The sequence below is a fragment of the Ralstonia sp. RRA genome (genome assembly GCF_037023145.1).
Classification (GTDB): Bacteria; Pseudomonadota; Gammaproteobacteria; order Burkholderiales; family Burkholderiaceae; genus Ralstonia.
Genome location: NZ_CP146092.1, coordinates 1,665,619 through 1,723,043 on the forward strand (window position 1 = coordinate 1,665,619; position 57,425 = coordinate 1,723,043).

Genomic DNA, 57,425 nt, shown 5'->3' on the forward strand with positions numbered 1-57,425 from the left:
TTCCCGTGGATGCGGCGTTGGCGAAGGGCAGCCCACCACGCGGGTAGCAGGCCGAAGAGACGCTCAGGCGAAGGCGATCACAAGCGGACCCAGCAGGGTCAGCAGCACGTTCGCCAGCGCGTAGGTAATGGCAAAGGGGATGGTCGGCACACTGCTCTCGGCTTTCTCCAGCACACCGCCAAATGCAGGGTTGGCCGAACGCGCGCCTGACAGTGCACCCGCCAGCACGGCAACGTTGTCGTAGCGGAGCACATAGCGGCCGAACAGGTAGGTCAAGATCAACGGCACCATCGTGACGATCACGCCGGCAATGAAGATCGACACGCCGCTCTTCTGCAGCGTCGCCCACGCTTGCGCGCCGGAGCCCAGCCCCACGCATGCGACGAATGCGGCTAAGCCCATGTCCTTGAGGATTTGCGATGCCGCGTTCGGCAACTGGCCAAAGGTCGGGTGCTTGCCGCGCAGCCAGCCAAACACCAGCCCCGAGAGCAGCGCTCCGCCGCCACTGCCCAGCGTGAGGGGAATACCGCCCACCTTTGCCACCAGCGTGCCGATCAGCAAACCGACCAGCACGCCCAGACCGAGATAAACGAAGTCCGTCTTGTCGCCAGGCGGCACGGGATAGCCGACTTCGGCGGAGGCGCGCTTGATGTCGGACGGTGCGCCGTGCAGCGTGACGACATCACCGTGCAGCATGATGGTGCCGTCCAGCAGCGGCACGGCCTTGCCCATGCGCGTGATGCGCGCGATGTACACGCCGTGCTTCATGTCGCGCGTGGCCTGTGCCTTCAACTCGCCCAGCGTCTTGTGGCTTGCGCCCTTGCGCGTGAACACGACGTCGCGCACCTGCAGCGGCTGGTCCATGTCGGAAGACATGGCAGATTCATCGCCCAGCAGCGTCCAGGCCTTGGCGGCGGCTTCGCGACGGCCGATCAGCAGAACGCGGTCGGCGCGCTGCAACTTCAACGTCGGCTCGATGGCGATTTCCTCGCCGTTGCGCAGGACGCGTTCGATGGTGATGCCATCGTCCAGCGTGGTTTCGACTTCCTCCACGGTCTTGCCCGCACCCGTGGTCACGTCGTACACGCGCCCCACCAGCGCCGGCAGCGACGCCACCTCGCCCTGCTCCAGCGGACGCTTGCCGCCGGCCATTTCAAGCTCGGCTTTCTTGGCATCGTCGCGCAGCTCACGCCCCATCAGGCGCGGCAGAATATTCACGCACATGATGATGGCGCCCAGGCTGCCGAACACGTAAGTCACCGCGTAGCCGATGGCCACGTTCGACTGCAGGCGTGCCACCTCATCGGCGGGCAGGCCCATGCGTGACAGGGCATCGCCCGCCGTGCCGATGACAGCCGACTGTGTCATGCCACCCGCCGCAATGCCTGCAGTCAGCCCCTTGTCGAAGCCGAACAGCTTGCCGCAGACAAGAATGGTGACCAGGCCGCTCACCGCAAGAAACACCGCCATGGCGATCTCGCGCAGCGTGCTGCGATTGAGGGAGCTGAAGAACTGCGGCCCACTTTCGTAGCCAACCGCATAGATGAAGAGCGCGAACATGATGCTTTTCACGCCAGAATCGATCGTCACGCCAAACTGGCTGATCAGCACCGCGGCAATCAGCGAGCCGCCCACACCACCGATCTGAAACTTGCCGAAGTTGATCTTGCCGACCGCGTAGCCAATGGCAAGCGACAGAAAGAGCGCCGTCTCCGGCACGCTTTTGAACACGGTGTGAATCCAATCCATGGGCAGCGACTCTCCGGAAGGTCTTACGGGCTTGTCTGGTTGGCCAAACAAACAGACATCAATCAGGCGCCACGCCATGTGGCGCGCAACACGCCCGTGGACCTTAGAAGCTACGCATCGGCGATGTCAATTTCACAAAATTTAACTGCCACGGCACATATTTAATGTTTTGCATTAGAAGATTGCGCCCAACGCAAACGTTGACGTGCCTGCATCTCGCTGCAATCATCGACCGCCAATAACACCGCTGACGGCCTGCCACGACCTGGCGCCCGGACAGCCCGAGCCGCCGGCTTCGCGCAAACCGCGACGCCCGGTCATCGATACAAAGACAGGGACAAGACGATGAAAAGCAAAGTGGTGGTCTACGGACCGCTCTACGGGAAGTGGTACGCGATTCTGGTCAACGACGGCGTGGCCGAAGAATCGAGTCAGTTCGGATCGTACGAAGCCGCCATGGGCTTCGCTTCAAACCGATATCCGGAGCTTGAGCAGGAGCGACAGCCCTACGCGCGGGGCCGGGAGGAAGAAGCGCAGGTCTGAGGCAGCGCATCAACGCTGCCTCTGTGCTTTCGCGTATCAGTGCGGGTGCACTGAACAGAAACGCCCCGCAATCCAGTCGAACACGCTGCCCTCGCGAAGTGAGCGGCTTTGCGCGTCTTCGCCATAGCGGATCTGGTACAGCGGTTTGCCACTGGCGTTACGCGTGCGGTAGAGCGTCTGCGCAATCACCGTGTAAGTGCGCTGCGCGCAGTCGAGCACCACCTGCTTGACCGACGAGCGGATCGGTTGGCCGTCAGATGTCTTGATCGTGAAATCGGGCAGGACGTTGCGCAACAGCTTGAAGTGCACGGTGGGTGTGCCGGCTTGCGCCTCCACCTGCGGCTGGACAGATTGCTTGTCGACGTACGACACCACGCCGGTGGCGCCGACGAAGCGACGCCAGCGATCATCGTCGCTGGCACGCTCGGGCGCTGCGGATGCGGCGGGGGTTGCGGACATGGCCGGCGCAGCCGCCGACGTGGATACGGTTTGAGCGAACGCGGGCATTGCTGCCCACTGCGCAACAACCAATAAGGTTGCTGCGATGGCACCTTGCGGGCGCCAGCCTCCTGTCTTCATGGGTGGTCTCGCCTTGCTGCAAAAACTGAGCGGGCGATTTTACCGCGTCGGCTCAACCGTTCTCGTCACACCTGGTCGACCGGTTCCGCAGCGTCAATACCGGCAAAGCGCAGATACAGCGCGCGCAATGCCTGCGTCAGCGGGCCCGGCTGTCCGCTGCCGATCTTCACGCCATCAATGGACGCCACCGGCATCACGAACGTCGATGCGCTGGTGTAGAACGCCTCGGCAGCTTGCTGGGCTTCCTGCACGGTGAAAGTCCGTTCTTCCAACGTCAGGCCGTGCTCGCGCGCCAGCGCCATGATCGACACGCGCGTGATGCCCGGCAGCACGGCGTTCGACAGCGGGCGCGTGATCAGGCGCTTGTCTGCGGTGATGATGAAGGCGGTGGACGACGCGCCTTCGGTCACGCGGTCGCCATCGGTCATCCAGGCTTCATGCGCGCCAGCTGCGGCGGCCATCTGCTTGGCCATCACCTGCGGCAGCAGGCCGACGCTCTTGATATCACAGCGTTTCCAGCGCAGGTCGGGCACCGTCACCACGGTCGCGCCCTTGCGTGCGAGCGGGCTGTCGACGATGGTTTTGACCTGCGTGAAGGCCACCGCGGTGGGCGTGATGCTGGCGGGAATGCCGAAGTCGCGCTCGGCCACGCCACGCGTGACCTGCATATAGACGACACCCTCTTCCAGGCCGTTGCGCGCGACCAGTTCTTCGCACACGCGCGTCCATTCGGCTTCGCTGTGCGGGTTCTCGATGTCGATGGCAGACAACGAGCGCGTCAGGCGCGCGAGATGCGCATCGCTGTCGACGAGCTTGCCGCGCGCGACAGCGGTCACTTCGTAAATGCCATCGGCAAAGGTGAAGCCGCGATCCATGATGGAGACGGTGGCGTCGGCGGCGGGCACATATTGGCCGTTCAGGAAGACGATTCGGGACATGCTGGGCGGGAAAAGATTCGTGGCGGGCGGGACTGCCCTGCCATGGAATCTAAAGGATACGTGGGCCGCACCGCGAATAGCATTGTGCGCCCGGGTTATGCGCAAACGGCATGACGCGCCAGAAGCGTCCGGTAGACTTGCAGGTTTTCCGGAGGCTTCCGGCTACCCTTGCCTGCCATGTCCGACCTCATCATCCGACCTGTTGCCGATACCGATCTGCCGGGCATTCTGGCCGTGCAGCGAGCGTGTTACGGCGATGGGTTCCTGGAACCCGGTGATGCGCTCGCCAGCCGCTGGGCGCGCAGCCCGACCATGTGCCTGGTCGCGTTGCATGGTGCAGCGGTGGTCGGCTACCTGCTCTCGCATGCATGGCATGCATGGACACCGCCCAAACTGCACGTACCACTGCTGGCGGCGGATGCAGCGGACGTACTCTGGTTCGTGCATGACATGGCGATTGCACCGGCAGGCCGCGGCCAGCGCCTGGGCGAGCGACTATACGCAACCGCGTGCACCAGCGCCCAGGCACAGGGCCTGCGTCAATCACGCCTGGTGGCGGTGCAAGGCGCCGATGCCTTCTGGCGCCGCCTCGGTTATCAGTCCACCCACATGGGAAGCACGCAGTTGACGGCGCTGCGCAGCGTCTACGGCGACGACGCTGAGCTGATGGAACGCTCATTGCGCTGAGCGCCCACCGCATCACTCCATTACAATTCGTAACACCCGTATATCTTCTGTAAGACTGCGCGCGCCCCGTTCCACTACAGTGCGGCCGTAGCGAGGATTTCCATCATGCAAAAGAACCTAGCGCTGTGCGCGCTGGCCGCCATTGCGGCGCTGTCGTCCCAGGCTGCCCTGGCCCGAGTGAATGTTGATATCGGCATTGGTGTGCCCGGGCCGGTGTATGTCGCGCCCGCGCCGGTCTATGCGCCCGCGCCGGTCTACGCACCGCCTCCGCCGCCGGCCTACTATGCACCGCCACCCGTCTATGTCGCGCCGCAGCCGGTTATCGTTGCGCCCGGTTACTACGATGATGAGCGCGGCCGTGAATGGCAGGAACGCCAATGGCGCGAGCAGCGCTGGCGTGAGCGCGAATGGCGCAAGCACCATCGTCGCGACGACTACGACGATTGATGCCGCGCCCGGCAGCGCTCAGGCTGCCTTCTTTGCCAGGCCCAGGTAGGTCTCGATCACGCGCGGGTTGACGGCCAGTTCCTGCGCTGGGCCTTCGAGCGTCATATCCCCGGTTTCCAGCACATAGCCGTAATCAGCCACCTGCAGGGCGGCGCGCGCGTTCTGTTCGATCAGCAGCGCCGCTACGCCGGTTTTGCGCAGGTCACTGATGATGTGGAAGATCTCTTTCACGATGAGCGGCGCCAGGCCAAGGCTCGGCTCGTCCAGCATCAGCAACTGCGGCTTGGCCATCAGCGCACGGCCCACGGCCAGCATCTGGCGCTCGCCACCGGACAGCGTGCCGGCTTCCTGTACGCGACGCTCCTTCAGGCGCGGGAACAGGTCGTAGACGACTTCCATCTGATCCAGATAGTTGCGCTCGCCCGCGCGCTTGCGGCGGTAGGCGCCAAGCACGAGGTTGTCCTCGACGCTCATGGTGGCGAACAGCTCGCGCTTTTCCGGCACCAGGCACATGCCGCGCGCCACGCGCTTTTCCACCGGCAGCCCAGTCAGGTTATGACCGAGATACGAGACCACGCCGTTGGCCGAACCGGTGGTCGGCAACGCGCCCATGATGGCGCCCAGCATGGTCGACTTGCCCGCGCCGTTCGGGCCGATGACAGTGACGATCTGCCCCGCCTCCACCTTGAGGTTGGCGCCGTGCAGCGCTTCCACCTTGCCATAGCGGACATGCAGGTCCTTCACTTCGAGAATGATCGACATGCGCGCTCTCCTTATTCCACGCCGCCCAGATAGGCTTCCAGGACGGCCGGGTTCTGCTGCACTTCCTGCGGCAAACCTTCGGCGATCTTGGTGCCGAACTCCATCACGACCAGCCGATCGGTCAGATTCATGACGAAGTCCATGTCGTGCTCGACCAGCAGCACGCTCATGCCTTCGGCCTTCAGCTTGGTGAGCAGTGCGGCCAGGGCCTGCTTCTCCTTGTAGCGCAGGCCGGCTGCGGGTTCGTCCAACAGCAGGAGCGCCGGGTCGCAGCACAGCGCGCGGGCGATTTCCAGAATGCGCTGTTGACCAAGCGCCAGGCTGCCGGCTTCCTGATACATGCAATCCGCCAGGCCCACACGCTCCAGCTGGCGACGCGCCTCGAACAGCAGCTTCTGCTCTTCAGCCTGGTTCATGCGCACCACGCTGGCGAGCACCCCGCCCTGCGCCGCGAAGTCGCCGCGCAGGTGGGCGCCGATCGCCACGTTCTCCAGCACCGTCATGCCCGAGAGCAATTGCACGTGCTGGAAAGTCCGGCCGATGCCGCGCTTGACGATCTCACGCGAGGGCTTGCCGCTGATCTGTTCGCCCCGGTAAAGCACCTCGCCGCGCGTGACCGGCAGCACGCCGGTGACAAGGTTGAAGGTGGTCGACTTGCCCGCACCGTTCGGGCCGATCAGGCCGATGATCTCGCCGGCCTTGACCTGAAAGCTGACGTCGTTCACGGCAACGAGACCCCCAAACTCCTTGCGCGCCGCACGCACGTCGAGGATCAACTCGCCCGCCTGTGGTTTCTCGCGCTGCTTGAGCGCGGGCGCATCGTCCGGCGCGCGGGCCGTCGGCGCCGACGGAAACAGCTTACGGATGAAGGGCCATACGCCATCGCGGGCGTGCTGCAACAACAGCACCAACAGCACACCAAACACGATGATCTCGAAGTTGCCGTTGGAGCCCAGCAGCTTCGGCAAGATGCTCTGCAGGCTGTCCTTCAGGATGGTCAGCAAGCCCGCGCCCAGCACCGCACCCCACACATGGCCCACGCCACCGACCACCGCCATGAACAGATATTCGATGCCGTAGTTCAGGCCGAACGGCGTCGGGTTGACCGCGCGCTGCAAGTGCGCATAGAGAAAGCCCGAGATGCACGCCAGCACGGCCGCAAACACGAAGATCACCACCTTCATCCACGCCGTGTTCACGCCCATCGCCTCGGCCATCGTGCCGCCGCCCTTTAGCGCGCGGATGGCGCGGCCTGGGCGCGAGTTCAACAGGTTCTGCACCACCAGCACCGCCACCACCACGACTGCCCAGATCAGGTAGAACATCTCGCGCCCGGTCTGCAAAGGCTTGCCAAGCACGTTCAGCACGGGAATGCCGTTCAGCCCGTCGTACTTGCCCAGAAACTCCAGATTGCCGAACAGGAAGAACAACGAAAGGCCCCACGCGATGGTCGCCAGCGGCAGGTAGTGGCCCGACATGCGCATCGTGATGAGCCCGATCACATAAGCGCAGACCACCGTGATGACCAGCCCTGCGAGCAAGCCCAGCCACGGAGACAGCTCGTACTGCGTCGTCAGATACGCCGTGCTGTACGCGCCCAGGCCAACAAACGCCGCTTGCCCAAACGAGGTCAGCCCACCCACACCCGTGAGCAGCACAAGACCCAGCGCGACAAGGCTATAGAGCCCGATGTAATTCAACAGCGTGATCCAGAACTCGGGCGTCGGCACCACCGGCACCAGCGCCAGCACGATCACGAAGAGTGCCGTCAACACGCGGTTACGCGAGAACCAGCCGCGCTGGCCGGTCTGGTCAGAAGATTTGGTGAGCGTGTTCATCGGCTTATTCCTCTTCTTCGACGTGCTTGGTGGTGAGCGACCGCCACAGCAGCACGGGGATGATGAGCGTGAACACGATCACCTCCTTGAACGCCGACGCCCAGAACGATGAATACGACTCCAGCAGCCCCACCAGCAGCGCGCCCAGGGCAGCCACCGGATAGCTGACCAACCCGCCGACGATGGCGCCCACGAAACCCTTCAGGCCGATCAGGAAACCGGATTCGTAGTACACCGTGGTGAGGGGCGCGATCAGGATGCCGCACAGCGCGCCCAGCGCCGCCGCCAACGTAAAGGCCAGCCGCCCTGCCTGCGTGGTGCCGATGCCCACCAGCCGCGCCCCGAGCCGGTTCACGGCCGTCGCACGCAGCGCCTTGCCTGACACCGTGCGACCAAAGTAGAAGTACAGCGCCACAATCATCAGCACCGACACCGCGACCACCCACAGGCTCTGGCCCGATACCGAGAGCGCCCCCAGATCAAAGCGCGCATCCGAGAAGGCATCGGTACGCGAGCCTTCCGCGCCGAACATCACAAGGCCCAGCCCCACCATCGCAAAGTGCACGCCCACCGAGACGATCAGCAGCACCAGCGTGCTCGCTTCGGCCAGGGGCTCGTAGGCCAGGCGGTAGATCATCGGCCCCATTGGAATGACGATGAGCAGCGCGAGTGCCACCTGCGCTGCCATCGGCAGTGTCATGGGCGACAGCGCGTTGGCCGCCGCATACACCGCCAGCGGAAAGACAAGATACTTGCCCGCGTAGATCACGCCCGTGCGCAACGCATGCAGGCGCAGTTCGGGTTGCAGCAGCGTGCGGCCCATCTCGACGAGGAAGGTCAGCACGCCAAGGGCCACGAGCATCGACGCGGACAGGGGCGCCTTGTTGGCCTGAATGGCTGCCAGCGTGAGCGCGCCATAAGCGACGAACTCCCCCTGTGGGATGAAGATCACGCGCGTGACCGAAAACACCAGCACGAGCGCCAATGCCAGGAGCGCGTAGATCGCGCCTGATGTCACGCCGTCCTGCGCCAGGATGGCGGCAATCGACAAGTCCATGAGTCTCCTCGTTCTTGTAGTCGTGGCATTCGCGCGAGCATGCAGGCCGCACGAGGGGGCACCACGAGTTACGAGATAGTAAATTTCTTACGAAAGGATAAAATTGGCGAGAACCCTAAGAACCGCTAGCGCGCTGAGCGGGCTCGACGGGCGGCCGCCTTGGCCGGTTCCGGTGCCGGCACCCGCAGCATGGCAGAAAGCTGTGTCACGAAGGCACGCAGCGTGGCTTCCAGTTCGCCGCCGCGTTCCGCATGAAAGAGCGGCTGCAGATTCAGCGCGATGAGTACCAGCTCCAGTTGCCCGCGCTCGCCAAACACCGGTAATGACAGTGCGCTCACTCCGGGCAACAGGCTGCCCGAAACCCACGACGCACCTTCCCTGCGAATGTCTTCACATAAGCGGTAGTAGTCCGTCAGCGAGCGCGGCAGACCCGGCAGATCGTCGCTGGCGCGCTCGTGCAGTTCGCGCTCGACCAGCGGCAGTGTCTGCTCGATCGGCAGATACGCACCGAACAGGCGGCCGGTGGCGGAATTGAGCATCGGCATGACGTCACCGATGCGCAGGTTCACCCCAGGTGCGCCGCCGGCCTTTTCCCAGTGCACGACGGTTGGGCCGCGATCGCTCCACACAGCAATGCCGATGGTGTGGCCGGTCTGGTCACGCATGCCAGCCAGCAAAGGCCGCGTGCGGACGATGGCATCGGTGCGGTTTAGACTCGCCAACCCCAGACGCAGCGCAAAGGGCCCAAGCTCATAACGGCCGGTGAGCGGGTCTTGCGAGACAGCACCCACGCGCTGCAGGCTCACCAGATAGCGATGCGCCTTGGACGGATGCATGCCCGCTGCACGTGCAAGGTCACCCAGCGCCATCGCGCGCATGGCATGCGTCAGCGCCACCAGCAATTGCGAGCCGACCTCGATGGACTGGATACCAGAACGGTCGCGATTTGCGCGCGCATCGTCAGCATCGCCATCGGGTGGCAGATCGTCTTCGACTTCAGTGGTCTCCATGTCCTCGTGGGGGGGCGCAAGTTGGGGTGCACCGGGCGGTGCCGGAGGCGACAAGTGCTGCGAGCGTAGCATGCGGGCCGCCGCCGTTAATGGTGTTTTAATTTTTATGCATTGTAAAAACAATGCTTCTAATCATAATCAACGTATACCCTAGGCGCGCCACCCAACCGTGCGGTCTATGATGGCCAACGTTCGGTCTTGCCTGACATCCGCGTGCCCCCAACCGCGCTTTCACGGCATCTTCACCACCGAAATAAATTCCCCCAACCGTAATTCACTACGACAGGAGTGACAGAATGGCCAAAGCCTTCGCCTCGCAAGCCGACCTCGAGGCCAAACAAGTCACCTTCACCCAGCTCTCTCCCAACGCCTACGCTTACACCGCCGAGGGCGACCCGAACTCGGGCGTCATCATCGGCGACGACTCGGTGCTGATCGTCGACACCACCGCCACCCCAGCGATGGCCCAAGACCTGATCGCCCGCATCCGCGCGATCACCGACAAGCCGATCAAGCACGTGGTGCTGTCGCACTACCACGCAGTGCGCGTGCTGGGCGCGTCGGCCTACTTTGCCGAGGGCGCGCAGAACATCATCGCCAGCCGCGGCACGTACGAAATGATCGTCGAGCGCGGCGAAGCCGATATGAAGTCGGAAATCGAACGCTTCCCTCGCCTGTTCGCGGGTGTCGAAACCGTACCTGGCCTGACCTGGCCGACGCTGGTGTTCGAGCGCGAACTCACACTGTTCCTCGGCAAGCTGGAAGTGAAGATCCTGCACCTGGGCGCCGGTCACACGAAAGGCGACACGGTGGTGTGGATTCCGTCCCAAAAGGTGCTGTTCTCGGGCGACCTGGTTGAATACGACGCCGCCTGCTACTGCGGTGACGCGCAACTCGAAGAGTGGCCCGCCACGCTGGATGCGCTGCGTGCACTGGGTGCCGACAAGCTGGTGCCCGGCCGCGGCCCGGCGCTGCTCAACCCGGCCGAAGTCGACAAGGGCCTCGCCTACACCCGCGATTTCGTCTCGACGCTGCTCGAACGCGGTCGCGAAGCAGTGGCGCAGAAGATGGACCTCAAGGCCGCCATGGCGCACACCCGCGCCGCGATGGACCCGAAGTTTGGCCACGTCTTCATCTACGAACACTGTCTGCCATTTGACGTGACGCGCGCCTTTGACGAAGCCAGCGGCATCAAACACCCGCGTATCTGGACCGCCCAGCGCGATCAGGAAATGTGGGCCGCACTGCAGAACTGACATAGCGGCACCCCTGCCGTGAACGGATTCCACCAACAAAGCGACGGCCAAGACCGTCGCAGGTGCGAGCGAGACATGAACCCCGATTTCCAGAACCGCGTTTTTTCGTACGCGCCGTGCGCTGAACAACAGCCTGGCGCAGCGACCGAGCCCCGCCCCGTCGTGATCGTCGGCGCGGGGCCCGTTGGCCTCGCCACGGCCATCGACCTGGCGCAGCAGGGCGTGCCCGTTGTGGTCGTGGATGACGACTGCACGCTGTCCACCGGCTCGCGTGCCATCTGCTTTTCCAAGCGCTCGCTGGAGATCTTCGACCGCCTTGGCTGCGGCGACCGCATGGTCGACAAGGGCGTGAGCTGGAACGTTGGCAAGGTCTACCTCAAGAACGAACTGCTCTACAGCTTCGACCTGCTGCCCGAAGCCGGCCATCATCGCCCCGCGTTCATCAACCTGCAGCAGTACTACGTCGAAGGCTTTCTCGCTGAACGCGCCCAGGCGCTGCCCAACATCGCGCTGCGCTGGAAGAACAAGGTGACGGGCCTCACGCAGGATGCCGATGGCGTGACGCTCACCATCGAGACGCCCGACGGCACCTACACGCAGCGTGCACAGTATGTAGTCGCCGCCGATGGCTCGCGCAGCCCGGTACGCCACATGATGGGCCTGGAAGCGCATGGCCAGACGTTCAAGGATCGCTTCCTGATCGCCGATGTGCGCATGGACGCGCCGTTCCCAAGCGAGCGTTGGTTCTGGTTCGATCCGCCGTTCCACCCGAACCAATCGGTGCTGCTGCACCACCAGCCCGACAACGTCTGGCGCATCGACTTCCAGCTCGGCTGGGACGCTGATCCGGTGGCCGAGAAGCAACCCGAGCGCGTCATCCCGCGTGTGCGTGCATTGCTGGGCGAAGGCGTCGACTTTGAACTGGAATGGGTCAGCGTCTATACGTTCTCATGTGAGCGCATGGACCGCTTCCGCCATGGCCGCGTGCTGTTCATCGGCGATGCGGCGCATCGTGTGTCGCCCTTCGGCGCGCGTGGTGCCAACAGCGGCCTGCAAGACGCCGAGAACCTCGCGTGGAAGCTGCGCATGGTCCTCAATGGCGACGCCCCCGACACGCTGCTCGACACCTACGCGAGCGAACGCGAATTCGCGGCGGACGACAACATCCGCCACTCCACGCGCTCGACCGATTTCATCACGCCAAAGAGCGCCGTCAGCAGACTCTTTCGCGATGCCACGCTGCGGCTGGCCAAGCACTATCCGTTTGCGCGCACGCTGGTCAACAGCGGGCGGCTGTCGATGCCGACGGTGCTCGCAGACTCGCCGCTGCTGACACCCGATGAGGCACCGTTTGCCAGCGCGCTGGTGCCGGGGGCGGTTGCCCTAGACGCGCCGGTACGCGGTGCCGATGGCCGCGCAGACTGGCTGCTCTCCCACATGCGCGACGGCTTTACCGTGCTGCGCTTCTGCGGTGCCGGCGAACATGTGGATGCGCTGCCCTTGTCCACGCTGGCGATCTTCCCTTCCGGTGGAAAAGGCACGGTTTCGGCCAACGTGACCGCGCTCGAAGACGTCGATGGCCTTGTCGCACAACGCTATGACGCGCGGCCCGGCACGACCTACCTGATCCGCCCGGACCAGCACGTCTGCGCACGCTGGCGCGCGCTCGACCCTGCCAAGCTGACGGCTGCCGTGCTTCGCGCATGCGGCCACGCGGCATCCACCGCAACGCCGCGCGCCACCGCGATCGTCTGAACCCAGCGCCTGAGCGCAACGCCGACCACCATGCCGCTGAACACTCAACCCAACCTGCCCCGCCCCGACGACTTCTACGAGGCGTTGATCGACACGCACCGCAACCTGAGCGACGAGCAAAGCGCGATGCTCAACGCGCAGCTCATCCTGCTGCTCGCCAACCATATCGGCGACATGGCGGTGCTGCGCGAGGCGTTGGCGGCGGCGCGGCTGGCATTGCCCGCAACCACCGCGTAAGCGCCATCGCGTTTCAACAATCCAACACTCGCACGGCATCGCACTTGCGACTGCGCAAAGTGCGGTGCTAGTATCCGCTCCGCTTACCGATCAACCAATTTGCACAGGAGGAAAAAATCATGCGTCACCTTGCTTTCCCCTTTGCAGGCCCTTGCCTGGGTTGATCGAATCTCTCGCGCTGTAGCTCACAGCGTCTTCGCATTGCCCAGGGCCTCGGCCTGCCACATCAGACGTTTTTTTCAGACCTGATATGGAATATTCATGGGCAACTGCATCTTGCATTTGTTCGATGGCGGCACCCTGATCGCCTCGGACGACACCTGGATCGAAGGCGATGCGATCCGACAACTTCAAACCACCAAAGCACTCGACGGCATGCGCCATGTGGCTGGCATGCCCGACCTGCATCCGGGCCGCGGCTACCCCGTGGGCGCGGCGTTCTTCTCGGTCGGCCGCCTGTATCCGGCGCTGATCGGCGGTGACATCGGCTGCGGCATGACGCTATGGGCCACCGACCTCGATGCCAACAAGGTCAGCCTGGACAAGCTCGACAAGCGACTTGGCAACATCGATACGCCGCTCGACGAAAGCTGGCGTGAACGGGTAGCGGCATTGGCTCCCGCGGGCACTGGCTTTGACGCCGCACTGGGCACCATTGGTGGCGGCAATCACTTTGCTGAACTGCTGCGCGTCGACACCATTTACGACGAAGCGGCCGGTATTTCGCTGAACCCGCGTCAGCTTCTGCTGCTGGCACACAGCGGCTCGCGCGGGCTGGGCCAGGCGATTCTGGAAGAACAGGTTCGTGCGCATGGCCACAGCGGGCTGTCGCAGGATGACCCGGCGTGCGCAGCCTACCTGGAACGCCACGACACGGCGCTGCACTTTGCCAAGGCCAACCGCGAACTGATCGCGCGCCGCATGCTGGACCGCCTGCACGCGCAGGGCAAACCGCTGCTCGATGTGCATCACAACTTTGTCGCACCGGCCATGGTCCATGGTGAACGTGGCTGGCTGCATCGCAAGGGCGCCACGCGGTCGGATGCGGGTGTGGTCGTCATCCCCGGTTCGCGCGGAGACTACAGCTATCTGGTCGCCCCGCTGCCGAGCGAGCATGGTTTGTTCTCGCTCGCGCACGGCGCGGGCCGCAAGTGGATGCGCAGCGACTGCAAGGATCGCCTCGTGCGCCGCTTCACGCCAGCGCAACTGAACCGGACCAAGCTCGGGGGCCACGTCATCTGCGAAGACAAGCAGTTGATCTATGAAGAGGCACCCGAAGCCTACAAGTCGATCGACAGCGTGATTGCTCCGCTGGTGGACGCTGGCCTGGTGAAGGTGCTCGCGCGCCTGCGCCCGGTGCTGACCTACAAGACGCGTGGGGAGTGCTGCTGATGGTGTTGCTGCAATTCTCTTCTGCGCAGGGGCCGGCGGAATGCGAACTGGCGGTGGCGAAAGCACTGATGCGCCTGCAGCGCGAATCCGCAGACGCAGGCGTTCAACTCGAACTGGTGGAACAGGAGGACGGCGAACGTGCCGGCACGCTGCGTTCTGCGCTGGTCAGCCTGGAGGGCGATGCTGAAGACGTCGTGGCGCGCGCATGGGAGGGCACGATCCAATGGACGTGCCCCAGCCCTTATCGCACAAACGGCCCACGGCACGCACGCAAGAACTGGTTCTTCGGTGTGGCGCGCTGTGAGGCGCCGTCTGAAACGCTACCCGGCGAGATCCGCTTTGAGACCACGCGCTCGTCCGCCCCGGGCGGACAGCACGTGAACAAGACTGAATCGGCCGTGCGGGCAACGCATATCGCCACGGGCATCAGCGTGAAGGTGCAAACCGAGCGCAGCCAGCACGCCAACAAGCGGCTGGCCGTGCTGCTGCTCGCCCACAAGCTGGCCGACCATGATGCAGCGACGCAGGCTGCGCAACGTGCGGACCGGCGCGCGCTCCATCACCAGGTGGAGCGCGGCAACCCGCGCCGTGTGTTCAAGGGCGAACGGTTCGAGCCGGCGTCCGGTGGTTAACGCCCGGCCTGCCGTGTTCCGGCAAGCTGGCCGCGCCGGTATTCACCCTGGCGCTCCAGCATCCAGCCGGGGTATTCGGCCGGGAGCTTGCTCAGATCATCGAGCTGCGCCAGTTCTTGCGCCGTCAACTCGACCTGGGTGGCGGCGATGTTGTCATCAAGCTGCTCGACCTTCTTGGCGCCGACAATCACGCTGGTCACCACGCGCTGGTGCAGCAACCAGGCCAGCGCAATCTGCGCGACCGACACGCCGCGCGCATCAGCCATGACACGCATGGCATCGATGCAGGTATAGGCGCGCTCGCGGTCCACCGGTGGGAAATCGAACGTCGTGCGGCGGCTGCCCTGCTCGCCCTGTTGCTCGCGGGTGTACTTGCCGCTGAGCAAGCCACCGGCCAATGGGCTCCACACCATCAGGCCCAGGCCTTCGCTCTGCAGCATCGGCACCAGTTCGCGCTCCAGGTCACGACCGGCAATGGTGTAGTACGCCTGCAGGCTTTCAAAGCGCGCGCAACCCAGGCGTTCTGCAATGCCCAGCGCCTTGACGATCTGCCAGGCCGCCCAGTTCGATACGCCAACGTAGCGGACATGCCCCTGCCGCACCAGTGTGTCGAGCGCCCGCACGGTTTCTTCAATGGGCGTGGCTGGGTCAAAGCCGTGGATCTGATACAGGTCGATATGGTCGAGCTGCAAACGCGCCAGGCTTGCCTTCACCCCATCCATGATGTGATAGCGCGAGGCGCCACGCGCGTTCGCCCCTTCTCCGGTCTGGCCAAACACCTTGGTGGCGACCACCACACTGTCGCGCGACACCTTCAGGTTCTTGAGTGCCTGTCCAGTGATCTGCTCCGACACGCCATTCGAGTACACATCTGCCGTATCGATGAAGTTGATCCCGGCCTCAAGCGAGCGGCCGATCAGCCGTTCAGCATCGGCTTGCTGCAAATCCCCGATGTGCTGCCAGATACCGTCATTGCCGCCAAACGTCATCGTCCCCAGGCACAGTTCCGATACGAACAGGCCTGTCCGTCCCAACATGTTGTAGCGCATGTGATCCACTCCGGTACATGGTGATTGAATGCCGAGCACAGGCTCGCGCATTGGAAACAGCGCAGAGGATAGGACGGATTGGTCAACCGTGCAGGGCACATCATCCTGGTAGGTTTTGGGGGGCTCGCCGCGCGATGCTTGCAAACCAACGCGTGGCGGCGAGTCGTGCTCTGTAAGTACCCGATCGGAAAGCTTGACGCTCCAACAAGCGCCCCTCCAGCACACCTTGTGAAAACCCAGTGCGATAATTCCTCGCGATTGTTGATCGGCGCGATGCGCACCCATTTCACAATCGCCCCCTCCATCAGAACAAACAGCGATGAAAAAGAGACAACTGATGTCACTGGCTGCGGCATTGGCCTGCGCCACCTCCACCACCGCATTCGCACAGCCCGCACAGGCGGCCAACGCCGACAGCGCCTTGCTCCAAGCCGCGCAACAGCGCAAGGATGCCTTCGTCAAAGACTTGGCCACGCTGGTCAATATCGACACGGGCACTGACGATGCCAATGGGCTGGCCAAAGTCGAGGCGATCCTCGCACAACGCCTGAAAGACCTCGGCGCCAGCGTCGAAGTCGTCGCCGCGCCGCCGGCCGCAGGCAAGGCTGTGATTGGCAAGCTGCAAGGCACCGGCACGCAGAACATCATGTTGATGATTCACTACGACACCGTCTTCGGCGTCGGCGAGGCCGCCAAGCGCCCGTTCAAGATCGCCGGCAACAAGGCCACCGGCCCCGGCGTGGCCGACGCCAAAGGCGGCGCGCTGATGATCCTCTACGCGCTGGAGATCGCCCGCGAGCGCAGCTTCAAGGACTACAAAACGCTGACCGTACTGTTCAACCCCGATGAGGAAAAAAGCTCGCTCGGCTCACGCAGCCTGATCACCAAGCTGTCAGCTGATCAGGATTACGTGCTGGTGTATGAACCGCCCGAGGCCGATGTGGTGACAGTGGCCACCAACGGCATCGCCTATGTGCATCTGGACGTCAAGGGCCGTGCATCGCATGCGGGCTCGGCGCCGGAAGCCGGTCGCAATGCTGCGTTGGAGCTGTCCAATCAGATCGTTCAACTCAAGGATCTGGGTGACCCGGCCAAGGGCACCACGGTCAACTGGACGGTGGTGCGCTCGGGCGATCGCGTCAACATCATCCCCGAGGCAGCCTCCGCCACCGCTGACATGCGCATGGCCGACGTGGCCGAGGTGCAGCGCGTGCAGGTCGACGCCGACAAGATCATCCAGAAAAAGCTGATTGCCGACACCGAGGTCAAGGTCAAGGTGGAGAACCGCCGCCCGCCGTTCAGCCGGAATGCCGACAGCGACCGCTTGGCCGCTGCTGCCGACGGCATCTACAAGGAGCTGGGCAAGTCGATCAAGCCGGTGGCCATGCGCTACGGCACCGATGCCGGCTTCGCCTACCACCCCAACACCGGCAAGCCGGTCGTGCTGGACGGCATGGGCATCGTTGGCGACCGGCTGCACTCGTCAGACGAATGGGCCGACCTCGACAGCGTGGTGCCGCGACTGTACCTCACGGTGCGCATGATGGAGGTGATGGGCAAGGGCAAGCCCAGCAACTGATGCGTCTGGCGTGTCATCCCGTTTTGCATCGAGATGACACGCCATCAGATCAGGCCAACGGTTGGCGATCACGCACCCAGCAGCGCCGGCGGACGGCGTTGCACCCACTGCGTCGCCTGCTCATACGCGTAGGCAAGTTGCAGCACAGCCAGATCCGCCTGACGCTTGCCGATGATCTGCACCCCCATTGGCAACCCTTGCGCGCCAAAACCCACCGGAACACTCATCGCGGGGCTGCCCGACAACGACACCGGCGTAACCACCTCCATCCAGCGGTGGTACGTGTCCATGGTCTTTCCTGCAATGCTCGCCGGCCAGTGTGTCTTGGCATCGAATGGGAAGACCTGCGCGGTCGGCAGCAGAAGAAAATCGTAGCGCGTGAACAGCGCGTTGATGGCGTTGTACCAGGCACTGCGGTCGGCCGATGCCCTAAAGTAATCCTGCGCGCTCAGGTTCAGGCCGCCTTCGATCTCCCAGATCAGCTCCGGCTTCATCAGTGCGCGTTTGGCCGGGTCCTTGTACGCCTCGCCCTTGCTGGCGGCCACCGAGGCGTGACGCATCGTCAGCCAGGTTTGCCACAGGCGTTGCGGCGAGAAATTCAGGTCCGTGTCCTCGACCCGGCACCCGATGGCCTCGAAGCTTTTCAGCGACTGGCGGCACAAGTCCAACACCCCCGCCTCCATCGGCAGGTAGCCATTGAGATCACCCAGCCAGCCCACACGCGTGCCACGGAAGTCACGCTTGAGTGGCCCCGCAAAACGGGTCGGGTCCTGCTGAATCGACAGGGGTGCCCTGGGGTCATAGCCGGCCTGCGTGGACAGCAGCGTCGCAAGATCGGTCACCGTGCGGCCCATCGCGCCGTTGGTGCTCAACTCCCCGAGAAACAGTTCGTCGGAAGGCCCGGACGGCACGCAACCTGCAGAAGGGCGGAAACCGTAGACGTTGTTGAATGCGGCCGGATTGCGCAATGACCCCATCATGTCGCTGCCGTCGGCCACCGGCACCAGATGCAGGGCCAGCGACACGGCAGCGCCACCACTGCTCCCGCCGGCAATGCGGGATTGGTCGTAGGCATTGAGCGTGGTGCCATAGACCGGGTTATACGTGTTCGACCCCAGGCCAAACTCGGGCGTATTCGTCTTGCCGATCAGGATGGCGCCCTGGCGTTTGATGCGCTCGACGAAGATGTCGTCATGCTTGGGAACGTTGTCCTTGTACAGCGGCGAGCCGTAGGTGGTCTTGATGCCCGTTGTGGCCGCAAGGTCCTTCACGGCATGCGGCATGCCATGCATCCAGCCCCGGTATTCACCGCGTGCAAGCTCGCTGTCACGCGCGTCGGCCTGCTTAAGCAAGGCATCGCCATCCTGCAGCGCGAAGATCGCATTGACCTTGGGATTGACGCGTTCGATGTGTGCCAGATACGCCGCCATCGTTTCGCGGCAGGACACCTTGCGCGCCTTGATTGCAGAGGAAAGCGTCACGGCATCCATCGAAACAATGTCCGACGACACGTTGCCAGCAGGCGTTGCCTGCGCCGTGGCGGCACCAGCATTGGCTGCCGCTGCGATGCCAGGCACGCTGCCGAATACGGCGGCACCCAGCATCGCCCCCGAAAACGACCTGCCCTTGACGAGAAAACGACGGCGCTCTTCCGAGCATTCCTGCCCTTGCATCTCTGCTGTCATGCTGTCTCCATGGTTGATATGTGATCGGGCGTCACTTTGCTGGAGCCCATGCTAGGGCCCGCTGTTCCCCGCTTCAATCAACCTGGGCAGCCATTCATTACTTCGAGAGTAAACGTCCTGCCAACGTTAGGAGCGCAGCAAACACGCTACCCCGCCACCTCCGCAAACCGCTGCGCAACCAGATTGCGCAACCACTGGTTGCCAGCATCCTGATGGAAGCGCCGGTGCCAAAACACATTGGTTTGCAGCGCCGGCAGCTTCAGCGGCGGCGTCACAAACTCCAGCCCGAACGGGGGCGCCGCGCGCTCGGCCAATTTGCGCGGCACCGTCACCACCAGATCTGTAGTGCTGACGATGTACGGCACCGCCACAAAGTGCGGCACCGAAAAGCGCGCCGACTGCGTGATCCCCGCCTTGTCCAGCAGCGGCCCGATGGCGTTGTACGGGCTGGCCGAACTCGCCACCACCAAGTGCGACGTCGTGCGAAAGCGCTCCAGCGTCAACTCGCCCGCCCCCAATGGATGGCCGCGCCGGAACATCGTCACGTAGTCCTGCTGGAACAGGCGACGCTGGAACACGCTCTCGCCCGACAGATCATCGAACGCGCCGATGGCCATGTCGATCGCACCCGCCTCCATCTCCGCCTTCATGTCGAAGCCGCCGGCGCGCAGGGTGTCGATGCGCACACCGGGCGCCTGCTCGGCACACAGCTGCGCCAGCACGGGCATGAAATACACCTCGCCGACGTCGCTCATGGCAATGGTAAAGGTGCGCGTGGAGCTGGCCGCCTCAAAGTGCGTGCGCTGGCCCAGTGCCCGCTGCAAGGTGTCCAGCGCCGTGGCCACCGGCTCGGCCAGTTGCTCGGCAAGTGCGGTTGGCATCATGCCGCGCGGCGTGCGCACGAACAGCTCGTCGTCGAAGGTCTGCCGCAGGCGGGCCAGGGCATTGCTCACCGCCGGCTGCGATAGGCCGAGCCGGTCCGCCGCCACAGAAATGCGCTTCTCACGCAGGATTTCCTGAAAGACCACCAGCAGGTTCAGGTCCACATCGCGCAGGTTGAGCATCCGAGGCCCCAATATTCATAGTATCAATAGAATGCATTCTCGCATTGATATTCCAAATTTTCATGCAATCCGGACAATACGCGCATACCTAAAAAGAACCAGAACGACAGAGCGGCCAAAGCACATCCTGCCGCCACCGGAGACCACCCATGCGCCCAGCCCCCTCGCCTGCTGCCCCCATTGACCTTGCGCGCCTGATCGACCAGGGCAAGGTCGGCGGCTTCCAGATATTGCTGCTCGCCATCTGCGGGCTGTGCCTGATCATCGACGGCTTTGACGTGCAGGCCATGGGCTACGTGGCGCCGGCCATCATCAATGATTGGGGCATCACCAAGGCGAGCCTCGGGCCAGTCTTCGGCGCGGGGCTGTTCGGCATGCTGGTTGGCTCGCTCGTGTTTGGTGTGCTGGGTGACCGCTTCGGGCGGCGGCCGGTGCTGATCGTTGCCACGTTCTTCTTTGCGGCTTGCATGCTGGCCACCACGCAGGTGCAGACAGTACAAGCACTGCTAGTGCTGCGCTTCATCACCGGTCTGGGGCTGGGCTGCATCATGCCCAACGCGATGGCGCTGGCGGGTGAATTCAGCCCGGCGCGCTCGCGTGTGACGTGGATGATGCTGGTGTCGTGCGGCTTTACCGTAGGCGCGGCGCTAGGCGGGTTCGTGAGCGCGGCGCTGCTGTCGCGCTTTGGCTGGCAGTCGGTGTTTCTGGTGGGCGGTCTGGTGCCGCTCGTCATCGGGCTGATGATGGTGCTGTGGCTGCCGGAGTCGCTCCAGTACCTCGTGCTGAAGGGTGACTCGCAAACGCGCCATCAACGCCTCGCGCGCTGGCTGGGCAAGCTCGCGCCGCAACTGCAGGTGGATGCGCAGACGCAGTTCGTGGTGCCCGAGGCGCCGGCGCGCGGCATGCCCGTCTCCGCCCTGTTCACCGAGGGCCGCGCCAAGGTCACGCTGGTGCTGTGGGTCATCAACTTCATGAACCTGATCGACCTGTATTTCCTGTCGAACTGGCTGCCGACGCTGATTCGTGATGCGGGCTATCCGACGGACACGTCCGTGCTGGTGGCGACCGCGCTGCAGGTGGGCGGTGTGATCGGCACGCTCACGTTGGGCCGGCTGATCGACCGCCTGGGTTTTGTGCGCGTGCTGGCCGTGTGTTTCTTGATCGCCTGCGCCACCGTCGCGGTGATCGGCCATGTGGCGGCGGCACTGCCGATGCTGGTGGCGGTGGTGTTCGTGGCGGGCTTTTGCATCGTCGGCGGACAACCGGCCGTGAATGCACTGGCCGCCACGTACTACCCGACCACGCTGCGTGCCACCGGTATCGGCTGGAGCCTGGGCGTGGGCCGTATCGGCTCGGTCATCGGCCCGGTGATTGGCGGACAACTGATTGCCATGCAGTGGAGCAGCCCCGCGCTGTTTTCCGCTGCGGCGGTGCCGGCACTTGTGTCGTTCGGCATGGTGCTGGCGCTCACGCTGGCTGCCCGTGGCCCCGACGCCGCACGCTTTGCCGCACGCAAGCCCGCCTGATGGCGCTGTAACGACTACGCTTTCTTTTGACGCATCCCTCCAACTGAGGACTTCACCATGAACATGCTCGCCCCGACGGCCAAGAACGCATTCACCCCCGCGTCGCTGGACCGCCCCGCTTACCAAAGCGGCTTCGGCAACGAGTTCGCCACCGAAGCCCTGCCCGGCGCGCTGCCGCACGGCCAGAACTCGCCACAGAAGGCGCCGTATGGCCTGTATGCGGAACAGATCTCCGGCACGGCCTTTACCGCGCCGCGTGCGCACAACCGCCGCTCGTGGCTGTACCGCATCCGCCCGGGTGCCGTACATCTGCCGTTCGAAGCCATTGCTCAAACGCGCTTCCACAGCAACTTCAACGAGGTCCCGCCCTCGCCCAATCAACTGCGCTGGGACCCGCTGCCCGCACCGGCTGCCGGCACGGATTTCGTTGACGGCATCGTCACCTTTGCCGGCAATGGCGGCCCCGACGCGCAAACCGGCTGCGGCATCCACCTGTACGCCGCCAACGCGGACATGACTGACCGCTTCTTCTACAACGCCGACGGCGAATTGCTGATCGTGCCGCAGCAAGGCCGCCTGCGCCTGCTGACGGAGATGGGCGTGGTCGATGTCGAGCCGCTGGAGATTGCCGTCGTCCCGCGCGGCGTGCGCTTCCGCGTCGAGTTGCCGGATGGCGAAGCCCGCGGCTACATCTGCGAGAACTTCGGCGCGCTCTTCCGCCTGCCTGATCTGGGCGTGATCGGCTCGAACGGCCTGGCCAACCCGCGCGACTTCCTCACGCCGCACGCCTGGTACGAAGACCGCGAAGGCGACTTTGAACTCGTTGCCAAATTCCAGGGCAGCCTGTGGACCGCCAAGATCGGCCACTCGCCGCTGGACGTGGTGGCCTGGCACGGCAACTTTGCGCCATACAAGTACGACCTGCGCCTGTTCAACACCATCGGCTCGATCAGCTATGACCACCCGGACCCGTCGATCTTCCTGGTGCTGCAGAGCCCGTCCGCCACGCCGGGCGTGGACACCATCGACTTCGTGATCTTCCCGCCGCGCTGGCTGGCCGCCGAAAACACGTTCCGGCCGCCCTGGTTCCACCGCAACGTCGCCAGCGAGTTCATGGGCCTGATTCAAGGCGTGTACGACGCCAAGGCCGAAGGCTTCGTGCCCGGCGGCGCCAGCCTGCACAACTGCATGAGCGGCCACGGCCCCGACGCAGAAACCTTCGAGAAAGCCAGTAACGGTGACACCAGCAAGCCCCACAAGGTAGACGCGACGATGGCCTTCATGTTCGAAACGCCCGCCGTGATTCGCCCGACGCGTTTCGCAGCGGAATCCGCACAACTGCAAGCCAAGTACTTCGAGTGCTGGCAGGGCTTGAAGAAGCATTTCGACCCAACCAAGCGTTAAGCGCCCACGATCCACCGCATTCGCTTTGGCGCCAAGGCAAGCACCCAGAAGGTGTGGCCGTTGATGCCCTAGATGGCGCCTTGAATTTCTGTTGCAGAGAGGAAAAAGGAAGGGGAACTGTCTGAGCGCAGCGAGTTTTCCCCTTCCCCTCTCTGCGACATAAATTCAAGGGGAAGTCGCCATCTCGGGCGCGCCTTTCTTTGCTTACTTTCTTTGGCAAGACCAAGAAAGTGAGTCGGCCCCGGCAGGGGACGAAACAGTGGACGCACCGATAGCGTCAACACACAACCGACAACAAACAAACCACTGCCCCATCATGACCAAACGCCAACTCAGCTGGCTGGAATCGGCCAACACGCCCGACACGCACTTTCCGCTGGAAAACCTGCCGTTCGGCATCTTCTCCACCAAAGAGAACCCTTCACCGCGCGCAGGCGTGGCCCTGGGCGACCAGGTGATCGACCTCGGCGCGCTGGATGACGCCGGCCTACTGCCAGCTTCCACACGAGGCACCTTCCGCACCGGCAAACTCAACACCTTCATCGCCCTAGGCAAGCCCGTGTGGGCAGAAACCCGCAAGAAGCTGCAAGCGCTATTCAGCGTGAATGACACCCACGTGCGAGACAACGCCACGCTGCACGCCCGCGCGCTGGTGCCGCAATCCCACGCCGTGATGCACCTGCCGATCGACATCCCCGGCTACACGGATTTCTATTCCTCCAAGGAACACGCCACCAACGTCGGCCGCATGTTCCGCGACCCGGAAAACGCGCTGCTGCCCAACTGGCTGGAAATCCCCATCGGCTACAACGGCCGCGCCAGTTCGGTAGTGGTAAGCGGCACGCCGCTGCACCGCCCGATGGGCCAGATCAAGCTGCCAGATCAACCGCGCCCGATCTTCAGCGCCTGCCGCAAGCTGGATTACGAGCTGGAAATGGCCTTCGTGGTGGGCAAGCCAAGCGCGCTGGGCGAGCCGGTTTCCGTCGATGCTGCACCGGACCACATGTTCGGCGTCGTGCTGCTCAACGACTGGAGCGCGCGAGACATCCAGCAATGGGAATACGTGCCGCTGGGCCCGTTCAACTCAAAGGGGTTCGGCACGTCGATCTCGCCATGGATCGTGACGATGGAAGCGCTGGAGCCGTTCCGCGTGGCCAACCCGGCGCAGTCGCCCGAGCCGCTGGAGTACCTGCGCCAGAGCCAGCCGAACGCCTACGACATCGCGCTCGAAACTGCCCTGCGTCCGCACGGTGGCCAGCGCACCACCATCGCCCGCACGAACTTCCGCGCGATGTACTGGACGATGGCGCAGCAGCTTGCGCACCACACGGTGTCCGGTTGCAACGTGCGCGTGGGCGATCTGATGGGCTCCGGCACCATCAGCGGCACCACGCCCGATTCGTACGGCAGCCTGCTGGAGCTGACCGTCAACGGCAAGCAGCCGCTTGACCTGGGCAACGGTGCCACGCGTGCGTTCCTGGAAGACGGCGACGAAGTCATCATGACCGGCTGGTGCCAGGGCGATGGCTATCGTGTGGGCTTTGGTGAAGTGCGCGGCGAAATCCTGCCGGCGCGCAGCGGAAAGTAATACCGCCAGGGCAACGGATTAAGCGTCCGTCGCCCGACGCCTTCTTACTCCGCCTTGTTCGCCGCGCAGGCCAGCATGGCGTCGCTGATCACACGCTCGCCGTTGGTCTTGAGCGCCTCGCCAGCGCCGACGATGTCCCGCCTCTCCTTGTTCTGGCTCAGTTTGAGCTTGCCTTCGATGCGCGTGATCTCGATCTCGATGCCGACGATCATCTTGAGCAGCGCGTCGGTGTAGTCGGCCGGGGCATCGGACATCTTCCACGGCGTGGGCTGCGATGCTTCGTGCGTGCGCGTCAGGCGCGCCACCACGCCGCGTACGAAGCGCTCATCGTCACGCACCGTGATGCGGCCATGCGCATGTGCCACGCGGTAGTTCCACGTCGGCACCTGCTTGTGGGCTTCATGCTTGCTCGGGTACCACGTCGGCGAGATATACGCATCGCCCGCGCGGAAAATGACCATCACCTCATCGCCGTCGGCCACGTCCTGCCAGACCGGGTTGGCGCGCGCCACGTGGGCGTGCAGCGTGCCCAGCTTGCCCTCTTCGGGCAGCAACAGAAACGGAATGTGGTTCGCGTCGAGCCCGTTCTTGCCATGCGTGACCAGCGAGCCGAACGGGTTCTGCGCAATCAGGTCGTGCAATGCCTCGGTGCGCGATTCTTCAAAGTGGGCGGGAACGTACATGGCAACTCCGGCAACAGCCGTACAAATCAAGTAGGAACCTGCCCATTCTGAACCAAAGCGTGGCTCCAATACAGAGCCAGCTTTGGGACCATTCCTGGAGCCAGCTCAGTCGCGCAACAGGTTCTTGGCGATGATGAGCTGTTGAATCTGCGTCGTGCCTTCGTACAGGCGCAGCAGGCGCACGTCTCGGTAGAATCGCTCGGCCTTGTATTCGGCGATGTAGCCTGCGCCGCCGTGGATCTGCACAGCACGGTCCGCCACACGCCCCACCATTTCCGTACAGAACATCTTGGTGCACGAAGCCAGCATGCTGACTTCATGATCCTGCTTGCCGACGGGCTTGGCGTCGTAGCGGCGGGCGCAGTCGCGCACCATCGACATGCCGGCATACAGCTCGGCCTGGCTATCGGCCAACATGGCCTGGATCAGTTGAAAGTCTGCGATCGGTTGGCCGAACTGCTTGCGTTCCTTGGCGTAGGCCACGGCATCCGTGATGAGCCGATGCGCCATTCCGCATGCGAGCGATGAGATATGCAGGCGGCCCCGGTCCAACACCTTCATCGCCGTCTTGAAGCCCTGCCCCGCCACACCACCGATGATGTTCGCCGCCGGCACCCGCACGTTGTCGAGCATCACATCACACGTCTTGGTGCCACGCTGGCCCATCTTCTTGTCCGGCTTGCCAAGCGTGATGCCCGGCGTATCGGCCGGCACGATGAACGCCGAGATACCGCCTGCACCCTCACCACCCGTGCGCGCCATCAGCGTGAAGGCACCAGCACGCGGTGCGTTGGTGATGAAGCGCTTGGTGCCGTTGATAACGTAGTGGTCGCCATCCAGCGTGGCACGGGTCTGCAGTGATGCGGCATCCGATCCGGCGCCCGGTTCCGTCAGCGCGAACGAGATGATCAGCTCGCCGCTGGCAATGCGCGGCAGGTAGTCGGCCTTCTGCGCATCGGTGCCGTCCATCAGGATGCCCTGCGAACCGATGCCGACGTTGGTGCCAAACACCGAGCGGAACGCCAGCGCCGTGTGGCCCAGGTCGTACCCCACCTCGCATTCCTGCGCCATCGACAGGCCAATGCCGCCGTGCTCTTCCGGAATCGACAGGCCGAACAGGCCCATCTCCTTCATGTCGGCGACGATGTCGGCCGGCACATCGTCCTCGTCTTCGAGGATGTTTTCCGCCGGCACGAGCCGTTCCTGAATGAAGCGCTGCACCGATTGCTGCAGCAGGCCGAAGGATTCGTCGTCGAGTGCCATGTCGCTAGGCTCCTGTTGAATATTCCGGAAGATGGTACCCGGTTGGTGCGTTTTGACAATCAGGCCTCACATCAACAGAATGTCGAATCTACTTCACCAATATGGCCCACCGGGATGGATCCGATATGGACCTGAATGCACTCAAGCTGTTCGTGGAAATTGTCGATGCGGGCAACCTGTCGGCGGCGGCGCGCAAGCTGCAGACCACGCGCTCGAACGTCAGCCACCGGCTCAAGGCGTTCGAGCGCGCGCTGGGCGTGCAACTGCTGCGCCGGACCACCCGCCGCGTGGAGCCGACCGAAGTCGGCGCCGGCATCTACGAGCATGGGCGCAGCATATTGCGGGAGATGGCGGCGGCCGATGCGTTGGTCTCGTCGCTGGGCAAATCGCTGCAAGGGAGCGTGCGGCTGTCGGTGCCGACAGGGCTTGGGCATCTGCTGGTATCGCGGCTGCTGGTGGCATTCAAGCGCGCGTATCCGGACATCCGGCTGGATGTGCGCTTCGACAACCGCGTGTCGGACCTGATTGGCGAAGACGTGGATGTGGCGCTGCGCATCGTGTCGAACCCGCCTGAATCGCTGGTCGCCACGCTGCTCGCTGAGGTGGACTGGGTGCTGTGCGCCGCGCCGGATTACCTGGCCGTGCATGGCACGCCGAAGACGCTTGATGCGCTGGCCAAACACGCCATTGTCAGTGCACCGGCGGTTGGGCAGCCGCTGCGGCTATCCGCGCAACTGGGCGATGAGCGGACGCACGTGACGCTCGACCCCGGCGTTTCGTCCGACAACTATCTGTTCCTGCAAGCGTCCGTACGTGCCGGCAATGGGCTGGGCATCCTGCCCTACTACGCCGCCGCCGATGATCTGCGCGAAGGCCACGTCAAGCGCGTGCTGCCGGGGTATCGGTTCAGTGTGTTCGGCAGCCGGCTTTACATGCTTGCCATGCCGAGCCGGTATCGAACATTGGCGACGCGGTCTCTGCTGGATTTCCTGAAAGACGGCCTGCAGAACAAGCTGCCACGCCTGCCCCAGAAAACACGCACCTGACTAAGCGTCCAACGGCATCAACCCCGGCAACTGCGCAAAGCAAATCGACTTGGCCGTCTCAATAAAGTCCTGCGCAAACGGCGCCTGCGCATAGTCGCGCGTCATGGCGGCATAAAGGTCACTCCACACGCCCTCCTTGCCGACGCGCTTGGCGACCACGTATTCGTAGTCCACGTAGTTCTTGATGCCCCAGCTCGGCAGCGCGGCCAGCCCGCGGCGGCTGGCGACAAGCTGCAGCACGGCAATGGTCAGCTCGGCCGTGCGGCGGTTGAATACGATGCCAGCAGGCGTCAGCACCTGCCGGATCAGGTCGATGCGCTCTTCTGGCACGGGGTACGTGATGAGCGTTTGGTCAGTAAAGTCCTTCGCCTCCAGCCATTTCTTGTTGCACAGCGGATGATCCACCGGCAGCACGGCCAGGATTTCGAAGCGGAACAGCGGCGCGAATACCACACCCCGGCGCATCTTGGCGTCGGAGCCGATGATGACGTCGGCACGGCCATCCTTGAGCAGCGCGAGCGGATCGGTATGAAAGCCGGAGACGAGGTCCATCTCCACCTCGGGCCAGCGCTGGCGGAAGGCGTCCATCACCGGCATCAGCCAATCGAAGCAGGTATGGCACTCCAGCGCAATGCGCAGCGTACCGGCAGCACGGCCCTTGATGCGTTCCAGGTCGCGCTCGGCGCTCTGGATGTCGGCGACCACCTTCTGAGCGAGTTCGAGCAAGCGTTCGCCGGCTTCGCTCAATTCCACGGTCTGCCCCTTGCGGCGCACGACGGCCAGCCCGTAGTGCGATTCCAGCGCACGCAGCTGGTGCGAGAGTGCCGATTGCGTCAAGTGCAGCCGCTCGGCGGCACGCGATACCGAGCCGCCATCGGCTAGGGCAATCAGGGTACGTAGATGACGGATTTCCAGCATGGCCGCGCAATTCCCAAAACATGAATTTCATTCAACGAATACGAAAATAATATCATTTGATTCATGCGATGTCGTCGCCCATCATCGCAGAACTCGAAAATCGACCTGCATATTGGCACCCGCATCTCCTATGACGACCATCCATACCCTCGGCTACCCGCGCATCGGCGCACAGCGTGAGTTGAAGTTCGCACTCGAATCATTCTGGAAAGGCGCCTCTGCGGAAGGCGACCTGCGCGCCACCGGCCGCGCATTGCGCGAGCGCCACTGGGCAGCCCAGCGCGACGCCGGGCTGAATTTCGTGACCGTGGGCGATTTCGCCTGGTACGACCAAATGCTGCAGACGGCCGCCCTGCTGGGCGCCGTTCCCACGCGCTTTGGCTTTGACGCCGCACACCTGACGCTGGCGCAATCGTTCGTGCTCGCACGCGGCAACGCCGACCACGCCGCCATGGAAATGACCAAGTGGTTCGACACCAACTACCACTACCTCGTGCCGGAACTCACGCCCGACCTGCAGTTCGGGCCCGGCGCCGAATGGCTCTTTGACGAGGTGCGCGAGGCGCAGGCGGCAGGCCACCGCGTGAAGGTGGCACTGATCGGGCCGGTCACGTTCCTGCATCTGTCCAAGGCGCGCAACGGCCTGACAGATAAGCTCGCGCTGCTGCCGCAGGTGCTGCAGGCCTATGCTGCCGTGCTGCAGCGCCTGGCCGCGCTGAATGTGGCGTGGGTGCAGATCGACGAACCTGCATTGGTGCTGGACCTGCCGCAACCGTGGGTGGATGCGTTCGGCCCAGCTTACCAAGCTCTGCAAGCGGCCAATGGCCCCAAGCTGCTGCTTACGACGTATTTTGAGGCCGCCGCGCATCACGCGGCGCTCATCCGGTCGCTGCCGGTGGCAGGGGTGCACCTGGATCTCGTGCGTGCGCCGGAGCAACTCGCCGCCTTTGCACCGTGGCCAGCGGACAAGGTGCTCTCCATCGGCGTGATCGATGGCCGCAACATCTGGCGTACGGACCTGGCGCGCGTGCTGGAACGCGTGGCGCCGCTGGCCGAAGCCTTTGGCGAACGCCTGTGGATTGCGCCGAGCTGCTCGCTGCTGCACGTGCCGGTGGACCTGTCCGCAGAAACCCGGCTCGATGACGAACTCCAGGGCTGGTTGGCCTTCGCGCGCCAAAAGCTGGACGAACTGGCTGTGATCAAGCTTGCGCTGGTCGAAGGCCAAGCTGCCGTGCAAGGTGCGCTCGATAACAACCGCGCCGCCATCGCCGCGCGCACACAATCGCGCCGCGTGCACAACCACAGTGTCAAACGGCGCGTGGCCGCCATCCGCGCAGAAGATGCCGAGCGTGCTGCGCCCTACCCCACGCGCGCCGAAGCGCAGCAAGCGCGCCTGAACCTGCCGTTGCTGCCGACCACCACCATCGGGTCGTTCCCGCAGACGGCCGAGATCCGCCAGACGCGTGCACGCCACAAGCGTGGCGACCTGCCTGCGCTGGACTACCTGGAGCGCATGCGCGCCGAGATCACCAACGTGGTACGCCGCCAGGAGGCCCTGGGACTGGACATGCTCGTGCATGGTGAAGCCGAGCGCAATGACATGGTCGAGTACTTCGGCGAGTTGTTGTGGGGCTACGCCTTTACCGCCAACGGCTGGGTGCAGAGCTACGGCTCGCGCTGCGTGAAGCCGCCCGTCATCTACGGCGATGTGTACCGCCCCGAGCCGATGACGGTGGAGTGGTCCAAGTACGCGCAGAGCCTGACCACCAAGCCGATGAAGGGCATGCTGACGGGTCCGGTGACGATGTTGCAATGGTCCTTCGTGCGCGACGACCAGCCGCGTGAGCAAACCGCACTGCAGATCGCCCTGGCCTTGCGCGACGAGGTATGCGATCTGGAAGCGGCCGGCATTGCCGCCATCCAGATCGACGAACCGGCGTTCCGTGAAGGCCTGCCGCTGCGTGCAGCCGATGTCCCTGGGTATCTGGAATGGGCGGCGCGGGTGTTCCGCGTATCGGCCTCGGGCGTGCGCAACGACACGCAGATCCACACGCACATGTGCTATTCGGAGTTCAACGACGTCCTACCGGCCATCGCGTCGATGGATGCCGACGTGATTACCATCGAGACTTCGCGCTCGAACATGGAACTGCTGGATGCGTTTGGAGAATTTGCCTACCCGAACGAGATCGGCCCAGGTGTGTACGACATCCACTCGCCGCGCGTGCCGCGTGTAGAAGAGATGGAAGCGCTGCTCGACAAGGCCGCACAGGTGGTGCCGGTGCAACGCCTGTGGGTGAACCCAGATTGCGGCCTGAAGACGCGTGGCTGGCCGGAAGTGGAAGCGGCGCTGCAAGGCATGGTGGAGGCCACGCGCCGCCTGCGTGCCAAGCACGCCAAGGCGCTGCATGCAGGTAGCAAGGCTGCGCAGACTGAAGCGGCTACGGCTTAAGCAGCGCCAACACCAAAGAAAAACGCCAACCGACGCGAGCCGATTGGCGTTTTTTCTTGTCGTAAGCAGCAGCTTAGTCCGTACCGTACTTCGGCGAGCGCGGGCCATACAGCAGGCCGCCCGGTTGCCCGGCAGACAGCAGACGCGCGCTGGTCGTGCCGGCCACCTTGTAGCCCTGGTCGCTCAGATTGGCGATGATCTGGTTGACCGCCGCCGACACCAGCATGCCGATCAGGCCGCCACCGGAGTTGTTACCGCCTTCGTTGCTCGACGCGCTGGCGTGGCCTGTCCAGAGGGTCTGACCGCTCTTCAGGTCCAGCAGCTTGGCGTCGGCCGACACCACAGTGGCGCTGCTGACCACCCTGTATTTGCTGCCGTACTGCGTGACGGTGATGTACAGCGCAGCGTCCGCACCGAAGATGTCGTGCAGCTTGGCCGCCGGCACACCGTGAATGTCGCCGGCCGTGTTCAGGCCGTTCTGGCGAAAGGTCTCGTCAACCAACGCAACGGGCAACACGTAGTAGCCAGCCTCGGCCAGCGGTACCGTTACTTGCGACAGCATGCCGTAGGTGGCGCCCACGTCCGGCGATTCATTCAGCGGCGGCAGCACCACGATCGAACGCGGCTTGCTGGCCTTGAAGGCCGAGTAGTCGATGTTCTTGGTCGGTGCGGCACAGCCGGCCATCAGGGCAACCACGCCGGCGGCAGCGGCCAGTTTCAGAAAGCGCTTGGCCATCAGTTGGTCCCCTTCTTCACGTTCTTCATCAGGAAGTCGATGTACGTTGCCGACTCTGGAAACAGCGTCTTCTCGGTATTGAACTCCTGGACCATCTGGTCATCCTTGCCAAGACCGGCGTACAGCATCCCCAGTTGGGCGTGATAGCCCGGCGGCACGGCGCCGTTGTCCGACTTGATCTTCTGCAGGCCGCGTTCAAGCTCGGCCACCTGGGCTTCCTTCGCTTCGCCCTTGAAGTACTGGTACACCTGCGGTTGGTAGCCTTCCCACTGGTACAGCGGCTTCGGGCCGGCGCAACCGGCCAGCAATGCACTCCCGACGGCCGCACCGGCCGCCACACGCCACATGGCAAACAACTTGCTCATGACTCTTGTTACCCCTTATTTCCCGTTTTTGTTTTAACTGCGTGTGCGCTTATTGCGCGCCCGGCTTCCAGGCACCGCCTTCGATGCCGGCCACCAGGTTGTTCACGGCTTCACGCATGGCCAGGTCCAGCACCTTGCCGTTGAGCGTGGAGTCGTAGCTGGCGGTGCCGCCAAAGCCGATCACTTCACGGTTCGACAGCTTGTATTCACCAGCACCGCCCACCGAGTACACGACTTCCGAGGTCGAGATGTTGACCACGTTCAGCGCGACCTTGGCGTAGGCCACCTGCTCCTTGCCGCGGCCGAGGATACCGAAGAGTTGCTGGTCGCCGGTTTCCTTGCGGCCGAACTCGGTCACGTCGCCGGTGATCACGTAGTCGGCGCCCTTGAGCTTCTGTGCCGTGTTCTTGATGGCAGCTTCCTGCTTGATCTCGGCCATGTTGTCGCGATCGAGCACGTTGAAGCGGTTGGTCTGCTGCAGATGCGTAATCAGGATGGTCTTGGCCTGACCACCCAGGCGGTCCACGCCATCCGAGAACACACCGCGCATGTAGGCCGAACGGTTATCGAACTTGCCCACGGCAATCGGGGTGCGTACGCCCGCGTACGGACGGCTTGCCGATTCCACCTTCGCTACCGGCAGCGCCTGCGACGTCTCCGCCGCGCAACCGCCGAGCATGCCCAATGCCAGCGCCGCTGCGCCGGCAAACACCACTTTCGAGATAGTCTTCACTCGATCTCTCCTGTAAAAGCAATTTAAATCAGATTTCTGAAGATCTAATATCAACAGAATAAGAGCCGCCGTGCCGGCACGCGCGTTCCGCGTGCAGCAGACCAGTGAACAAGGAGGAAGAACCGGCTGACGCCGCCTGAACCGAGCGGCCGATGGTGACGGGCATTCACCTGCAAACGCCCAGACTGCAAGGCATGCCAGCACTGCCCGGCGAAACCGGACTTGCGGCATACCACTCCCCAAACACCCCTGACTGACTGCTTTTATTGTATTGACACGGCATTCGCTTTACTTGCGAACGGCGAATTGTACTGCCAATCAACGCGCTGCCAGCCCGTTAGAAGGGGGGATAAAGCCATTCCCCCAACTTTCGGGTTGACATTTAAAAACCTCGGAACGCTTGAAAGCAGATCAGGCAGATTGCCCGTGCCGCCCCGCGCCGGCAGCAAATCGTGCCGCGCCTGCCGTGCCTTCGGCAAACACCATTGGCGTGCCATGCGCGCCCTCCTGGCACAGTGCCTCCGCCAGCGGCAGATCCCACTGCGCGTAAGCCGATGCCCGATCGGCCAGCATGCATTGCTGTGGAAACGCGGCAACCTCGCGGGCAAGCTGCTGTGCCGCAGACAACGATTCACCGGGCGCAACCACGCGGCTGGCAAGGCCCATCGCGAGCGCCTCTTCGGCGTGTACAGCGCGGCCGGTCAGGATCATGTCCAGCGCCCGCCCCATGCCAACGATGCGCGGCAGACGCACCGTACCGCCATCGATAAGCGGCACCCCCCAGCGGCGGCAGAACACGCCGAACACGGCATCGCGCTCGACCACACGCAGGTCGGCCAGCAAAGCCAGTTCCAGCCCGCCCGCCACGGCATAGCCGCTCACCGCTGCGATGAGCGGCTTTGACAACGCCATGCGTGACGGCCCCATCGGCCCAGGCGCCCCGCCATTGGGGTCAAGGTGATTGCGTCGCGCCGGATCGCCCACCGCGGTGAGATCGGCACCCGCACAGAAATGCCCGCCCGTGCCGCCAAGCACCGCAACGCGCAGCGCATCATCGGCTTCAAAGTGCTCGAACGCGGCGAGTAGCGCAGCCGCGGTCGGCCCATCCACTGCATTGCGGCACTCGGGCCGGTTGAGCAGGATCGTGCAGACTGGGCCATCGGTCTGAAACAGCACAGCATCAGGCATGGGCGGTCTCCGCAGCGTGGTACGTTAGACCGCCCGATGCTACACCTAGCGCTGACCGGTCTCCGACGCCGGTTCCACTCGATGCTCGTGATGGCGCGCGCCACGAAGCTTGCGCAGCGTCCATTCCTTGAGGTCATCCACCTTTTCGAACACCACCGGCACCACCAGCAGGCTCAGCAGCGTGGAGGTCAGCAGGCCGCCGATCACCGCTACCGCCATCGGCGCACGGAAGCCTGCATCCCCTTCCAAGCCGAGCGCCATCGGCACCATGCCGGCCGTCATCGCCACCGTGGTCATGACGATGGGGCGAGCGCGCTTGTGGCACGCATCGATGATGGCCTCGGTGCGCGACATGCCCATGTCACGCCGCGCCACGATGGCGTATTCCACCAGCAGGATCGAGTTCTTGGTCACGATGCCCATCAGCATCAGCAAGCCAATCAGCGCCGGCAACGACAGGCTGAAGCCAAACAACGCCAGCAACCCGAAGGCACCGCCCACCGACAGCGGCAGCGCCGCCAGAATCGTCACCGGCTGCGTAAAGTCGTGGAACAGCAGCACCAGCACCGCATACACGCACAGCACGCCCGCAAACATGGCGAGGAAGAAGCTGCTGAACAACTCCTGCATGCCCTCCACATCGCCCGAGGCAATGCGGCGCACGCCCGGCGGCAGGTTCTTGATGGACGGCAGCGCCTCCACCGCCATGTTGGTGTCACCCAGCGCACGCCCCTCCAGCCCCACGCTGATGGTGATGTTGCGGCTGCGGTCGTAACGGTCGATCTGCGCCGGGCCGCTGGCGATGGAGATGTCGGCAATGTTTTCCAGCGGTACCGCGCCATTGCGTCCGGCCACCCGCAACTGGCGGATCGTGTCGATCTGGTTGCGCGCCTTCGGGTCCAGCTCCACGCGGATGTACACCTGCCGTTCGGGCAGGTTCAGCTTGGGCAGGTTGACGTCGTAGTCACCAGCCGTCGCCACGCGCACGGCCTGGCCAATGGCGGCGGCGGTCACGCCTTGCTGCGCGGCACGCGCAAAGTCCGGACGGATGATGATCTCGGGCCGCAGCAAGCTCGCCGAAGACGTGATCGCGCCCAGGCCCGGCACGGTGCGCAGATCGCGCATCACATCGCGGGCGGATTGCTGCAGCGTGGCGGGGTCATCGCCGGTCAGCACCACCTGCAGTTGCTCACCCGAGCCCACGGCGCCAAACGAAATGCGCATGCCCGGCACGCCCTCCAGCATCTCGCGCAACTGGCGCTGCACCGCTTGTTGCTTGATGCTGCGGTCATGCCTGTCCGTGAGCGAGATGGTCAGCGTGCCGTTGCGCACCTCACCGCCGCTGGAGCCCGGCACGCCGGCCATCACGCCCGAGCCGATGGCCGTATAGACGTGCCGGACTTCCTTGTGCTGCATCACGATCTTGCGCACGCGCTCAGTGTTCTCGCGCGTCTGGGCGATGGTGCTGCCGGGCGGGCTTTCCACCGTCATCTGCAGTTGCGCCCAGTCTTCCGGCGGCAGGAAGGTCGCAGGAATCAACCCGATGATGGCGACCGACACGACAAAGAATGCCGCGGCCATGCTGGCCGTCTTCCAGGGGTGCACCAGGCACCAGCGCGCCGCCTGCAGGTAGCGCGTCATGATCCAGCTGTCGCGGTTGGGCTCGTTTTGCGGCTTGAGCATGTAGGCCGCCATCATGGGCGTCAGCAAGCGGGCCACCAGCAGCGACGCCAGCACCGCCAGCGAGGCCGTCCACCCGAACTGCTTGAAGAACTTGCCCGAGATGCCGCCCATGAAGGCCGTTGGCAGAAACACGGCCACCAGCGTGAGCGAGGTAGCAATCACCGCCAGGCCAATCTCTTGCGCGGCCTCCATCGCGGCCTCCAGCGGCTTCTTGCCGTCGCGCAGGTGGCGCACGATGTTCTCCACCTCCACGATGGCATCGTCGACGAGAATCCCGACCACCAGCGTGAGCGCCAACAGCGTGACGCCGTTGAGCGTGAAGTCCAGCAGCTGCATGGCGGCAAACGTGGGGATGATCGACAGCGGCAACGCCACCGCCGACACGAACGTCGCCCGCCAGTCGCGCAGGAACAGCCACACCACGATCACCGCCAGGATGGCACCTTCGTACAGCGCGTGCATGGAAGCGGTGTAGGCATCCGCCACCGGCTTGACCATGTTGTAGACCTCGGTCACATGCACGTTGGGGCGCTCGGCCTGCAGCTTGGCAATGGCCTCGCGCACACCCTTGGCCACCGAAACCTCACTGGCGCCGCGCGAGCGGAACACCTGGAAGCTCACCACGGGCTTGCCGTCGAACAACGCCATCTGGCGCGGCTCAGCGGCGGTGTCGCGCACGTCGGCCACATCCGACAGGCGAACACGTCGTCCATCGGACAGCGGAATGTCCATCTGCGCCAGCTCACGCGCGCTCTTCACGGTGCCAAGCGTGCGCACGGCCTGCTCCTGCCCGCCGATGTTGCCCCGACCGCCCGGCGCCTCCTGCTGCATGCCGCGCACCTGCGCGCTGATATCAGCCGCCGTCACGTTCAGCGCTTGCAGACGCACGGGGTCGAGCTGTACGCGCACCTCGCGGTCCACCCCGCCCTGGCGCGTAACCTTGGCCACGCCGCGCACGGACAGCAACCGCTTGTTGACGATGTTGTCGACAAACCAGGAGAGATCCTCCGCGTCCATGTCCGACGCTTCCACGGCGTACGTCAACACCGGCAGGCCGGCGAACGTCACGCGCGAAATCACCGGCTCCTGCACGTCGGACGGCAACTGCGCGCGGATGCGGCTGACAGAGTCGCGCACGTCGTTCACCGCTTCCTGCACATCCTTCTCAAGCTGGAACTCGACCATCGTGGTCGAGCTGCCGTCGTTGATGGTGGACGTGATGTGCTTGATCGCGCCAATGCTGGCGATGCTGTCTTCGATCTTGCGGGTGACCTCGGTCTCCATCTGCGTGGGCGTGGCGCCGGGCAAACTGGCGGTGACAGACACGGCGGGAAAGTCGATGTCCGGAAAGTTCTGGATCGACAGCATCTTGAACGACACCAGCCCCGCCACCGTGATCAGGATGAACAGCAAGATCGACGGAATGGGCTTGCGGATCGCCCAGGCAGAGAAGTTCATGGCTTGGCTCCTGCCGCAGCGGGCGACGATGCAGCGGGCGCAGATGCGGGGGCTCCAGACGCAGCCACGCGCACGAGATCACCATCGCTCAGGAACGCCGCGCCTGCGGCAACCACCGCGTCGTTCGGGCCAATGCCTTGTGTGACCTCAACCTGGCCACTCTGACGACGACCGAGCACGACCTTGGTCTGGCGCACGCGGTTCTGTGGGCCGACCACCATCGTGTAGTCGTAACCATCGCGCGAAAACACCGCAGTCTCGGGCAGCGTCTTGGCAGGCGCATCACCCAGCAGCACGTCACCCGACAGATACATGCCCGCCTTCACGCCCGTGCTGCCGGCTTCGGGCGGTAGATCGACATAGACGAGACCGTTGCGCGTGTTCGCATCCACCGTGGGCGCAATCTGGCGCACGCGGCCGTTGACGACGCCGCCATCCATGCGGCGCAGGCGCACGGCCTGGCCGGGCTGCACGCGCGGCAGTACATCACCATGCATCTCGGCGCGCCACTCCAGGCGGTTCTTGCGGATCAGCTTGAAGAGTTCGGTGCCGGACGACACGACTGCACCCACCGTGGCCGAACGCGCGCTGATCACGCCGTCATCCGGCGCCACCACCCGCGTATAGCGCAACCGCAGCTGCTGGCTGTCGAACTGCGCACGCGCTGAAGCCAGCTTGGCCGCCGCCGTCTTGGCCTGCGTGTCGTACTGCACCAGATCCTGCTGGCTGATGGCACCGCTCTTGTCGAGCTCGTGCGCGCGGCGGGCTTCGCCTGCGGCCTGGGTGGCGGACGCTTCAGCCTCTGCCAGCGTGGCGCGTTGCGCGGCAACGTCGGCACGCACCGTCTCGTCCGACAGGCGCGCCAGCAGTTGCCCCTGCTTGACGACATCCCCCACGTTGACGAGCACTTCCGCCAGCTTCAACCCGCCCACTTCGGCGCCGATGCTGGCTTCCTGCCATGCCTGCACCGCACCACTGGCCGTGGCCGTACGCGGCCACATCTGCGGCCCGAGATGTGTCACGTTGACGGTCAGTGCCGGCTTGGCGGGCGGTTGCTCCTTGCTCTTGTTCTCCGGTGCCGATTTGCCGCACGCTGCGAGCACGGCCACCAGCATCACGGCCAGCGCGGCCATCCAAACACGTTGTCCTGTCATGAAGCGTTTCCGGTATGCGCGCGGCTCTGAGCAGCCGGCGCAGTGGTATGGGTATCAGGTTGAGGATTGGAGGCATCGTCGCGCCAGCCGCCGCCGACGGCCTTGTATAGCGCCACCCATGCCTGCGCGCGTTCGAGCTTGACGGCTGCCAACGATTGCGAAGCCTGCAACGCCGTGCGCCGCACATCCTCAAGCTGCAACAGGCTGCCTGCGCCCAGGCGGTAGCGCGCGTTGGACGCCTCCAGCACCTTCGCGTATTGCGTGTCAGCCATCGTGGCCGCATCGACCCGACGGTCAGAAGCATCCAGACGCACCAAGGCGTCTTCCACTTCCTGCACGGCCTGCCGCACCTTGCCCCGGTAGCTGGCCAGCGCCTGGTCGTAGCGCGCACGCGCCGTTTCCACGCGCGCCGCACCCGTGCCGCCATCAAAGATCGGCAACGACACCGATGGCCCGAATGACCAAGACTTGCTCGTCAACGATTGCCCACCGAGCCGGAACGAGTTGATGCCGATGGAGCCCGCCAGCGTAATCGACGGCAAGCGGCTCGCCACCGCCACACCAATATCCGCGCTGGCACCCGCCAGCGCACGCTCAGCCGACGACACATCCGGCCGCTGCGACAGCACCTGTGCCGGCACCTCGGGCACGCCGGCATCGGGCGGCGCGGGAATCTGCGCACTGGCCTTGGCGAGCAGGCTGTTCAACGCATCGTGGTCCATACCCGTGAGCATGACGAGCTTGTCGATCCCCTGCGCACATTGCGCACGCTGGCCTTCCAACGCGTTGACGGCATCGCCCACGGTGGCCTGCGCTTGCGCATAATCAGCCGGGGCGACAAAGCCTGCGCGGAATTTGCGCTCGGTCAGTTGCAGCGTCTCTTGCCGGGACGCCAGCGTTGCCGCGCCAATGTCGACCAGCGCCTCGCACTCGCGTTGCTGCAGATAGGTGTTGGCGACTTCCGCAGCGAGCGAGACACGAGCGTCGTGCCAATCGGCTTCGCTGGCGGTCAGGCGCGCGTCGGCGCCTTCCAGGCTGCGGCGCTTGCCGCCGAAGAGATCGATCTCCCACGACGCATCGGCTTGCGCCGCCAGCGTGGTGATCGTGCCCAGGCCCAACGTGGGGCTTAGCCCGCCGGCAGACAGCCCGCCGACACCGGCGCCGCCAAACGCGCTGCTGCTGCCGAACCCACCCTGCCGCGTGGCAGAACCGGAGGCCTTCAATTGCGGGAACAGCGCCGCCTGGCTGGTGGAAACATTCGCGCGTGCCTCACGCACGCGGCCCACGGCCTGTGCGACGGTAGGGCTGCCCGCATCGGCCTGCTCCACAAGCTGCGTCAGCACGGGATCGTGAAACTGCTCCCACCAGCGTGCCAGCGCCATGCGGCTGCCGTGGTGCGGCAGCGTGGCGTGCCAATGTTGCGGGGCTTCGGCGCCGCTCAATTGCGGCGTACGGTAATCAGGCCCGACCGCGCAGCCTGCCAGCAGCATGGCCAGTGAAAGGGCCAGCAACGGCGGCGCAAATCGGGCAGGACCGCCGGGCATACGGCTGCCGGCGCGTCGACCTGTCTTCATGGAAAGTGTCCTTCGGAAACGCAGCTGGGATTATGCCCAGTCAAGCGTCCGCAAGACACCCGCACCGTTACGGTGCTAAGCCAACCCTCGAAAACCGTTCAGGCGATGCTCAGAGACCAGGAAAAAGTGTGCACCGGGTCAGATGTATCCCAGCAGCACGAGGATGACGACAATCACCACAATCAGACCCAGCCCGCCCGTCGGCCCATAGCCCCAGGTGCGGCTATGCGGCCAAGACGGCAGCGCGCCGATCAGCAGCAGGATAAGGACGATGATGAGAATGGTGCCGAGCATGATGCCTCCTGATTCAGTATTGGTATGCCGCTGCCCTCGTCTGGCGCAGCGGCTTACCCGGCATCTAGCACGCCCCGTTCCCGTGCTGGCTCCATTGGCGGTTTCTGTGAATTAATGGCGGTTAATTGCAAATATTAGGCGCCGTGCGTCGGACAGGCACGGCGACTGCACCCTCAAGCCCTCGCGCGTTTCCCGCGCGTAGCGAGCCAGCACAGGATCGCCCCCATCACCACCATCGATGCGCCTGTCCAGAACGCGAACGACAGCGGTGCATGCTGCAGCGCAGCCACCAGGGCCGCACTCCACAGCAGCACCGCGATGAGCCTGAGCCCGATCAGGGTTGCCCTACTTTTGCTTGGTGGCATAACGCCTGCCTGCGCTGACATGTCCGTCTGAGATAACCCGCTCTGCCCAACGCTGCCGGGCGAAGGCGCGCAGTTTGCCGGTCGCGCCGCCTGATTGCCCGATTGGCACATGCCGGCCTTCGGATGACGCTTCGCTATAAGATGCGGACGACTATGATTCGAGGTTTGCCATGACGTCTTTTGCGATCGAAGCGCCGGTGTCAGTGGGCTGGATTGGTACCGGGCGACTGGCGCGTGCGCTGGCCACACGGGCACACGATGCGGGTGTGCGCACTGTCGCGGTTGCCAACCGTTCCAGCGCGCCGGCAGCGTGGCTTGCGCAGGCCACCGGCGCCAAGGCAACCGACCCGCAGGGCGTGGCGGATGCTGCCGACTGGGTGTTCGTCACCGTGCCGGATGACGCCATTCCCGGTGTGGTCAACAACGTCCGCTGGCGCCCAGGGCAACTCGTGCTCCATTGCAGCGGCGCGGGCGAACGCGACTTGCTGGACGCTGCCCGCCAGGCCGGCGCGGATACGGCCAGCTTCCACCCGCTGTTTCTCTTTGCCGGCTTGCCGGACGATGCCGAGCGGCTGGGCGGTGCGTCCATCGCCATTGATGCCGACGCCCCGCACGATGCGGCGCTCGCCAGCTTTGCGTTTCGACTGGGGTGTACATCTTTGAAGGTGCGTGCCGGTCAACGCGCGCTGTACCACGCGGGCGCCAACTACGCGGCGAGCTTTCTGCTGTGTGCTCTGCAGGAGGCGGCCACGTTGTGGGAAGCTGCAGGCATCGACCGCGACGCCGCAGTCGCCGCCATGTGGCCGCTGGTGGACGGCACGTTGGCAGCTGCCCGTGCGCGCGGCCTGGCTGGGGCGCTGGCGGGCCCCGTATCACGCGGCGATGGCGGCGTCATCGACAAACACCTGAGCGCACTCGACACACTCGGCGCCGATCACGCTGCGCTGTACACCGCGCTCACCCGCCGTGCGCTGGCATTGGCGGCTGAACGCGGCACCCCCTCCGCCGACGTGCTGGCCGACCTCACCCAGCGAATCGGCCGCACACCATAGCGGCATCGCCCTCACTGGGATCAGGGGCGCGCATGCACCAAACCGGCGCGCGCCCTACAATCGGCAGCTTGCCCGCCTGCCTGCACTGCCATGTCCCAACAAACACAACACGCGTCGCCATCCTCCGCTGACCGCCGCTCGTCCGGTGCGCTGATCCTGCTCGTGGTCGGGCTGGTGCTGGTGGGCGTGAACCTGCGGCCGGCGCTGTCGAGCCTGTCTCCGGTGCTCAAGCAAGTGGCGGCGGGCACGGGGTTGTCGGGCGCGACGGCGGGCTTGCTGACGACATTGCCGGTGCTGTGCCTGGGCTTGTTTGCACCGGCCGCAGCGGTACTGGCCCGGCGCTTTGGCGCAGAGCGCGCCGTGGGCAGCCTGCTGATTGCGCTGGCAGCGGGCATTGCCCTGCGCAGCGCGGGCGGTGTCGCGCCGCTCTTCATCGGCACGCTGGCGGCGGGCGCCTGCATTGGCGTGACGGGCATCCTGCTGCCGGGCATCGTCAAGCGTGACTTCGGCCGCCAGGCTGATCTGATGACCGGCGTCTACACCATGGCGCTGTGCTTTGGTGCGGCCGTGGCAGCCGGCGCCAGCGCGCCGCTCTCGGCATGGCTGGGCGGCTGGCAACCAGCACTGGCGTTCTGGGCCCTGCCCGCCCTGCTGGCCTTTGTCGGCTGGTGGCCGCACATGCGGCATGCACACGGCAAGGGGTCGGCTACGCGGCTCGAACGCGTGTCGCTGTGGAACAAACCGATCGCCTGGCAGGTGACACTGCACATGGGCCTGCAATCGTCGCTGGCGTACTGCGTGTTCGGCTGGCTGCCTGTGATCCTGCAAGACCGAGGGCTGTCTGCCGTGCAGTCGGGTGTGGTGGTGGCGGTGTCGATTCTCGTGCAGCTCATCACCGCACTGGGCGGGCCGTTCGTGGCGCGACTCGGGCGGGACCAGCGCCCCGCCGTCGTGCTGATGATGCTGATGTGCTGGGCCGGCCTGATCGGCTGCCTCTACGCGCCGCTGTCAACGCTGTGGTGGTGGGCGGTGCTGCTGGGGCTGGGCCAGGGCGGCAACTTCAGCGTGGCCCTGTCGCTGATCGTGTTGCGCTCGGCAGATGCGCGCGTGGCGGCCAGCTTGTCGGCCATGACGCAAGGCATCGGCTACACCATGGCCGCTGCTGGGCCGTACCTGATGGGGGTGCTGCACGATCTGACCGGCAGTTGGGCCGTGATGGGCTGGCTGTTCAGTGCGATTGCACTGGCCTCCATCGTGATGGGGTCGCTTGCCGGGCGCAACCGTACGCTGCACGCCGGCGAGTGAGTTACCGCAGGGCGTCGCTTACGCCTTGTGCTTCAACGTCCAATTCGCCAGCGCCTGCATCTGCTCGGTGATCAGGCCAGCGATGCGCTCGTCGGTCAGGTCGCCATCGGCAGTGAAGCCACCGGCAAACGCGTTGGCAAACACTTCCGGCTTGTTCAGCGGATGCAGGTCCAGATACACGCACACCTGACGCAGGTGGTATTGCGCACGCGACGTGCCCATGCCGCCGCCCGCCCCAAGGATCGCGACCGGCTTGCCGGCCAGCAGCGCGTTGTTCGGCTCACGTGAGGCCCAATCGAGAATGTTCTTCAGCGCCGGCGCCAGCGAGTAGTTGTACTCCGGGCAGGCCAGCACCAGCGCATCGGCACGTCCAATCTGCTCGAGCACGCGCACCACCGAAGCGGGCTTGTCCGTGATGTCTGCGTTGTAGAACGGAATATCCGTCAGATCGGCCAGATCCATTTCAACGCCGGCAGGCAGGCGGGTGGACGCCGCGCGCAGCAGGCCCTGGTTAGTCGATTTGCGGCGCAGGCTACCTGAAATGCCGAGAAAGGTCAGCGACATGAAGAACGACTCCGTCAGTGTTGGGATTGGCGAGAATAGCGGACATTGCGCCAATCAAGAAGAGGTCGCTGCCTGCCGGTAAGAGGTTGCACTCAGCCCTGCACGCTACACCTTGCCCGCGCGGAAGCACCCGGCTTCGTGGTCATCGACCATGCCGGTGGCCTGCATGAAGGCATAGCAGATGGTGGGGCCGACGAACTTGAAGCCGCGCTTGATCAGCGCCTTGCTCATTGCCTTGGAGGCATCGGTGGCGGTGGGCGCATCACGATAGCTATTCCAGCGGTTGACGATGGTTTTGCCATCGACGAACGCCCACAGGAAGGCATCGAGCGAACCCACTTCTTCCTGCAACTCCAGCACCTTGCGCGCGTTGATGACGGCGCCTTCCACCTTGGCGCGATTGCGCACGATGCCGGGGTCGGCCAGCAGCTTTTCAACGCGTGCCGGCGTGAAGCGCGCCACGCGTGCAGCGTCAAACCCCTCGAACACTTCCTGATAGCGCGCCCGCTTGCGCAGAATGGTCTGCCACGACAACCCGGCCTGCGCACCTTCCAGAATCAGCATCTCGTAGAGATGGCGGTCATCGTGTGAGGGCACGCCCCATTCGGTGTCGTGGTAGTCGATCATCTGCGGGTCTTCACCCGCCCAGCAGCAGCGCGCCATCGCCATCTTGTGTCTCCTAGATCCAACCCGATTTGCGCAGCTTGCGATACAGCCACACGCAGGCGGTGGCCGTGCACGCCAGCACGATGGGATACCCCGCCGGATGTTCCAGCTCCGGCATGCTCTTGAAATTCATGCCGTAGTTGCTGAACACCACAGTCGGAATCGCCAGGATAGCGCCCCACCCCGCCAGCCGCTTGACGATGTCGTTCTGCGTGACGGATACCAGCGCCACGTTCACGGAGATGGCCGTGGTCAGCATTTCGCGAATCACGTCGAGCGCGCCCACCACGCGGTGCGCATGGTCGGCAATGTCGCGGAAGTACGCGCGCAGCTCCTTGGGCACCACGTCTTCGTGCAGGCGCACGAGCTGGCCCGCTATGTCTTCCACCGGCAGTGCGGCATTGCGCAGACGTAGAAGCTGGCGCTTGAGCGTATAGAGCCGCTCGATGGCTGCACGGTCAAATGTGTCGCCAAAGATCTGGCTTTCGATGTGCTCGAACTCTTCCTGCATGCGCTCGAGCACGGGCTGGTAGTTGTCGACCACAAAGTCCATCACCGCATACAGCGCAAACGGTGCGCCCTTGGCCAGCAGTTGCGGTGTGCGTTCGCAGCGCTCGCGCACGGGCGAATACGACGCCGACGGCCCATGCCGCACCGAGACGAGAAAATCCTTGCCGACAAACACGTGCGTCTCGCCAAAGACAACGTTGCCGTTTTCCATCTGCGCGGTATTCAGCACGATGAACAGCGTATCGCCATACACCTCCAGCTTGGGACGCTGATGGGCGTTGCGCGCATCCTCAATGGCGAGGTCGTGCAGGCCAAATTCTTCCTGCAATTGGTTGAGCATGGCGTCGTCCGGCTCGTGCAGGCCAAGCCAGACAAAGGAGCCGGGGGTATGCAGGACGTCGCTGATGTCTTCGACCGAGAGGTCGCGTTCGCGCTTACCGTTGCGGTACAACGCGCTGTTGATCACCATGGACATGGCGTGTCTCCGGGCGCATTCCGAACGCTTTAGCGTTCTTCGGGCTGATCGGTGTTCTTGGTGTCTGCCTGGCTGGACAGCTCGGGCACTTCGGCCAGGCGCGTCTCGATCTGTGCCAGCGCTTCGGACAGCGCGTGGACAAGATCATCGGGCAGCCCATCGAGCGTGGCATTGATGAAGGCGATGCGGCGCGGCATGCATTCGAGAACGACAGCCACGCCAGCGTCGGAGAGCGATACGTTGGTCAGGCGGTTGTCGCGTGCGTCGGTGGTGCGTTCGATCCAGCCGAGCTGGTCGAGCACCTTGAGCTGACGGGTGAGCGCGCCGGGGTCCATCTGCAGACGCTCGGCAAGCTGCTTCTGGGCGAGGCCGCCGCCCGTGTTGTCGTGCAGCGCGAGCAGGATGCGCCAGCGCGGCATCGGCTGGCCGACATGCGCCTCGAAGGCAGCCATGAATGCACGGTAGGTGCGGCCAAACTGGTGCATGACGGCGAAGCGTTCGCGTTCAGAGGTCATCGATCAGGCATGAAATTGCGGGAATGCGCGCATCGTAACCGCTAAGTGGCACAAACTGCGTACAAAGGCCTTATTCCGTGTGTTGCACGGGTTCCACGTGATGCAGCACCACCGGTGGCACCCGGCGTACGCGCCACAGGCCAATGGCTGCCACCACGGTTGCGGCGATCAGGCCGATATGGATCGCGCCCACCAGCACGTGCCGCGCGGCTTCAAGCAGTGCGGCGCCATCATGGCCCGCAGCGTGCATCTGCGTGAGCAACGCGGTTTGCGCGTCGTGGTCGATCAGGATTTCCGGATCGGCAAGCTTGTGCAGCCATTGGGTGGCGTTGTCTGCGCGCAAGGCGTCACCTACGCCGGAGGCATAGCGCTCGCTGACCATCGTGCCGACCAGTGCGGTGCCCACCATGCCGCCCACCATGCGCAGCGACTGCAGCAGCGCTGTGGCGATGCCCAGATGCGCACGCCCAGCCGTCTGCTGGGCAAACACGGTCAGGTTGGGCAGCACGAAACCAAGCCCCAGGCCTGCCAGCAACATCAACCCGGCCAGCACCGCGTGCGGCATTGCCTTGGACGACACCGCCATGCCGGCCAGCGCCAGCGCGAACAGCGCAAAACCGGCATACAGCATGGCATTCGGATTGGGGATACGCGTAACGATGCGCCCATTGATGATGCTGCCCAGCGTGATGCACACCACCAGCGGTGTGATGACCAGCCCCGCTTCTTGCGGCGACATGCCAAAACCGCCCTGGAACAGCAACGGTGCATAGAACAGCACCGCAAACATGGAGAAACCCGACAGCATGGCCAGCACGAACAGCGTGGCCAGAGCGGGGTTGCGCAGCATGTCGAACGGCAACAGCGGTTGTTCGGCACGCTGCTCCCACCACCACAAACCCACGAACGCCGCCACCGACAGCACCAGCCAGCCCAGCAACGGCAGCGACAGGCCCTGGCGCGGCAGCAATTCCACAAAGAACTGCAACGCGCCCAGCGCCGCGGTAATCAGCACCGCGCCCTCCCAGTCCAGGCGAATACGCCCCGTATGCACGTTCTGGCGCAGGTGCGGCAGGAAGCGCCATGCAAACCACAGGCTCAGCACGCCAAACGGAATGTTCACGTAGAACACCGAGCGCCAACCGAACGCCTGCGTCATCCACCCGCCCAGTGTCGGGCCGATGGCGTTGGCGATACCGAACGAGGCACTCAGCATCACCTGCCACCGCAAACGTACACGCGCATCGGGAAAGAGATCAGGAATACACGCGTAAGCCGTACCGACCAGCATGCCGCCACCGATGCCCTGCAGCGCCCGCGACCACACCAGGAAACTCATGCTGCCCGCCATGCCGCACATGATGGAGGCCAGCGTGAAGACCACGATGGACGCAATCACGAACGGCTTGCGGCCGTAGAAGTCTCCCAGCCGGCCGAAGATCGGCACCGTCACCACGGAGGTCAGCAGATACGACGTTGCCACCCATGCATACAGCTCAAAGCCCTTGAGCTCCGCCACCACTGTCGGAAGCGCGGTACCGACCACAGTCTGATCCAGCGCTACCAGCACGACGACGAAGCAGATGCCGATCATTGCCAGCAGCGATTCCTTGAACGGCAAGACTTGGGTATGGGAATGCGGTAGCGCGGTGTGGACGGCCATGGTGGGAGATGGACAATACAAATGATACATCAATGATTGATGCGTCAATTATTAGTGTAGCGGAATCTCGTGGAGTGTGCTGGCGGTTGATCGGGAAAAATAAAGTCCGTCGGGCGGAAATTAAGTCTGTCGAGGTAGCTTGCCGTCCACATATAGAAGCCGTACCCGTCATGCTCGCGCTGGCTCCGCTCCGCGAGACAGCGCACGTGAGGGCTTCACACGCCCCTGTCAACGCGCGGCGTACCCAGTCGGACCTCCTTACTGCCCATGCTCAGAAACCGCTGTTCCCGTCTGAGCAATCTCCTTTGTGAGTTGCATCACCGTGCGGCTGGCGAGCGTCAGATCGCCATGCCGGGACATCGCCAGCGCGATGTATCGATAGACCGTCGGGTCCACCACCTTGGCCGCCTGCAGCCGCCCTTCCCGCACGGCGTTGGCGATGGCATATGGGCCCAGCAGCGCGTACATGCCGCCGTCCTCAACGATGCGCGTCTGCAGGCTGAGGGAATCCGCTTCGACGACGACGTTAAGAGAGATGCCGCGCTGGGTCGCAAGGTGGTCGAGCCAATCCCGCCAACTGCTGGGCCGGCAGAACGAAACCAGCGGTAAATCGTTCACGGCTGCAAACGGCACCGTGGGCTCAGCCAGAAGCGGATCGCCGGGTCTGCCCACCAGGTATGTCGCGGCTTCGGTGAGATAGATGTCCCCATGCTTGGGTGTCGGGCTGTGCCGGAACAACAGGGCAAGATCAACGCTGCCTTCTTCCAGCCAGGTTTCCAACTGCGCGCCTTGACCTTCTCGCACGCTGAGCTGCACGAGTGGATAGCGATCGCGTAGGCGGTAATACAGCGTGCTAACCAAAGGATGCGCCGTAGAGGGAATGATGCCCAGGCGTACGGTCCCGATTGGTTTGCCGGCCGAGCTTTGAATGTCGTTGGCCAACTGCTCCGTGCCCGCCAGCCATGCCCGCACCTTCGGTGCGATGCGCTGACCCAACTCCGTCAGCACGACGCCGCGGCCCGTCCGCTGAAATAGCCGGCCACCGGCTGCCTGCTCCAACTCGGCAATCTGCCTGCTGATATGCGGTTGCGTTGTGCCATGCGCCAATGCCACCTTGCTGAGGCTGCCAAGTTCGGCGGCCTCGATGAATAGTTTCCAGCCCGCGTAATCCACGGCGTCCCCACGTTTTTGATATGTCAATTCAGTATATCTGAAATGCCTGAATTCACTCTTCCGGCATGCCTGGCAGCTCCCTAGACTGCATCGCAAGCACGTCGACCACCCAGGCGTTCCAAGGCTTCGCCGGCGACGAGCGCTCTCCGGGTACGGCATGACGCCCCCGGAAAGACCTATCGATCCACTCGTGAGGAGACTCCATGAAAGACATTGATCTGCGCGGCCTCGTACCCGCCCCCGTGACCCCGTTCACCCGCGATGGCGCTGTCGACCACGCGGCCATCCAGCGCCTAGGCAAGTGGCTCGGCAGCTTTGACGGCGTGAAGGGCCTGGTCGTGCTGGGACACGCCGGCGAAGGCACCTTCCTTTCGCAAGACGAGCAAATCGCCGTAATCGAGAGTTTCGTAAAATCGGTGGACGGCAAGCTTCCCGTCATCGCCGGCATCACGCTCGAGGGCACGCAGGTGGCGGCGGCGGAGGCCAAGCGTGCCGTCAAGGCTGGGGCCTCGGCCGGTCTGGTCTATCCGTCGCACGGCTGGTTGCGCTTCGGTTACCAAAAGGGCGCGCCGCAGGACCGCTATCGCGCCATCTACGAGGAAAGCGGCCTGCCGCTGATCCTCTTCCAGTATCCGGACGTGACCAAGGCAACGTACAACCTGGAGACGCAGCTTGAGATTGCCGCGCAGCCGGGCGTGTTCGCCATGAAAAACGGCGTACGCAACATGCGCCGCTGGGATACCGAAATTCCCGTGATCCGTCGCGAGAACCCGGAGCTCCAGATCCTGACGTGCCACGATGAATACCTGCTGCACACCATGTTCGACGTGGACGGCGCACTGGTTGGATACGGCAACATCGCGCCCGAACTGCTGATCGAACTGATCGCAGCCGGTAAGGACAAAGACTACACACGCGCACGTGCGCTGCACGACAAGCTGTTGCCGATCACGAAGAACGTCTACCACCGTGGCTCGCACATGGAGGGCACCGTCGCGCTCAAGCACGCGCTCGTCGCGCGCGGCATCCTCGAGCACGCCACCGTGCGCTCTCCGCTGCTGCCGCTGGAACCCGGCGCAGAGATCGACATTGCCAACGCCATGCGCTCGGCTGGGCTCACCGGCCCGGGTGCTGGTGTGGTTCAGCCTCTTGCCGCGTAAGGTAAGCAAGCTGCCGGCAACGCCTTGAAGGCGTGCCACACGGTGTGCGCTGCCGCGTTGTCGGCATGTGCACACCGGAAGCAGTACCTGTCCGGGCGTGATACAAGCGCTATCAAAGCGCCACGCCCGGCGCAATAGCCGACCAACGGCTGCCACCAGAACAACAAGATCATCGATGCAGGACGCAACCCGTGGCCACGCATCAGAACAATGACATCTGGAGACAACATGACCATTACCTCGTCCGCCTTGGCACCCCACGGCGTGCAGGAGACCGCGCGCACCGCGTCAGCCGATTCCGGCTCGCGCGCCGCACATCTCCTCTTCCGCATCGAGAACGTCCCCTTCAGTCGCTGGCACACGAAGGCCCGCATCATCATGGGCAGCGCTACGCTGTTCGACGCCTTTGACGCGCTCTCGCTGGCCTTCGTCATGCCGGTGCTTGTGGGACTGTGGCATCTCTCGCCGGGCGAGATCGGCGTGTTGATCGCCGCCGGTTATCTTGGCCAGGTGATCGGCGCGCTGCTGTTTGGCTGGCTGGCCGAGCGCCTGGGCCGTGTGCGGAGTGCCACCATCACAGTCGGCCTGATGTCAGTCATGAGTGTGGTGTGCGCATTTGCCGGCAACTTTCAGATGTTGTTCCTGTGCCGGTTCCTGCAGGGTATCGGCGTCGGTGGTGAAGTGCCGGTGGCGGCGACCTACATCAACGAGCTGTCGCAAGCGCACGGGCGCGGACGGTTCTTCATCCTGTACGAACTGATCTTTCCGCTGGGGCTGCTGGCGGCTGCCCAGGTCGGCGCGTTCCTCGTGCCGCGCTTTGGCTGGGAATACATGTTCCTGGTCGGGGGCATCCCGGGCATCCTCGTAGCGCTGTTGATCATGCGCTTGCCCGAGTCGCCGCGCTGGCTCATCTCCAAGGGCCGATTTGACGAAGCCGAACACGTGATCCGGGACATTGAAGCCAGCACGCCCCGACGCAATCTCGACCCGCAACGCGACAGCACTGAAATCGACACGCGAGTCGCCACGCTGCTCGATGGCATCCGCACACGTCGCAAGGGCTCGTGGAAGGAACTGTTCTCGCCGCTGTACCGGGGGCGGACCCTCGTCGTGTGGCTGCTGTGGGCCAGTTCCTACTTTGTCGCCAACGGCATCAATAATTGGCTTCCGAGCCTGTACAAGACTGTGTATCACTTACCGCTGCAGGAATCTCTGCATATGGCGTCGGTGTCGAACGTCCTCAGCACCTGTGCCGTGCTGGTGTGCGCCCTCCTTGTAGATCGCGTCGGACGTCGGCGTTGGGCCATGGCGTGCTTCCTGATCAGTGGGGCCTTGCTAGCGGCATTGGCGGCGATCGGTGCCGGCAGTGCGCTGTCTGTGATGATTCTGGCGTCTACTGCCTACGCTGTGATGGGCACGACCACCGTGCTGCTATATCTGTACACGCCTGAAATCTATCCAACCCGCATGCGTGCCATCGGCACCGGGCTGGCGACGTCATGGTTGCGTGCCGCATCGGCTGCTGCGCCGGCCATCGTCGGTGTGGTTCTCGCTGGCTACGGCATCGCCTCGGTGTTTGTCATGTTTGCGCTGGTGAACGTTATCGGCCTGCTGGCGGCCATGCGCATGATCGAGACCACCAACCGGGCGCTCGAAGACATCTCGCCCTAGGCATCGAGGCGCCGCCGCGCGCCATCCCTCTACCTTCCATCCTGCATTGCCCCAAGAGGGGTCGCCACGTGCGACCGCCTCTCGGCGGAGTACATCCCAAGAAAAACAGACAAAACCCGTCGAAGTGTCAGGCACGGGGACTACACAGAGGAGACCTCACCATGAAAACCACGTCCTGGCTGATCGGCATGAGTATCGGGGCAGCCACCCCGATGATGGCCGTTGCACAGTCCATCACGCTCTACGGCCTTGTGGATACCGGCGTTGAATACGTCAATAACGTTGGGGCTACGAAAAGCGGGCTGGTGCGCATGCCGAACCTCACAGGCACCGTGCCGTCGCGGTGGGGCATGCGCGGCAAGGAAGACCTGGGCGGTGGTCTGCAGGCGGTCTTCACGCTTGAATCTGGCTTCGCGCCGGACTCCGGCGTCTCGAACCAGGGCGGACGACTGTTCGGCAGACAAGCAAACGTAGGGCTCAGCGGGCCGTGGGGCGAGCTGACGTTTGGCCGGCAGAACACCATGCTGTTCTGGGCAATTCTCGACTCGGACATCCTTGGACCCAACGTCTATGGCGGTAACGCGTTGGACAGCTATCGCCCGAATGCGCGTGCCGACAATGCCATCGCTTACAAGGGCAAGTTCGGTGAACTTACGGTCGGCGCGACGTATAGCTTTGGACGCGACACAGTCAACGCAGGCACGAATCCGGCCGGCACGAACTGCGCTGGCGAACTGGCATCGGACAGTCGCGCGTGCCGCGAGTGGTCTGCCCTACTAATGTACGAAACCGGCAGTTGGGGTATATCAACCGCGTACGACTCGCTGCGAGGCGGCCCCGGCGCAGCGGCCGGCCTCAGCAGTAGCAAGCTCAAGGACGATCGCCTGCTCCTCGGGGCTTACGCGCTATTCGACAAAACAAAGGTGGGTGTTGGCGCTTCGATCCGCAACAACGAAGGTGGCACGCCATCACACAGCCAGTTGTACTACGCAGGTGCCTCCTACGACATCACCCCCGCATTCAACGTTGCGGGGCAAGTCTACTACCTGCATTTCAACAACAGTGCCAACAAAGCGTGGCTGGGTGCCGTCCGGGGTACCTACGCATTCTCAAAGCGGACGTCGGTGTATCTCACCGGCGGGTACATCGATAACGGTGGGCAGTCGAACCTCTCAGTAAGCGCCGGCGGCAGTGTAGGAACGAGCAACCCCACTCCTGGCGGCAATCAACTCGGGGTGATGGCCGGCGTGAAGCATTCGTTTTAACAGCCGCTGTTTAGTCGTCATCACGCTCTCCAAGATCCGCCCCACATTGAAGTGTGGGGCCCGGTCTAACCGTTGGAAAAGAGCATTCATACTCTCGCCTCAACGCACGATAGCTTTACTGCAATTACAGTCGGCGTTGTTCTGTGCGGTGTCAGCCAGCCTCGTGCCAGCATGCTATAGCCTGTCTTGCCCCAATGAAGAGAAACGGACCGGGTCCCGGATGCCGAGTCGATTCGCCACGATCCACCCTATCGCCGCCGATACGGGCACAAGACAAAGCAGCGCTGCCGAGATGCCTTTGCTGGCACCGGTAAGGACATGAAAGTTGGCTACTTGTTGATTTGCACCGAATCCTGACCCAGGATTTGCATCGAAAACTGACCCACCCCAAAGGCTGTTAGGTGTCGCTTTGTGCGGGTTGTTTGGCGGTGCGTTTCTCCTTCTTGGGCTGGGTGGTGCTGTGCTTGAAACGATAGCTATCGTTGCCGGTTTCAACAATGTGGCAGTGGTGCGTGAGGCGATCCAATAGCGCGGTGGTCATCTTGGCGTCCCCGAAGACGCTGGACCATTCGCCGAAGCTCAGGTTGGTGGTGATGACGAGGCTGGTGCGCTCGTAGAGCTTGCTGATCAGGTGGAACAGCAATGCGCCGCCGGTCTGGCTGAACGGCAGATAGCCCAGCTCATCGAGGATCACCAGGTCGGCATACATGAGTCGCGTGGCCAGGTGTCCCGGCTTGCCTGAGACCTTCTCCAGTTCCAACGCGTTGACGAGCTCCACGGTCGAGAAGAAGCGCACTCGACGGTGATGGTGCTCCACGGCCTGCACGCCGATGGCGGTGCCGAGATGGGTCTTGCCCGTACCTGGGCCGCCGACCAGCACGATGTTGTGCGCCGACTCGAGGAACTCGCAGCGGTGAAGCTGCCGCACCAGTGCTTCGTTGGCCTCGCTGCAACTGAAGTCGAAGCCGGTCAGGTCTCGGTAGGCTGGGAAGCGCGCCACCTTCATCTGATAGGCCAGCGAGCGCACCTCGCGCTCGGTGAGCTCGGCCTTGAGCAGACGCGACAGGATGGCCACGGCCGACTGGTAGGCCGGCGAGTCCTGCGCCGCCAGGTCGCCCAGCGCTTGTGCCATGCCGTGCAGCTTCAACGACTTGAGCATCTCCAACATGACTTCATGCTGCATGATGCACCTCCCGATCTCGCAAGCTGTCGTAGCGGCCGACGTTGGCCTGCGGTTCGACGTGCAGCGCCAGTGCCTGTGGTGAGGTGATCGGTGCCACGGGCTCGCCTTCCAGGAGGCGGCTGAGGATGTTCAGGATGGTTTGCTTGGACGGGGCACCCGCCTCCAGTGCGAGCTCCACCGCAGTGAGCACGGCCTGTTCGTCGTGCAACAGCACCAGCGCCAGGATCTCGACCATCTCGCGATCGCCACCAGGGCGTTTGAGCAGTGTGGATTGCAGGCGTCGGAAGCCCTCTGGCAGTTCGGCGAACGGTGCGCCGTTACGCAGCGCACCGGGCTTACGCTGCAGCACCGCGAGGTAGTGGTGCCAGTCATAGATTGTGCGCCCCGGAAGATGGCTACGGTCGATGTGCCGCACGTGCTCGGCAATCACCTGGCCTTCGGCCACGAACACGAGCCGATTGGCATAGACGCGCAGACTGATGGGCCGGTTGGCAAACGACGCCGGTACGCTGTAGCGGTTGCGCTCGAAGGTCACCAGGCAGGTTGGTGAGACGCGCTTGGTGTGCTCCACAAAGCCATCGAACGGCTGCCCCACGGGCATCAGGTGTGGCCGCTCCAGCGACCAGGCCTCCCAGAGGGTCATGTCCAGCTCAGGATGGCGGGTCTGCTGCCACAGCCGTACGCACTGGTCGGCCAGCCAGTCATTAAGTGCCGCCAGAGAGCCGAATGCAGGGATGCGTTGCCAGATGCGGTGACGGCTGTCCTGCACGTTCTTCTCTATCTGCCCCTTCTCCCAGCCCGAGGCCGGGTTACAGAACTCGGCGTCGAACAGGTAGTGGCTGACCATGGTGCTGAAGCGCAAGTTGACGTCACGCAACTTGCCCAGGCGCACGCGATCCACGGCGGTCTTCATGTTGTCGTAGATGCCGCGACGCGGGATACCGCCCCAGGCCACAAAGGCGTGGTGATGGGCATCGAACAGCATCTCGTGGGTCTGCAGCAGATACGCGCGCAGGAAGAATGCGCGGCTGTGGCTGAGCTTGAACTGAGCCACTTGCAGCTTGGTGCGCTCGCCGGCGATGACCGCCCAGTCCTCGCTCCAGTCGAACTGGAAGGCCTCACCCTCTGCGAAGCGCAGTGGGATAAAGGTGCCTCGCCCCGACGTGCGGGCTTGCTCCTGTTGCTCCTGGCGCCAGCGGCGAGCGAATGCGGCAACGCGATCGTAGGAGCCGGTGAAGCCCAAGGCACACAGATCAGTGTGGATCTGCTTGAGTGTGCGCCGTTGCTTGCGTGGCTTGTTGGCCTCGGTCTTGAGCCAAGCGGAGAGCTTGGCGGCATGGCCGTCGAGCTTGCTCGGACTCTGCCGTGCAGGATAGGCCGGTGCCGTGGTGTCAGCGCGCAGATAGCGCCTGACCGTGTTCCTGGAGATGCCCAGGCGTCTGGCGATCTCGCGCAGCGGGATCTGGTCGCGAAGATGCCAGCGTCGAATGATGCTCAGTATGGCCACGTCGATCACTCCGATCTCCCGCTCGTTGCCGAGCGGGACAGTGTTCTATACGTGGGTCAACATTCGATGCAAAAACCTACCTCGGGTGGGTCAGGATTCCGTGCAAATCAACAACGGCTGATCATGACCGAGACCGGATAAAGCCTCCTGCGCGTCCAGCCACTTAGAGCATCGGCACTCCTCAATGGCTGACACGATACGGCCGCCCATGTGGACCAATCGGATAGCCAACATCCGCACACTCCATCACTAGTCGCTTACTGCCACTTCTCCAAGTGGCTGCGAGAAACGAAACTTTCCACAGTATTTGGATAGCCTAAGCCGATCCCGGATCGTCGCTGCTCACCACGGTACCTAGAATGGGCCCACGCCCCTCCAAGCGAAGGCGCGGCCCGGCTTCCTTCATAGCAAGCTTCATCGGCTAACTCTGGTTGAACGCATCTAAATGACGACCGTGAAGACACGACTCAGCTTGGCATTTGCCTCGCTCACAATCCTGCTGCTCGTGCTAACCGGCATTGCAGTGAACTCGATGAACGAGGCAAGCAATCAGGCATCAAGATACGCTGCCGGTATTGGCGCGCGTATGGCAATGGCTGAGGCGTACCGGGCTGCTTTTTATCGGCACACCATAGCGCTTCAGAACGTGGTGCTCTCCCAGAACGCCGCTGGCGCCGAGGCGGCGCGCGCGAGTGAAGCGAAAGCACAGGCCGACACTGCGAGTGTTCTACGACAGCTCAACGAATTGCTCGTCAGATCAAGTGAGGTTGGGACCGAGGAAAAAGACCTCGCGTCCGACATCAACCGATTGAATGCCGACAACAATAATGTAGCCAAGCAGGTTGTCGATCGCGCGATGTCCGATAGGCCAGGCTCTATAGAGGCGCTCAACAACCTAGGGCATCCCCTTGCGGCGCAACTGGAGAGGCATATTGAGCGCTATCTCGAGCACACACAGAAGCTTGCCGGCGAGACTGTTCAGAATGCAGCCGCGTATGCCGCGAGCCGCTGCAAGTTGATGATCGCGATTGGTTTGTCCTCGATCGTGCTTGCGCTTTTCCTTACCGTCAGTATCGTTCGTTGGCTGATGCGTACACTGGGCGCAGAGCCCAGTACTCTCAAGGGTATCGCTCAACGAATTTCCGATGGCAACCTGGATCTGGTTTCCGAGATAGCAGACGCAAGAGCGGGAAGCGTTCTCGGGGCCATGGCGCAGATGCGCGACGCGCTTGCCGAACTGATCAGACATATACGAGCAACAGCAGACAGCGTCGCAACCAGCGCCAGCCAAATTTCTTCTGGCAATCAGGATTTGTCGTCTCGCACTGAGCAACAAGCTGCGGCCCTACAAGAAACAGCAGCGAACATGGCGGAAGTCACCGCCACTGTGAAACAGAACGCCGATCACTCACAACAGGCCAACCAGTTGGCTGTGGCGGCCAGCGATATTGCGGCCCGCGGTGGGTCCGTCGTGGACCAAGTGATCGTGACGATGCAGGACATTGAAGCAAGCTCGAACAAGGTGGTCGACATCATCGGCACGATCGAAGGTATCGCGTTCCAAACCAACATCTTGGCACTCAATGCCGCGGTAGAAGCTGCGCGTGCCGGAGAGCAGGGCCGAGGCTTTGCTGTCGTTGCGGGAGAGGTTCGCTCACTCGCTCAACGCAGTGCTACCGCGGCGAAGGAAATCAAATTGTTGATCAGCGATGCTGCAAACAAGGTGCAAACCGGCTCCGCGCTCGTTGAGAGTGCAGGCTCGGCGATGCGAGACATCGTGCATGCGGTGCAGCGCGTGGGCGGCATCATGGCTGAGATTGACGCGGCCTCAGGAGAGCAGAGCCGAGGCATCGAGCAAGTTAGTCAGGCCGTGGGCCAGATGGACGAGGTGACTCAACGAAATGCGGCGCTCGTAGAAGAGGCCGCTGCTGCCGCGCAATCGCTTGAAGAGCAAGCCGTCAATCTCAAGGGCGTTGTGTCACTCTTCAAGATTACCGATCTCTAGTTTGGTCCTGTGGCCGCAGACT

General features: G+C 63.8%; 49 protein-coding genes and 1 pseudogene. 20 read left to right on the top strand and 30 right to left on the bottom strand.

Translation table 11 applies throughout. The features are described from left to right. Window positions 1–63: 63 nt before the first annotated feature. Window positions 64–1,749, bottom strand: a complete 1,686-nt coding sequence (aspT, locus tag V6657_RS25530) for an aspartate-alanine antiporter (protein ID WP_048932125.1) — start codon at window positions 1,747–1,749, stop codon at window positions 64–66. A 345-nt stretch (window positions 1,750–2,094) separates the two neighbouring features. Here aspT and V6657_RS25535 point away from each other — a divergent pair, with 345 nt between their 5' ends. Then, on the top strand, window positions 2,095–2,292 hold the full coding sequence (locus tag V6657_RS25535) for a hypothetical protein (protein WP_048932126.1): 198 nt from the start codon (window positions 2,095–2,097) through the stop codon (window positions 2,290–2,292). A 36-nt stretch (window positions 2,293–2,328) separates the two neighbouring features. On the opposite strand, the gene V6657_RS25540 is transcribed toward V6657_RS25535, so the two are convergent. Together V6657_RS25540 and V6657_RS25545 are read right to left on the bottom strand one after the other, a co-directional pair. Continuing rightward, window positions 2,329–2,871: a surface-adhesin E family protein gene (locus tag V6657_RS25540; RefSeq protein ID WP_048932127.1), complete on the bottom strand. Its 543-nt coding sequence runs from the start codon at window positions 2,869–2,871 to the stop codon at window positions 2,329–2,331. 65 nt (window positions 2,872–2,936) lie between these two features. Next, complete coding sequence (locus V6657_RS25545; protein ID WP_048932128.1) at window positions 2,937–3,809, bottom strand: D-amino-acid transaminase; 873 nt, start codon at window positions 3,807–3,809, stop codon at window positions 2,937–2,939. A 177-nt stretch (window positions 3,810–3,986) separates the two neighbouring features. Between V6657_RS25545 and V6657_RS25550 the strand changes: the two genes are divergently transcribed. Together V6657_RS25550 and V6657_RS25555 are read left to right on the top strand one after the other, a co-directional pair. Next, on the top strand, window positions 3,987–4,496 hold the full coding sequence (locus tag V6657_RS25550; RefSeq protein ID WP_048932129.1) for a GNAT family N-acetyltransferase: 510 nt from the start codon (window positions 3,987–3,989) through the stop codon (window positions 4,494–4,496). Between the two features lie 105 nt (window positions 4,497–4,601). Further along, on the top strand, window positions 4,602–4,943 hold the full coding sequence (locus V6657_RS25555) for a hypothetical protein (protein ID WP_048932130.1): 342 nt from the start codon (window positions 4,602–4,604) through the stop codon (window positions 4,941–4,943). An 18-nt stretch (window positions 4,944–4,961) separates the two neighbouring features. Here the strand turns inward: V6657_RS25555 and V6657_RS25560 are convergent, their stop codons facing one another. The 4 genes from V6657_RS25560 to V6657_RS25575 form a co-directional block, all read right to left on the bottom strand. Then, the gene (locus V6657_RS25560) at window positions 4,962–5,705 is read right to left on the bottom strand and encodes an ABC transporter ATP-binding protein (RefSeq protein WP_048932131.1); all 744 of its coding nucleotides are present in this window, start codon (window positions 5,703–5,705) and stop codon (window positions 4,962–4,964) included. Window positions 5,706–5,716: 11 nt separating this feature from the next. After that, window positions 5,717–7,543: an ATP-binding cassette domain-containing protein gene (locus tag V6657_RS25565; protein ID WP_048932132.1), complete on the bottom strand. Its 1,827-nt coding sequence runs from the start codon at window positions 7,541–7,543 to the stop codon at window positions 5,717–5,719. A gap of 4 nt (window positions 7,544–7,547) precedes the next feature. Then, window positions 7,548–8,600: a branched-chain amino acid ABC transporter permease gene (locus tag V6657_RS25570; RefSeq protein ID WP_048932133.1), complete on the bottom strand. Its 1,053-nt coding sequence runs from the start codon at window positions 8,598–8,600 to the stop codon at window positions 7,548–7,550. 125 nt (window positions 8,601–8,725) lie between these two features. Continuing rightward, entirely contained in the window at window positions 8,726–9,610 is an 885-nt protein-coding gene (locus tag V6657_RS25575; RefSeq protein ID WP_048932134.1) for an IclR family transcriptional regulator, read from the bottom strand. Between the two features lie 296 nt (window positions 9,611–9,906). Between V6657_RS25575 and V6657_RS25580 the strand changes: the two genes are divergently transcribed. The 5 genes from V6657_RS25580 (at window position 9,907) to prfH (ending at window position 14,882) form a co-directional block, all read left to right on the top strand. Next, window positions 9,907–10,866 carry an MBL fold metallo-hydrolase gene (locus V6657_RS25580; RefSeq protein ID WP_021193912.1) on the top strand — a complete coding sequence of 320 codons (960 nt, stop codon included), beginning with the start codon at window positions 9,907–9,909 and terminating at the stop codon, window positions 10,864–10,866. A gap of 75 nt (window positions 10,867–10,941) precedes the next feature. Further along, on the top strand, window positions 10,942–12,621 hold the full coding sequence (locus tag V6657_RS25585) for an FAD-dependent oxidoreductase (protein WP_048932135.1): 1,680 nt from the start codon (window positions 10,942–10,944) through the stop codon (window positions 12,619–12,621). Between the two features lie 30 nt (window positions 12,622–12,651). After that, on the top strand, window positions 12,652–12,858 hold the full coding sequence (locus V6657_RS25590; RefSeq protein WP_021193910.1) for a DUF2783 domain-containing protein: 207 nt from the start codon (window positions 12,652–12,654) through the stop codon (window positions 12,856–12,858). A 261-nt stretch (window positions 12,859–13,119) separates the two neighbouring features. Next, window positions 13,120–14,250, top strand: a complete 1,131-nt coding sequence (locus V6657_RS25595; RefSeq protein ID WP_048932136.1) for an RNA ligase RtcB family protein — start codon at window positions 13,120–13,122, stop codon at window positions 14,248–14,250. After that, entirely contained in the window at window positions 14,250–14,882 is a 633-nt protein-coding gene (prfH, locus tag V6657_RS25600) for a peptide chain release factor H (RefSeq protein ID WP_048932161.1), read from the top strand. Before V6657_RS25595 ends, prfH begins: the two co-directional genes overlap by 1 nt. Here prfH and V6657_RS25605 read toward each other — a convergent pair. Continuing rightward, on the bottom strand, window positions 14,879–15,931 hold the full coding sequence (locus V6657_RS25605) for an aldo/keto reductase (protein ID WP_048932137.1): 1,053 nt from the start codon (window positions 15,929–15,931) through the stop codon (window positions 14,879–14,881). The two genes, prfH and V6657_RS25605, sit on opposite strands and share 4 nt — an antisense overlap. A 319-nt stretch (window positions 15,932–16,250) precedes the next feature. On the opposite strand from V6657_RS25605, the gene V6657_RS25610 reads away from it, so the two are divergent. Next, complete coding sequence (locus V6657_RS25610; RefSeq protein ID WP_048932138.1) at window positions 16,251–17,510, top strand: glutamate carboxypeptidase; 1,260 nt, start codon at window positions 16,251–16,253, stop codon at window positions 17,508–17,510. A gap of 68 nt (window positions 17,511–17,578) precedes the next feature. Here the strand turns inward: V6657_RS25610 and V6657_RS25615 are convergent, their stop codons facing one another. Both V6657_RS25615 and V6657_RS25620 read right to left on the bottom strand, forming a co-directional pair. Further along, window positions 17,579–19,000 carry an amidase gene (locus V6657_RS25615; RefSeq protein ID WP_048932162.1) on the bottom strand — a complete coding sequence of 474 codons (1,422 nt, stop codon included), beginning with the start codon at window positions 18,998–19,000 and terminating at the stop codon, window positions 17,579–17,581. Between the two features lie 341 nt (window positions 19,001–19,341). Continuing rightward, a complete protein-coding gene (locus V6657_RS25620) occupies window positions 19,342–20,259 on the bottom strand; it encodes a LysR family transcriptional regulator (protein ID WP_048932139.1) in 918 nt (305 codons plus the stop codon). A gap of 149 nt (window positions 20,260–20,408) precedes the next feature. Here V6657_RS25620 and V6657_RS25625 point away from each other — a divergent pair, with 149 nt between their 5' ends. From V6657_RS25625 to fahA, 3 genes are all read left to right on the top strand, one after another. Beyond that, window positions 20,409–21,785, top strand: a complete 1,377-nt coding sequence (locus tag V6657_RS25625; RefSeq protein WP_048932140.1) for an MFS transporter — start codon at window positions 20,409–20,411, stop codon at window positions 21,783–21,785. A gap of 57 nt (window positions 21,786–21,842) precedes the next feature. Next, window positions 21,843–23,189: a homogentisate 1,2-dioxygenase gene (gene hmgA / locus V6657_RS25630; RefSeq protein ID WP_048932141.1), complete on the top strand. Its 1,347-nt coding sequence runs from the start codon at window positions 21,843–21,845 to the stop codon at window positions 23,187–23,189. Between the two features lie 316 nt (window positions 23,190–23,505). After that, complete coding sequence (gene fahA / locus V6657_RS25635; RefSeq protein WP_137884557.1) at window positions 23,506–24,777, top strand: fumarylacetoacetase; 1,272 nt, start codon at window positions 23,506–23,508, stop codon at window positions 24,775–24,777. A 44-nt stretch (window positions 24,778–24,821) separates the two neighbouring features. Here the strand turns inward: fahA and V6657_RS25640 are convergent, their stop codons facing one another. Continuing rightward, window positions 24,822–25,460 (bottom strand): FMN-binding negative transcriptional regulator, encoded by a 639-nt coding sequence (locus tag V6657_RS25640; RefSeq protein ID WP_137884558.1) that lies wholly within the window; start codon window positions 25,458–25,460, stop codon window positions 24,822–24,824. 105 nt (window positions 25,461–25,565) lie between these two features. After that, window positions 25,566–26,723, bottom strand: coding sequence for an acyl-CoA dehydrogenase family protein (locus tag V6657_RS25645; protein WP_137884559.1), 1,158 nt, complete (start codon window positions 26,721–26,723; stop codon window positions 25,566–25,568). Window positions 26,724–26,848: 125 nt separating this feature from the next. Here V6657_RS25645 and V6657_RS25650 point away from each other — a divergent pair, with 125 nt between their 5' ends. Next, a complete protein-coding gene (locus V6657_RS25650) occupies window positions 26,849–27,769 on the top strand; it encodes a LysR family transcriptional regulator (protein WP_137884560.1) in 921 nt (306 codons plus the stop codon). Here V6657_RS25650 and V6657_RS25655 read toward each other — a convergent pair whose 3' ends face one another. Next, window positions 27,770–28,687 (bottom strand): LysR family transcriptional regulator, encoded by a 918-nt coding sequence (locus tag V6657_RS25655; protein ID WP_137884561.1) that lies wholly within the window; start codon window positions 28,685–28,687, stop codon window positions 27,770–27,772. Between the two features lie 130 nt (window positions 28,688–28,817). On the opposite strand from V6657_RS25655, the gene metE reads away from it, so the two are divergent. Beyond that, entirely contained in the window at window positions 28,818–31,139 is a 2,322-nt protein-coding gene (metE, locus tag V6657_RS25660) for a 5-methyltetrahydropteroyltriglutamate--homocysteine S-methyltransferase (RefSeq protein WP_137884562.1), read from the top strand. A gap of 73 nt (window positions 31,140–31,212) precedes the next feature. Here metE and V6657_RS25665 read toward each other — a convergent pair whose 3' ends face one another. The 9 genes and pseudogenes from V6657_RS25665 to V6657_RS25705 all read right to left on the bottom strand — a co-directional run. Continuing rightward, window positions 31,213–31,875, bottom strand: a complete 663-nt coding sequence (locus tag V6657_RS25665) for a DUF799 domain-containing protein (RefSeq protein ID WP_048936145.1) — start codon at window positions 31,873–31,875, stop codon at window positions 31,213–31,215. Then, window positions 31,875–32,240, bottom strand: a complete 366-nt coding sequence (locus tag V6657_RS25670; protein ID WP_048936144.1) for a DUF4810 domain-containing protein — start codon at window positions 32,238–32,240, stop codon at window positions 31,875–31,877. Before V6657_RS25670 ends, V6657_RS25665 begins: the two co-directional genes overlap by 1 nt. 49 nt (window positions 32,241–32,289) lie before the next feature. Continuing rightward, entirely contained in the window at window positions 32,290–32,973 is a 684-nt protein-coding gene (locus V6657_RS25675; protein WP_171017930.1) for a CsgG/HfaB family protein, read from the bottom strand. Between the two features lie 411 nt (window positions 32,974–33,384). Then, entirely contained in the window at window positions 33,385–34,161 is a 777-nt protein-coding gene (locus tag V6657_RS25680) for a crotonase/enoyl-CoA hydratase family protein (RefSeq protein ID WP_137884563.1), read from the bottom strand. Window positions 34,162–34,206: 45 nt separating this feature from the next. Beyond that, on the bottom strand, window positions 34,207–37,302 hold the full coding sequence (locus tag V6657_RS25685; RefSeq protein WP_137884564.1) for an efflux RND transporter permease subunit: 3,096 nt from the start codon (window positions 37,300–37,302) through the stop codon (window positions 34,207–34,209). Further along, entirely contained in the window at window positions 37,299–38,456 is a 1,158-nt protein-coding gene (locus tag V6657_RS25690) for an efflux RND transporter periplasmic adaptor subunit (protein WP_137884565.1), read from the bottom strand. Before V6657_RS25690 ends, V6657_RS25685 begins: the two co-directional genes overlap by 4 nt. Further along, on the bottom strand, window positions 38,453–40,030 hold the full coding sequence (locus tag V6657_RS25695) for an efflux transporter outer membrane subunit (protein WP_137884566.1): 1,578 nt from the start codon (window positions 40,028–40,030) through the stop codon (window positions 38,453–38,455). The genes V6657_RS25690 and V6657_RS25695 overlap by 4 nt, the downstream gene beginning before the upstream one ends. Window positions 40,031–40,168: 138 nt before the next feature. Continuing rightward, on the bottom strand, window positions 40,169–40,324 hold the full coding sequence (locus tag V6657_RS25700) for a DUF3309 family protein (RefSeq protein ID WP_137884567.1): 156 nt from the start codon (window positions 40,322–40,324) through the stop codon (window positions 40,169–40,171). Between the two features lie 173 nt (window positions 40,325–40,497). Then, a pseudogene (locus V6657_RS25705) lies at window positions 40,498–40,638 on the bottom strand (EamA family transporter); the annotation flags it as partial. Between the two features lie 221 nt (window positions 40,639–40,859). On the opposite strand from V6657_RS25705, the gene V6657_RS25710 reads away from it, so the two are divergent. Then, window positions 40,860–41,741 (top strand): DUF2520 domain-containing protein, encoded by an 882-nt coding sequence (locus V6657_RS25710; protein WP_137884568.1) that lies wholly within the window; start codon window positions 40,860–40,862, stop codon window positions 41,739–41,741. A gap of 90 nt (window positions 41,742–41,831) precedes the next feature. Next, window positions 41,832–43,046 (top strand): CynX/NimT family MFS transporter, encoded by a 1,215-nt coding sequence (locus tag V6657_RS25715; RefSeq protein WP_137884569.1) that lies wholly within the window; start codon window positions 41,832–41,834, stop codon window positions 43,044–43,046. An 18-nt stretch (window positions 43,047–43,064) separates the two neighbouring features. Here V6657_RS25715 and V6657_RS25720 read toward each other — a convergent pair whose 3' ends face one another. The 6 genes from V6657_RS25720 to V6657_RS25745 form a co-directional block, all read right to left on the bottom strand. Then, window positions 43,065–43,610 carry an NADPH-dependent FMN reductase gene (locus tag V6657_RS25720; RefSeq protein ID WP_137884570.1) on the bottom strand — a complete coding sequence of 182 codons (546 nt, stop codon included), beginning with the start codon at window positions 43,608–43,610 and terminating at the stop codon, window positions 43,065–43,067. 105 nt (window positions 43,611–43,715) lie between these two features. After that, window positions 43,716–44,273, bottom strand: a complete 558-nt coding sequence (locus V6657_RS25725; protein WP_137884578.1) for a DNA-3-methyladenine glycosylase I — start codon at window positions 44,271–44,273, stop codon at window positions 43,716–43,718. A gap of 16 nt (window positions 44,274–44,289) precedes the next feature. After that, a complete protein-coding gene (locus V6657_RS25730) occupies window positions 44,290–45,261 on the bottom strand; it encodes a magnesium and cobalt transport protein CorA (protein WP_048936138.1) in 972 nt (323 codons plus the stop codon). A gap of 29 nt (window positions 45,262–45,290) precedes the next feature. Then, window positions 45,291–45,776, bottom strand: a complete 486-nt coding sequence (locus V6657_RS25735; protein ID WP_048936137.1) for a MarR family transcriptional regulator — start codon at window positions 45,774–45,776, stop codon at window positions 45,291–45,293. Between the two features lie 70 nt (window positions 45,777–45,846). Continuing rightward, complete coding sequence (locus V6657_RS25740) at window positions 45,847–47,439, bottom strand: MFS transporter (protein WP_137884571.1); 1,593 nt, start codon at window positions 47,437–47,439, stop codon at window positions 45,847–45,849. Window positions 47,440–47,697: 258 nt separating this feature from the next. Further along, window positions 47,698–48,612, bottom strand: coding sequence for a LysR family transcriptional regulator (locus V6657_RS25745; protein ID WP_137884572.1), 915 nt, complete (start codon window positions 48,610–48,612; stop codon window positions 47,698–47,700). A gap of 203 nt (window positions 48,613–48,815) precedes the next feature. Here V6657_RS25745 and V6657_RS25750 point away from each other — a divergent pair, with 203 nt between their 5' ends. The 3 genes from V6657_RS25750 to V6657_RS25760 all read left to right on the top strand — a co-directional run bounded on the left by V6657_RS25750 (window position 48,816) and on the right by V6657_RS25760 (window position 52,708). Further along, window positions 48,816–49,772 (top strand): dihydrodipicolinate synthase family protein, encoded by a 957-nt coding sequence (locus V6657_RS25750; RefSeq protein WP_048936140.1) that lies wholly within the window; start codon window positions 48,816–48,818, stop codon window positions 49,770–49,772. Between the two features lie 228 nt (window positions 49,773–50,000). Then, window positions 50,001–51,443: an MFS transporter gene (locus V6657_RS25755; RefSeq protein ID WP_137884573.1), complete on the top strand. Its 1,443-nt coding sequence runs from the start codon at window positions 50,001–50,003 to the stop codon at window positions 51,441–51,443. Window positions 51,444–51,604: 161 nt separating this feature from the next. Further along, a complete protein-coding gene (locus V6657_RS25760) occupies window positions 51,605–52,708 on the top strand; it encodes a porin (RefSeq protein ID WP_137884574.1) in 1,104 nt (367 codons plus the stop codon). Between the two features lie 397 nt (window positions 52,709–53,105). On the opposite strand, the gene istB is transcribed toward V6657_RS25760, so the two are convergent. Both istB and istA read right to left on the bottom strand, forming a co-directional pair. Then, window positions 53,106–53,891 carry an IS21-like element helper ATPase IstB gene (gene istB / locus V6657_RS25765; RefSeq protein ID WP_004630242.1) on the bottom strand — a complete coding sequence of 262 codons (786 nt, stop codon included), beginning with the start codon at window positions 53,889–53,891 and terminating at the stop codon, window positions 53,106–53,108. Next, complete coding sequence (istA, locus tag V6657_RS25770) at window positions 53,881–55,407, bottom strand: IS21 family transposase (RefSeq protein WP_012760797.1); 1,527 nt, start codon at window positions 55,405–55,407, stop codon at window positions 53,881–53,883. The genes istB and istA overlap by 11 nt, the downstream gene beginning before the upstream one ends. A 436-nt stretch (window positions 55,408–55,843) precedes the next feature. Between istA and V6657_RS25775 the strand changes: the two genes are divergently transcribed. Beyond that, window positions 55,844–57,403, top strand: coding sequence for a methyl-accepting chemotaxis protein (locus V6657_RS25775; RefSeq protein WP_082170066.1), 1,560 nt, complete (start codon window positions 55,844–55,846; stop codon window positions 57,401–57,403). Window positions 57,404–57,425: the final 22 nt, after the last annotated feature.

What these genes read in the sequence shown, in the direction of transcription:
- V6657_RS25550 (WP_048932129.1), top strand. Translation starts at nt 3,987, where the DNA reads ATGTCCGACCTCATCATCCGACCTGTTGCCGATACCGATCTGCCGGGC.
- V6657_RS25720 (WP_137884570.1), bottom strand. Translation starts at nt 43,610, where the DNA reads ATGTCGCTGACCTTTCTCGGCATTTCAGGTAGCCTGCGCCGCAAATCG.
- V6657_RS25695 (WP_137884566.1), bottom strand. Translation starts at nt 40,030, where the DNA reads ATGAAGACAGGTCGACGCGCCGGCAGCCGTATGCCCGGCGGTCCTGCC.
- hmgA (WP_048932141.1), top strand. Translation starts at nt 21,843, where the DNA reads ATGAACATGCTCGCCCCGACGGCCAAGAACGCATTCACCCCCGCGTCG.
- V6657_RS25725 (WP_137884578.1), bottom strand. Translation starts at nt 44,273, where the DNA reads ATGGCGCGCTGCTGCTGGGCGGGTGAAGACCCGCAGATGATCGACTAC.
- V6657_RS25760 (WP_137884574.1), top strand. Translation starts at nt 51,605, where the DNA reads ATGAAAACCACGTCCTGGCTGATCGGCATGAGTATCGGGGCAGCCACC.
- V6657_RS25750 (WP_048936140.1), top strand. Translation starts at nt 48,816, where the DNA reads ATGAAAGACATTGATCTGCGCGGCCTCGTACCCGCCCCCGTGACCCCG.
- V6657_RS25715 (WP_137884569.1), top strand. Translation starts at nt 41,832, where the DNA reads ATGTCCCAACAAACACAACACGCGTCGCCATCCTCCGCTGACCGCCGC.
- istB (WP_004630242.1), bottom strand. Translation starts at nt 53,891, where the DNA reads ATGCAGCATGAAGTCATGTTGGAGATGCTCAAGTCGTTGAAGCTGCAC.
- V6657_RS25655 (WP_137884561.1), bottom strand. Translation starts at nt 28,687, where the DNA reads ATGCTGGAAATCCGTCATCTACGTACCCTGATTGCCCTAGCCGATGGC.
- V6657_RS25590 (WP_021193910.1), top strand. Translation starts at nt 12,652, where the DNA reads ATGCCGCTGAACACTCAACCCAACCTGCCCCGCCCCGACGACTTCTAC.
- V6657_RS25650 (WP_137884560.1), top strand. Translation starts at nt 26,849, where the DNA reads ATGGACCTGAATGCACTCAAGCTGTTCGTGGAAATTGTCGATGCGGGC.
- V6657_RS25625 (WP_048932140.1), top strand. Translation starts at nt 20,409, where the DNA reads ATGCGCCCAGCCCCCTCGCCTGCTGCCCCCATTGACCTTGCGCGCCTG.
- V6657_RS25680 (WP_137884563.1), bottom strand. Translation starts at nt 34,161, where the DNA reads ATGCCTGATGCTGTGCTGTTTCAGACCGATGGCCCAGTCTGCACGATC.
- V6657_RS25710 (WP_137884568.1), top strand. Translation starts at nt 40,860, where the DNA reads ATGACGTCTTTTGCGATCGAAGCGCCGGTGTCAGTGGGCTGGATTGGT.
- V6657_RS25645 (WP_137884559.1), bottom strand. Translation starts at nt 26,723, where the DNA reads ATGGCACTCGACGACGAATCCTTCGGCCTGCTGCAGCAATCGGTGCAG.
- V6657_RS25735 (WP_048936137.1), bottom strand. Translation starts at nt 45,776, where the DNA reads ATGACCTCTGAACGCGAACGCTTCGCCGTCATGCACCAGTTTGGCCGC.
- V6657_RS25730 (WP_048936138.1), bottom strand. Translation starts at nt 45,261, where the DNA reads ATGTCCATGGTGATCAACAGCGCGTTGTACCGCAACGGTAAGCGCGAA.
- V6657_RS25555 (WP_048932130.1), top strand. Translation starts at nt 4,602, where the DNA reads ATGCAAAAGAACCTAGCGCTGTGCGCGCTGGCCGCCATTGCGGCGCTG.
- V6657_RS25575 (WP_048932134.1), bottom strand. Translation starts at nt 9,610, where the DNA reads ATGGAGACCACTGAAGTCGAAGACGATCTGCCACCCGATGGCGATGCT.
- V6657_RS25560 (WP_048932131.1), bottom strand. Translation starts at nt 5,705, where the DNA reads ATGTCGATCATTCTCGAAGTGAAGGACCTGCATGTCCGCTATGGCAAG.
- V6657_RS25535 (WP_048932126.1), top strand. Translation starts at nt 2,095, where the DNA reads ATGAAAAGCAAAGTGGTGGTCTACGGACCGCTCTACGGGAAGTGGTAC.
- V6657_RS25615 (WP_048932162.1), bottom strand. Translation starts at nt 19,000, where the DNA reads ATGGATGCCGTGACGCTTTCCTCTGCAATCAAGGCGCGCAAGGTGTCC.
- V6657_RS25585 (WP_048932135.1), top strand. Translation starts at nt 10,942, where the DNA reads ATGAACCCCGATTTCCAGAACCGCGTTTTTTCGTACGCGCCGTGCGCT.
- V6657_RS25565 (WP_048932132.1), bottom strand. Translation starts at nt 7,543, where the DNA reads ATGAACACGCTCACCAAATCTTCTGACCAGACCGGCCAGCGCGGCTGG.
- V6657_RS25545 (WP_048932128.1), bottom strand. Translation starts at nt 3,809, where the DNA reads ATGTCCCGAATCGTCTTCCTGAACGGCCAATATGTGCCCGCCGCCGAC.
- aspT (WP_048932125.1), bottom strand. Translation starts at nt 1,749, where the DNA reads ATGGATTGGATTCACACCGTGTTCAAAAGCGTGCCGGAGACGGCGCTC.
- V6657_RS25580 (WP_021193912.1), top strand. Translation starts at nt 9,907, where the DNA reads ATGGCCAAAGCCTTCGCCTCGCAAGCCGACCTCGAGGCCAAACAAGTC.
- V6657_RS25700 (WP_137884567.1), bottom strand. Translation starts at nt 40,324, where the DNA reads ATGCTCGGCACCATTCTCATCATCGTCCTTATCCTGCTGCTGATCGGC.
- metE (WP_137884562.1), top strand. Translation starts at nt 28,818, where the DNA reads ATGACGACCATCCATACCCTCGGCTACCCGCGCATCGGCGCACAGCGT.
- V6657_RS25610 (WP_048932138.1), top strand. Translation starts at nt 16,251, where the DNA reads ATGAAAAAGAGACAACTGATGTCACTGGCTGCGGCATTGGCCTGCGCC.
- V6657_RS25570 (WP_048932133.1), bottom strand. Translation starts at nt 8,600, where the DNA reads ATGGACTTGTCGATTGCCGCCATCCTGGCGCAGGACGGCGTGACATCA.
- V6657_RS25740 (WP_137884571.1), bottom strand. Translation starts at nt 47,439, where the DNA reads ATGGCCGTCCACACCGCGCTACCGCATTCCCATACCCAAGTCTTGCCG.
- V6657_RS25685 (WP_137884564.1), bottom strand. Translation starts at nt 37,302, where the DNA reads ATGAACTTCTCTGCCTGGGCGATCCGCAAGCCCATTCCGTCGATCTTG.
- V6657_RS25605 (WP_048932137.1), bottom strand. Translation starts at nt 15,931, where the DNA reads ATGCGCTACAACATGTTGGGACGGACAGGCCTGTTCGTATCGGAACTG.
- V6657_RS25540 (WP_048932127.1), bottom strand. Translation starts at nt 2,871, where the DNA reads ATGAAGACAGGAGGCTGGCGCCCGCAAGGTGCCATCGCAGCAACCTTA.
- prfH (WP_048932161.1), top strand. Translation starts at nt 14,250, where the DNA reads ATGGTGTTGCTGCAATTCTCTTCTGCGCAGGGGCCGGCGGAATGCGAA.
- V6657_RS25640 (WP_137884558.1), bottom strand. Translation starts at nt 25,460, where the DNA reads ATGTACGTTCCCGCCCACTTTGAAGAATCGCGCACCGAGGCATTGCAC.
- V6657_RS25665 (WP_048936145.1), bottom strand. Translation starts at nt 31,875, where the DNA reads ATGGCCAAGCGCTTTCTGAAACTGGCCGCTGCCGCCGGCGTGGTTGCC.
- V6657_RS25595 (WP_048932136.1), top strand. Translation starts at nt 13,120, where the DNA reads ATGGGCAACTGCATCTTGCATTTGTTCGATGGCGGCACCCTGATCGCC.
- V6657_RS25670 (WP_048936144.1), bottom strand. Translation starts at nt 32,240, where the DNA reads ATGAGCAAGTTGTTTGCCATGTGGCGTGTGGCGGCCGGTGCGGCCGTC.
- V6657_RS25620 (WP_048932139.1), bottom strand. Translation starts at nt 20,259, where the DNA reads ATGCTCAACCTGCGCGATGTGGACCTGAACCTGCTGGTGGTCTTTCAG.
- V6657_RS25755 (WP_137884573.1), top strand. Translation starts at nt 50,001, where the DNA reads ATGACCATTACCTCGTCCGCCTTGGCACCCCACGGCGTGCAGGAGACC.
- V6657_RS25690 (WP_137884565.1), bottom strand. Translation starts at nt 38,456, where the DNA reads ATGACAGGACAACGTGTTTGGATGGCCGCGCTGGCCGTGATGCTGGTG.
- V6657_RS25775 (WP_082170066.1), top strand. Translation starts at nt 55,844, where the DNA reads ATGACGACCGTGAAGACACGACTCAGCTTGGCATTTGCCTCGCTCACA.
- fahA (WP_137884557.1), top strand. Translation starts at nt 23,506, where the DNA reads ATGACCAAACGCCAACTCAGCTGGCTGGAATCGGCCAACACGCCCGAC.